General features: G+C 64.8%; 51 protein-coding genes (1 of these 51 running past the window's edge). 33 read left to right on the forward strand and 18 right to left on the reverse strand.

What is annotated here, in order from left to right; genetic code table 11:
* The 7 genes from F3J19_RS11960 to F3J19_RS11990 form a co-directional block, all read left to right on the forward strand.
* On the forward strand, positions 1–654 hold a 654-nt coding region (locus F3J19_RS11960), incomplete at its 5' end, for a thiamine pyrophosphate-dependent enzyme (RefSeq protein ID WP_240158898.1).
* Positions 651–1,526, forward strand: a complete 876-nt coding sequence (locus F3J19_RS11965) for an ABC transporter ATP-binding protein (RefSeq protein WP_167041277.1) — start codon at positions 651–653, stop codon at positions 1,524–1,526. The genes F3J19_RS11960 and F3J19_RS11965, both read left to right, overlap by 4 nt.
* Positions 1,523–2,359 (forward strand): ABC transporter permease, encoded by an 837-nt coding sequence (locus tag F3J19_RS11970; protein WP_167041280.1) that lies wholly within the window; start codon positions 1,523–1,525, stop codon positions 2,357–2,359. The genes F3J19_RS11965 and F3J19_RS11970 overlap by 4 nt, the downstream gene beginning before the upstream one ends.
* Positions 2,360–2,364: 5 nt before the next feature.
* Positions 2,365–4,089 carry a hypothetical protein gene (locus F3J19_RS11975; protein ID WP_167041283.1) on the forward strand — a complete coding sequence of 575 codons (1,725 nt, stop codon included), beginning with the start codon at positions 2,365–2,367 and terminating at the stop codon, positions 4,087–4,089.
* Complete coding sequence (locus tag F3J19_RS11980; RefSeq protein ID WP_167041286.1) at positions 4,079–4,969, forward strand: hypothetical protein; 891 nt, start codon at positions 4,079–4,081, stop codon at positions 4,967–4,969. Before F3J19_RS11975 ends, F3J19_RS11980 begins: the two co-directional genes overlap by 11 nt.
* A 23-nt stretch (positions 4,970–4,992) precedes the next feature.
* Positions 4,993–5,298, forward strand: coding sequence for a hypothetical protein (locus tag F3J19_RS11985; protein WP_167041289.1), 306 nt, complete (start codon positions 4,993–4,995; stop codon positions 5,296–5,298).
* 134 nt (positions 5,299–5,432) lie between these two features.
* Complete coding sequence (locus F3J19_RS11990) at positions 5,433–6,515, forward strand: porin (RefSeq protein ID WP_167041292.1); 1,083 nt, start codon at positions 5,433–5,435, stop codon at positions 6,513–6,515.
* 228 nt (positions 6,516–6,743) lie between these two features.
* Here the strand turns inward: F3J19_RS11990 and F3J19_RS11995 are convergent, their stop codons facing one another.
* Genes F3J19_RS11995 through F3J19_RS12015 form a run of 5 tightly spaced genes read right to left on the reverse strand, consistent with a single transcriptional unit; the run spans position 6,744 to position 11,980 of the window.
* Entirely contained in the window at positions 6,744–8,405 is a 1,662-nt protein-coding gene (locus tag F3J19_RS11995; protein WP_205192787.1) for an electron transfer flavoprotein-ubiquinone oxidoreductase, read from the reverse strand.
* Positions 8,406–8,434: 29 nt separating this feature from the next.
* Positions 8,435–9,064: a HutD family protein gene (locus tag F3J19_RS12000; RefSeq protein ID WP_167041295.1), complete on the reverse strand. Its 630-nt coding sequence runs from the start codon at positions 9,062–9,064 to the stop codon at positions 8,435–8,437.
* The gene (locus F3J19_RS12005) at positions 9,061–9,990 is read right to left on the reverse strand and encodes an FAD-binding protein (protein ID WP_167041298.1); all 930 of its coding nucleotides are present in this window, start codon (positions 9,988–9,990) and stop codon (positions 9,061–9,063) included. Before F3J19_RS12005 ends, F3J19_RS12000 begins: the two co-directional genes overlap by 4 nt.
* Positions 9,987–10,760 carry an electron transfer flavoprotein subunit beta/FixA family protein gene (locus F3J19_RS12010; protein WP_167041966.1) on the reverse strand — a complete coding sequence of 258 codons (774 nt, stop codon included), beginning with the start codon at positions 10,758–10,760 and terminating at the stop codon, positions 9,987–9,989. The genes F3J19_RS12005 and F3J19_RS12010 overlap by 4 nt, the downstream gene beginning before the upstream one ends.
* Before the next feature lie 35 nt (positions 10,761–10,795).
* Positions 10,796–11,980, reverse strand: coding sequence for an FAD-binding oxidoreductase (locus F3J19_RS12015; protein WP_167041301.1), 1,185 nt, complete (start codon positions 11,978–11,980; stop codon positions 10,796–10,798).
* Positions 11,981–12,186: 206 nt separating this feature from the next.
* Here F3J19_RS12015 and F3J19_RS12020 point away from each other — a divergent pair, with 206 nt between their 5' ends.
* Positions 12,187–13,152 (forward strand): LysR family transcriptional regulator, encoded by a 966-nt coding sequence (locus tag F3J19_RS12020; protein WP_167041304.1) that lies wholly within the window; start codon positions 12,187–12,189, stop codon positions 13,150–13,152.
* A 23-nt stretch (positions 13,153–13,175) separates the two neighbouring features.
* Positions 13,176–13,991 carry an N-formylglutamate deformylase gene (hutG, locus tag F3J19_RS12025; protein WP_167041307.1) on the forward strand — a complete coding sequence of 272 codons (816 nt, stop codon included), beginning with the start codon at positions 13,176–13,178 and terminating at the stop codon, positions 13,989–13,991.
* A 180-nt stretch (positions 13,992–14,171) separates the two neighbouring features.
* Here hutG and F3J19_RS12030 read toward each other — a convergent pair whose 3' ends face one another.
* Positions 14,172–14,888: a GntR family transcriptional regulator gene (locus tag F3J19_RS12030; RefSeq protein ID WP_167041310.1), complete on the reverse strand. Its 717-nt coding sequence runs from the start codon at positions 14,886–14,888 to the stop codon at positions 14,172–14,174.
* Positions 14,889–14,987: 99 nt separating this feature from the next.
* A complete protein-coding gene (locus tag F3J19_RS12035) occupies positions 14,988–15,656 on the reverse strand; it encodes a DUF4286 family protein (RefSeq protein WP_167041313.1) in 669 nt (222 codons plus the stop codon).
* A gap of 106 nt (positions 15,657–15,762) precedes the next feature.
* Here F3J19_RS12035 and F3J19_RS12040 point away from each other — a divergent pair, with 106 nt between their 5' ends.
* The 6 genes from F3J19_RS12040 to F3J19_RS12065 all read left to right on the forward strand — a co-directional run bounded on the left by F3J19_RS12040 (position 15,763) and on the right by F3J19_RS12065 (position 22,748).
* Positions 15,763–16,338, forward strand: coding sequence for an amino acid synthesis family protein (locus tag F3J19_RS12040; protein WP_167041316.1), 576 nt, complete (start codon positions 15,763–15,765; stop codon positions 16,336–16,338).
* A 25-nt stretch (positions 16,339–16,363) separates the two neighbouring features.
* Complete coding sequence (locus F3J19_RS12045) at positions 16,364–17,560, forward strand: amidohydrolase family protein (protein WP_167041319.1); 1,197 nt, start codon at positions 16,364–16,366, stop codon at positions 17,558–17,560.
* Between the two features lie 8 nt (positions 17,561–17,568).
* Entirely contained in the window at positions 17,569–18,789 is a 1,221-nt protein-coding gene (locus tag F3J19_RS12050; protein WP_167041322.1) for an NAD(P)/FAD-dependent oxidoreductase, read from the forward strand.
* 20 nt (positions 18,790–18,809) lie between these two features.
* Positions 18,810–20,282, forward strand: a complete 1,473-nt coding sequence (locus tag F3J19_RS12055; protein ID WP_167041325.1) for an NAD-dependent succinate-semialdehyde dehydrogenase — start codon at positions 18,810–18,812, stop codon at positions 20,280–20,282.
* 67 nt (positions 20,283–20,349) lie between these two features.
* Positions 20,350–21,597 carry an MFS transporter gene (locus tag F3J19_RS12060; protein ID WP_167041328.1) on the forward strand — a complete coding sequence of 416 codons (1,248 nt, stop codon included), beginning with the start codon at positions 20,350–20,352 and terminating at the stop codon, positions 21,595–21,597.
* 89 nt (positions 21,598–21,686) lie between these two features.
* The gene (locus tag F3J19_RS12065; RefSeq protein ID WP_240162811.1) at positions 21,687–22,748 is read left to right on the forward strand and encodes a porin; all 1,062 of its coding nucleotides are present in this window, start codon (positions 21,687–21,689) and stop codon (positions 22,746–22,748) included.
* Between the two features lie 159 nt (positions 22,749–22,907).
* Here the strand turns inward: F3J19_RS12065 and F3J19_RS12070 are convergent, their stop codons facing one another.
* The 6 genes from F3J19_RS12070 to F3J19_RS12095 all read right to left on the reverse strand — a co-directional run bounded on the left by F3J19_RS12070 (position 22,908) and on the right by F3J19_RS12095 (position 28,105).
* Positions 22,908–23,618, reverse strand: coding sequence for a class II aldolase/adducin family protein (locus F3J19_RS12070; protein WP_167041331.1), 711 nt, complete (start codon positions 23,616–23,618; stop codon positions 22,908–22,910).
* A gap of 69 nt (positions 23,619–23,687) precedes the next feature.
* Positions 23,688–24,449: an ABC transporter permease gene (locus F3J19_RS12075; RefSeq protein WP_167041334.1), complete on the reverse strand. Its 762-nt coding sequence runs from the start codon at positions 24,447–24,449 to the stop codon at positions 23,688–23,690.
* Positions 24,446–25,264 carry an ABC transporter permease gene (locus tag F3J19_RS12080; protein WP_167041337.1) on the reverse strand — a complete coding sequence of 273 codons (819 nt, stop codon included), beginning with the start codon at positions 25,262–25,264 and terminating at the stop codon, positions 24,446–24,448. Before F3J19_RS12080 ends, F3J19_RS12075 begins: the two co-directional genes overlap by 4 nt.
* Entirely contained in the window at positions 25,261–26,049 is a 789-nt protein-coding gene (locus F3J19_RS12085) for an ABC transporter ATP-binding protein (protein WP_167041340.1), read from the reverse strand. The genes F3J19_RS12080 and F3J19_RS12085 overlap by 4 nt, the downstream gene beginning before the upstream one ends.
* 5 nt (positions 26,050–26,054) lie before the next feature.
* Positions 26,055–27,059 carry an ABC transporter substrate-binding protein gene (locus F3J19_RS12090; RefSeq protein ID WP_167041343.1) on the reverse strand — a complete coding sequence of 335 codons (1,005 nt, stop codon included), beginning with the start codon at positions 27,057–27,059 and terminating at the stop codon, positions 26,055–26,057.
* 161 nt (positions 27,060–27,220) lie between these two features.
* Positions 27,221–28,105: an IclR family transcriptional regulator gene (locus tag F3J19_RS12095; protein ID WP_167041346.1), complete on the reverse strand. Its 885-nt coding sequence runs from the start codon at positions 28,103–28,105 to the stop codon at positions 27,221–27,223.
* Positions 28,106–28,681: 576 nt separating this feature from the next.
* Between F3J19_RS12095 and F3J19_RS12100 the strand changes: the two genes are divergently transcribed.
* Positions 28,682–29,866 carry a porin gene (locus F3J19_RS12100; protein WP_167041349.1) on the forward strand — a complete coding sequence of 395 codons (1,185 nt, stop codon included), beginning with the start codon at positions 28,682–28,684 and terminating at the stop codon, positions 29,864–29,866.
* Positions 29,867–29,986: 120 nt separating this feature from the next.
* On the opposite strand, the gene F3J19_RS12105 is transcribed toward F3J19_RS12100, so the two are convergent.
* A complete protein-coding gene (locus F3J19_RS12105; protein WP_167041352.1) occupies positions 29,987–30,700 on the reverse strand; it encodes a FadR/GntR family transcriptional regulator in 714 nt (237 codons plus the stop codon).
* Positions 30,701–30,885: 185 nt separating this feature from the next.
* Here F3J19_RS12105 and F3J19_RS12110 point away from each other — a divergent pair, with 185 nt between their 5' ends.
* Positions 30,886–32,412 carry an altronate dehydratase family protein gene (locus F3J19_RS12110; RefSeq protein ID WP_167041969.1) on the forward strand — a complete coding sequence of 509 codons (1,527 nt, stop codon included), beginning with the start codon at positions 30,886–30,888 and terminating at the stop codon, positions 32,410–32,412.
* 252 nt (positions 32,413–32,664) lie between these two features.
* Here the strand turns inward: F3J19_RS12110 and F3J19_RS12115 are convergent, their stop codons facing one another.
* A complete protein-coding gene (locus tag F3J19_RS12115) occupies positions 32,665–33,726 on the reverse strand; it encodes a LacI family DNA-binding transcriptional regulator (protein ID WP_167041355.1) in 1,062 nt (353 codons plus the stop codon).
* Between the two features lie 197 nt (positions 33,727–33,923).
* On the opposite strand from F3J19_RS12115, the gene F3J19_RS12120 reads away from it, so the two are divergent.
* From F3J19_RS12120 to F3J19_RS12195, 16 genes are all read left to right on the forward strand, one after another.
* Positions 33,924–34,814: an SMP-30/gluconolactonase/LRE family protein gene (locus tag F3J19_RS12120; protein WP_167041358.1), complete on the forward strand. Its 891-nt coding sequence runs from the start codon at positions 33,924–33,926 to the stop codon at positions 34,812–34,814.
* A gap of 23 nt (positions 34,815–34,837) precedes the next feature.
* Positions 34,838–36,301 carry an NAD-dependent succinate-semialdehyde dehydrogenase gene (locus F3J19_RS12125; RefSeq protein WP_167041361.1) on the forward strand — a complete coding sequence of 488 codons (1,464 nt, stop codon included), beginning with the start codon at positions 34,838–34,840 and terminating at the stop codon, positions 36,299–36,301.
* Between the two features lie 125 nt (positions 36,302–36,426).
* Complete coding sequence (locus F3J19_RS12130; protein ID WP_167041364.1) at positions 36,427–38,175, forward strand: solute:sodium symporter family transporter; 1,749 nt, start codon at positions 36,427–36,429, stop codon at positions 38,173–38,175.
* Positions 38,171–40,249 carry an alpha-glucosidase gene (locus F3J19_RS32605; protein ID WP_345891031.1) on the forward strand — a complete coding sequence of 693 codons (2,079 nt, stop codon included), beginning with the start codon at positions 38,171–38,173 and terminating at the stop codon, positions 40,247–40,249. Before F3J19_RS12130 ends, F3J19_RS32605 begins: the two co-directional genes overlap by 5 nt.
* Positions 40,246–41,061 carry a TSUP family transporter gene (locus tag F3J19_RS12140; RefSeq protein ID WP_345889889.1) on the forward strand — a complete coding sequence of 272 codons (816 nt, stop codon included), beginning with the start codon at positions 40,246–40,248 and terminating at the stop codon, positions 41,059–41,061. The genes F3J19_RS32605 and F3J19_RS12140 overlap by 4 nt, the downstream gene beginning before the upstream one ends.
* A gap of 2 nt (positions 41,062–41,063) precedes the next feature.
* Positions 41,064–42,809, forward strand: a complete 1,746-nt coding sequence (araD, locus tag F3J19_RS12145; protein ID WP_205192793.1) for an L-arabinonate dehydratase — start codon at positions 41,064–41,066, stop codon at positions 42,807–42,809.
* Positions 42,810–42,816: 7 nt separating this feature from the next.
* On the forward strand, positions 42,817–43,653 hold the full coding sequence (locus F3J19_RS12150) for an aldolase/citrate lyase family protein (protein WP_240158900.1): 837 nt from the start codon (positions 42,817–42,819) through the stop codon (positions 43,651–43,653).
* 2 nt (positions 43,654–43,655) lie between these two features.
* Complete coding sequence (locus F3J19_RS12155) at positions 43,656–44,564, forward strand: aldose 1-epimerase (RefSeq protein ID WP_167041373.1); 909 nt, start codon at positions 43,656–43,658, stop codon at positions 44,562–44,564.
* On the forward strand, positions 44,561–45,367 hold the full coding sequence (locus F3J19_RS12160) for an SDR family oxidoreductase (protein WP_167041376.1): 807 nt from the start codon (positions 44,561–44,563) through the stop codon (positions 45,365–45,367). Before F3J19_RS12155 ends, F3J19_RS12160 begins: the two co-directional genes overlap by 4 nt.
* Positions 45,368–45,510: 143 nt before the next feature.
* The gene (locus F3J19_RS12165) at positions 45,511–46,557 is read left to right on the forward strand and encodes a porin (RefSeq protein ID WP_167041379.1); all 1,047 of its coding nucleotides are present in this window, start codon (positions 45,511–45,513) and stop codon (positions 46,555–46,557) included.
* A gap of 79 nt (positions 46,558–46,636) precedes the next feature.
* Positions 46,637–47,746: a Gfo/Idh/MocA family oxidoreductase gene (locus F3J19_RS12170; protein WP_167041382.1), complete on the forward strand. Its 1,110-nt coding sequence runs from the start codon at positions 46,637–46,639 to the stop codon at positions 47,744–47,746.
* A gap of 213 nt (positions 47,747–47,959) precedes the next feature.
* On the forward strand, positions 47,960–48,928 hold the full coding sequence (locus F3J19_RS12175) for a Gfo/Idh/MocA family oxidoreductase (protein WP_205192795.1): 969 nt from the start codon (positions 47,960–47,962) through the stop codon (positions 48,926–48,928).
* A 129-nt stretch (positions 48,929–49,057) separates the two neighbouring features.
* A complete protein-coding gene (locus tag F3J19_RS12180) occupies positions 49,058–50,095 on the forward strand; it encodes a Gfo/Idh/MocA family oxidoreductase (RefSeq protein WP_167041385.1) in 1,038 nt (345 codons plus the stop codon).
* Positions 50,096–50,617: 522 nt separating this feature from the next.
* Entirely contained in the window at positions 50,618–51,046 is a 429-nt protein-coding gene (locus tag F3J19_RS12185; protein ID WP_167041388.1) for a DoxX family protein, read from the forward strand.
* 265 nt (positions 51,047–51,311) lie between these two features.
* Positions 51,312–52,748 (forward strand): catalase, encoded by a 1,437-nt coding sequence (locus F3J19_RS12190; RefSeq protein ID WP_167041976.1) that lies wholly within the window; start codon positions 51,312–51,314, stop codon positions 52,746–52,748.
* Positions 52,749–53,195: 447 nt separating this feature from the next.
* A complete protein-coding gene (locus F3J19_RS12195) occupies positions 53,196–54,167 on the forward strand; it encodes a LysR family transcriptional regulator (RefSeq protein ID WP_205192799.1) in 972 nt (323 codons plus the stop codon).
* A 118-nt stretch (positions 54,168–54,285) separates the two neighbouring features.
* On the opposite strand, the gene F3J19_RS12200 is transcribed toward F3J19_RS12195, so the two are convergent.
* The 3 genes from F3J19_RS12200 to F3J19_RS12210 form a co-directional block, all read right to left on the reverse strand.
* Positions 54,286–55,860 (reverse strand): MFS transporter, encoded by a 1,575-nt coding sequence (locus F3J19_RS12200; protein WP_167041391.1) that lies wholly within the window; start codon positions 55,858–55,860, stop codon positions 54,286–54,288.
* Positions 55,861–55,901: 41 nt separating this feature from the next.
* A complete protein-coding gene (locus F3J19_RS12205) occupies positions 55,902–56,186 on the reverse strand; it encodes a DUF1427 family protein (protein WP_167041394.1) in 285 nt (94 codons plus the stop codon).
* A gap of 230 nt (positions 56,187–56,416) precedes the next feature.
* Positions 56,417–57,056, reverse strand: the 3' portion of a protein-coding gene (locus tag F3J19_RS12210; RefSeq protein WP_167041397.1) for a hydrolase. The gene runs 8 nt beyond the window's last position; 640 of the gene's 648 nt are visible here — the last part of the coding sequence; its start codon lies off the right edge, out of view — the gene reads right to left on this strand; it ends in the stop codon at positions 56,417–56,419.

Genomic DNA, 57,056 nt, shown 5'->3' on the forward strand with positions numbered 1-57,056 from the left:
TCGGCGCGCCTCGACGCGATCGCGCCGCTCCGGGCGCGTTACGCGCAGCGCACGACGCCGCGCGCGTTCGATGCGGGCGCGCCGCAGAACATGATCAGCCTCGAAGGCGTGTATCACGACATTCTGCGGCTGCTGCCGGAGCGCGCGAGCATCGCGAGCGATGCCGGCACGTTCGGTGGCTGGCTCATGCGCTACTACCGCTGGAAGCATCCGCGCACGCTGTTCGCGCCGACCGCGGGCGGCATGGGCTACGCGCTGCCGGCGGCGATCGGCGCCAAGATGGCGCGGCCCGACGAACCGGCGGTCTCGTTCTCCGGCGACGGCGGCTTCGCGATGACGATGAGCGAGCTGGAAACGGCGGTGCGTCTGCGCCTCAAGGGGTTCGTCGCGCTCGTGTTCAACAACAACAACTACGGCACGATCACGATGCATCAGCGCCGGGAGTTTCCGGGCCGCACCGTCGCGACGGAACTGGGCGCGATCGATTTCGCGATGCTCGCCGAGTCGATGGGCGCGAAAGGCTTCACCGCGCGCACCAATGCCGAGTTCGCCGAGGCGTTCGCACGGGCGCTCGCGCACGACGGCCCCGCGTTGATCAACATTCTTTACAGCCCGGATCGGCTTTCGCCGTGGGCGGACGAGCGTGCATCATGAGCCAGACGTTGAAAATCGAAGAGGCGCGGCCGCTCGAACTGGTGACGGGGCAGCGTGCCAGTGCGCCGCAGGCGAACACCGCCGCAAACACCGCCGCGATCAGCGTCGATCACGTGTTCAAGCGCTTCGGTTCGAAGAAGGGCGACGTGCAGGCCGTCAGCGACGCCTCGCTGACGATCGCGCGCGGCGAATTCGTCTCGATCGTCGGTCCGAGCGGCTGCGGCAAGAGCACGCTGCTCAATATGATCGCAGGCCTGATGCCGGTCAGCGAAGGCCGCATCGAGGTGCTGGGCAAGCCCGTAAAGGGGCCCGTGCATGAACTCGGCGTGGTGTTCCAGCAGCACCTGCTGCTGCCGTGGCGCACGATCCTCAACAACGTGCTGCTGCAGATCGAAGTCCGCAATCTGAATCGCGCGGAGTATCTGCCGCGCGCGCAGCAACTGCTCAAGCGGGTGGGCCTCGGCGACTTCGCCGAGCGCTTCCCCGACGAACTGTCGGGCGGCATGAACCAGCGCGCGGCGATCGTGCGCGGCCTCATGCACGATCCCGGTGTGCTGCTGATGGACGAACCGTTCGGCGCGCTCGACGCGATGACGCGCGACCAGATGTGCCTCGACTTCCACCAGCTGTCGCGCGAGCAGGGCAAGACGGTGCTGTTCATCACGCACTCGATCACCGAGGCGGTGTTCCTGTCGAACCGGGTCGTCGTGATGTCGCCGCGGCCCGGCCGCATCGAGGAGATCGTGCCGATCGAGCTGGCCGGCGAGCGGCACGTCGACATTCGCGACGAGGCGGAATTCACGCGCTATACGCGGCATATCCGCCGCATCTTCGAAAAAATGGGCGTATTGAAAGAGGAGCGCCGGTCATGAATCAGAGTTCGACATCGCAAGGCGCCGTGCGCCGTGTGTTCAGTGCGCTATGGGCCCGGTTTCCGGTGCTGATCGTGCTGGTCGCGATCGTCGCCGTGTGGGAAGCGGGCGTCGATATCGGCCACGTGCCCTCGTATCTGCTGCCGCCGCCGAGCAGCATCTGGGTGTCGCTCGTCGATCATCGCGCCAATCTGCTCGCGCATATGTGGGTCACGCTGATCGAAACGCTGGCCGGCTTCGGCCTGAGCATCGCGATCGGCGTGCCGCTCGCGGCGCTGATCGTCTACTCGCGCGTATTCGACCGGATCGTCTATCCGATCCTGATCGCGTCGCAGTCGGTGCCGAAGGTCGCGCTCGCGCCGATCCTGCTGGTCGCGCTCGGCTACGGCATCCTGCCGAAGATCATCGTCGCGTTCCTGATCGCGTTCTTTCCGGTGGTCGTCAATACCGTCACCGGTCTCGCCTCGGTCGATCGCGATACGCTCAAGCTGATGCGCTCGATGGGCGCGACGAAGGCGGCCGTGTTCAGCAAGGTGCGCTTTCCGCATGCGGTGCCGAGCATGATCGCCGGGTTCAAGGTGGCGATTGCGCTGGCCGTGGTCGGCGCGGTGGTGGGCGAGTTCGTCGGCGGCCGGGCGGGGCTCGGCTACTACATGATGCTGGCGACCGGCAATTTCGACGCGCCGCTCGTGTTTGCCTGCGTCGTGGTGCTGACGCTGGTCGGCATCGTGCTGTTCTATGCGGTGGGTCTGCTCGAACTGCCGATGGCGCGCTGGAACCGCTCGGTGCGTATCGCGCGCGCCGCGGAAGCCGGCAGCGCATTCGGGATGTGACGGCAATGGCGAATCTCCCGGTTTCCTTGCCGTCCCGAGGCGCGGACCTGATGGAGCTGACGCACCTCGGTGCGATCTGGCCCACCAAGTTCAGCTTCGCGCATTCGTTCCTGCGCACGGTGTGCCGGATGGACTTCTCGTGCGAAATCAGCGAACTGCGCCTCGACGATGCAGGCCGCGGCCACATCGCCTATCGGGCGCGGCTCGACGGACACACGATGACGTTCGTGGTGTTTTCCGACCCGCTGCCGGAGCATCAACAGCAGGACCGCATCATCGCGACGCGCTGGGACGCATGGGCGGCGCTCTTTATCGGCGAGCCGTCGGCCGAGGATATCGAGCAGTCGCGCGAGCAGATCCAGCAGGTGACGTGGGGGCGCGCCGCGCCGCGCACGCTCGCCTGGTCGCGGGCGAACCGCAGCGCGCGCCTGTTCGAGCATGTGGTGGCGTCGCTCGCGGCCGGACAGCAGCCCGATCCGCGCCAGTTGAACCAGATCGGTTATCTGATCCGCACCACCGGGTTTAGCGGCAATGGCCGCAACGGCATGCACGATTACGCGTATCTGCGCCAGATCGGCCATCCGTTGCAGGCGCCGTATCACGCGCAAATGATGGCGGCTTACCTGTGGCGCGAGTTCGGCTACGACCTCGCACTGCACCTCGCGCGCGTGCGCAATCCCGCCGCCGTGGATCTTTCCGACGAATCGCGGCGCTTCATTGGCGTCGGCAACTCGTCGGGCATCGGGCTCGTGCCGTTCGTGGTCCGGCATCCGCGCCTGCTCGACCGCTGGATTGGCGCGCGCGAACAGGCTCTGGCCGAGATGTATCGCGAGCGCTTCGAAGCGGACGATTCGCGTTGCGACGAGTTCGATCGTCAACTGGAGCGCGCCATCGAGTATTTCGCGCACGAGCCGACCGGCGACCTCGACGAGTTCGCGCCGAGCGAGGCGATTCATGCCGAGCTGCTCCAGGTGCGCGAGCAGTTCGCCCACTTGCGCGCCGGGTGGACGGCCGGCGCGAGCCGCTCGAATCCGCTGGCCGAACTGCTCGCCAGCTGGCGGGGGCGTTGCTGCCTGGAGACCGGCGAGCTGCTGAACTCGTTGCTGCTCGAATGCCACGAAGGCGGCAACGTTGACGCGAATACGCTGCATGCCGACGAATCGCTGCCGTTCGATCCCACGCAGAAGGCCGGTGCGCTGAAGGACCTGATCGAGACGCATCTGGCCTGGGTGAGCCGTTTCACCGTGGAAGGCGAGCGGCCTTTTTTCTGGTACGCATCCGAGGAAAACATGGAGCCGCGGCGCGGCAGCCGCGACATCGACGAGGGCGAGCAATATGCGCTGCCCGTCGACGTGATGGGCCGTGTCGAAGAGCTGCTGTCCCGTCTACGCGCCGTGCCGCCCGAGCAGACGCTCGGCCGCTTTCTGATCGCGCATCCGGACATGCGCTTCATGGTCGGCTGGGTCAGCACGCTGGCGGATTCCCACTACGCGATTGCGCGCACGGATCTGCTCACGAAGGACTTTTCCCCGCTGCGCATCATGCGTTTCCAGCTGGCGACCTACGGCATGTTGAAGTTCCGCCCGCGTTCGCGCACGTGGCTGCGCGCGACGCTGTTCCAGGGCGCGGGGCTGCCTCGCGAACTCGCGGCCGGCCATGCCGGCGACGGTTTGCTGCCGAGCGTGCCGCACGGCTACGAATTGACGGAGGAACCGCTTCTTGGAGAATGAACTGTTGTCGGCTTCGGTTCGCCTGTCCGGCAAAGAGGTGCCGGGGTTGGCCGTGCGCGTGCTCGGGACGGCGTTGATGCCGTGGGGCGCGAGCGCCGGCGCGGCGGAGGCCGTCGAGTTCAGCGAACTGGCGGGCTGGCGGCGCCTGAGCCGGCTCGCGCGCGAACTCGATGCCTTCGATGCGTCGATGTGGCGCGCGCCCGATATCGTCGCCGAGCACGAAGACCATGCGCTATGCGAGGCGAACGGCGGCTCCGCGCTGTTCTTCGGCGCCGCGCTGGCCGACTGGCTGGGCGCCTGGGCGGCGCAAAGCGGGCGGGTCGTGGTCGCGCTGCGCAACGTTGCCCATGCCGCCGATCTGCATGCGATCCCGTACTGGCTCGCGCGGCGCGGATACGCGGGATGTGTCGCCACGGGCCTCGGGGTTGCGGCGGACGCGGGGCAGCGCGACGGAAGCGGGATCGTGTTCAGCGTGGCCAGTGCCGAAGGCGACGGCTGGCAGTATCGGGCCGCGCATGATCCGATGGCTGTGCCGGGCGCCGCCTGCTCGTTGCTGTCGGCGCTGAAGCACGACGCGCCGCCGCGCGCGGCATTCGACGCGCTGCTGCAAACCGGCGGCCACTCGCAGGCGGACGTGCGCGACTTCGCATGGCTGGAGGGGAACGATGCCGTCGTCGTTGCGGCGCTGGCGCGGAGCTTGAGCGGTTTTATCGGCGACGCCTGCGCGTACGCCATCGATTCGCAGCACCTGAGCGCGCTGAAGGCGCGGGCCATGGCCGAAGGGTGGCCGATCCCGCGTGACGAATGGGAGCGGTTGATGCGCTTCGCCGACCGAAGCCTGATTCGCACGTCCGAGCGTTCGCGCGAAGGCGCCGGTTGATTTCATCCAGACGGGACACAGTCATGAAGATAGTTGTCGTACATCATTTCGTCTTGCCGGGACAGCACGAGGCGGCGCACAGGCGAATCGGGGAAGTCACGCGGCGCATGGGTACCCGCGATGGCTTGATGTTCCGCCACGTCGGCGCACGCGCCGGCATGCCGGACTGCCTGACCTCGGTCACGGGCTGGCGCAGCGAGAGCGATTGCGCCGGGTGGGAAGCGTACCGGGATTCGCTGCCGCCGATCGGCGGCGACAACCCGTATTCGAAGGTCGAGGAACTGGCGGTGATCGTTCCTTCGTCCGATGAAAAGGGCGCGGCCGGTTGAGGCAAGGGGCGCGGCTGTCGCGCCCCGGTTTCGTCTTATTTAATAAGGATGTCGAATCTGTTGGTGGGGATGTGAAGTAGGTGGTACAGGTTTCATGAAAAAATTCTTACAATATAAATTGGTTAGGAGGTCAAATGAAGAAGGCATGGATGTTGATCGCGCTTCTCGCTGCATCGGATTACGCATCGGCTCAAAGCTCGGTGACGTTGTTCGGTCAGATCGACGAGGCAATCGCCTACATTAACAATGCGGGCGGCGGCGCTTCGGTGCGCATGCGCAGCGGCACGTGGGTGGGTTCCCAGTGGGGGCTGACCGGCAACGAAGACCTGGGCGGCGGATACCGGGCTTTCTTCCGCCTCGAAAACGGTTTTGATCTGAATACCGGCAAACTCGGGCAGAACGGCCGGCAATTCGGCCGTCAATCGTATCTGGGGCTCGGCACGCCCTACGGTAATCTGACGTTCGGCCGCCAGTACGACATGGTGGTCGATTATGTCGGCCCGATCATGGCGAACGGACGGGGCAGCGCGCCGGCCTACGACATCGACAATACGGGCAATGACTGGCAGACCAGCAACTCCGTCAAGTATACGACGCCGACTTTCCACGGATTTTCCGCCGGCGCGCTGTATGCGTTCGGCGGCGTGCCGGGTCAGTTCTCGACCAACAGCGTGGTGAGCGCGGGCGCGGGCTATACGGGCGGTCCGTTGCAGGTCGGCGCGGCGTATACGTCGGTGCGCAATCCGTATGCGACGTGGTTCGACAGCACCGGTGCGTCCAATATCCTGATCTTTGGCGCTTATCTGCCGAACGCGCGTGCCCTCAACATTGCGGCAGGCGGCGTTTCATATAAGTTCGGCAATTTGATCGGCCGTGTCGGGATGTCGCATTCCGATCTGACCCAATCGATCAACGGCGCGGACGCCCAGTTCAATATCTATATGGCGCAGGCCGACTACTGGATGCGCTCGGATATCCGGCTCGGCGCGGCGGTGGACCTCGTGTACGGGAACATCGGCTCGCTGGGCCAGCATCCGCGCTATCAGCAGTACAACCTGGTCGCCGATTACTATCTGTCGAAGCGCACCGATCTTTATATGTGGGCGATCTACGGCACGGCGGGCGGTGACGCGACGCGCATGCAGATCGGGCAACTGCCGGCGTCGACGACGAATAAGCAGTTCAACATCAACTTCGGTATCCGGCATCGCTTCTAGGACGCTCGGCATCGAAGACGGCGTCGCCGCCGAGGTTCGTGCGGCGGCGCTGTCATGAGCGCTGGGAGTGCGATTGGATCTGGTGCAAACCGGTGCCCGTGCGGAACGGAGCAGGGCCATGACGAGGCGACGTGCTGCCGCGCGCTGCGAGTTCAGGCAGCGCGCGGCAGCACGAGCTATTTGCGTGGCACGATCGATCCTGCTCTCCCGTTTCAGGAGAGCGGCTGGTTACATATTCGGGTAGTTCGGCCCGCCACCACCTTCCGGCGTGACCCACACGATGTTTTGCGTCGGGTCCTTGATGTCGCAGGTCTTGCAGTGCACGCAGTTCTGCGCATTGATCACAAGCCGCTCGTTGCCTTCATCGTTCTTGACGAATTCATACACGCCAGCGGGGCAGTAGCGCGACTCCGGACCCGCATAGGTCTGCCAGTTGACGTTGACCGGCACGGTCGGGTCTTTCAGCGTCAGATGCGCGGGCTGGTTCTCTTCGTGATTCGTGTTCGAAATGAATACCGACGAAAGCCGGTCGAACGTGAGCTTGCCATCGGGCTTCGGATACGTGATCGGCTTGCACTGCGAAGCCGGTTTCAGCATTTCATGATCCCAATGCTGGTGATGCAGCGTCCACGGCACATTGCCGCCCAGCAGCTTCTGCTCGATGCCGACCATCAGCGTGCCGAGGTACAGGCCCTTGCTCATCCACTGCTTGAAGTTGCGTGCGCGATACAGCTCGGTGTGAAGCCATGAGGTCTTGAAGGCTTCCGGATACGCAGTCAGTTCGTCAGCCTGGCGGCCGGCCTGCACGGCATCGAAGGCCGCGTCGGCCGCGAGCATGCCGGTCTTGATCGCCGCGTGCGAACCCTTGATACGCGAGACGTTCAGGAAACCCGCATCGTCGCCGACCAGCGCACCGCCTGGGAACACCAGCTTCGGCAGCGACATCAGGCCGCCCGCCGTAATTGCCCGCGCACCGTACGACACGCGCTTGCCGCCTTCGAGAATCGCGCGGATCGCCGGGTGTGTCTTGTAGCGCTGGAATTCCTCGAACGGAGACAGGTACGGATTCGAATAACCGAGGCCGACCACGAAGCCCACCACGATCTGGTTGTTGTCCAGGTGATAAAGGAACGAACCGCCGTACGTATCGTTTTCGAGCGGCCAGCCGGCCGTGTGCATCACCAGACCCGGCTTGTGCTTCGCGGGATCGATTTCCCACAGTTCCTTGATGCCGATGCCGTAGACCTGCGGATCGGCGCCATCGCGCAGTTTGAACTTCTCGTTCAGCTGACGCCCGAGATGCCCACGCGCGCCTTCGCAGAACAGCGTGTACTTCGCGTGCAGTTCCATGCCGAGCTGGAAATTTTCGGTCGGCTCGCCGTCCTTGCCGATGCCGAGGTTCCCGGTCGCGACGCCCTTAACGGAGCCGTCTTCGTTATAGAGCACTTCGGCGGCGGGAAAACCCGGGAAAATTTCGACACCGAGCGCCTCGGCCTGCTGACCCAGCCAGCGCGTCACGTTCGCGAGCGAAATGACGTAGTTGCCGTGGTTTTTGAAGTTATCGGGCAGCGCCCAGTTGGGCACGGCCTTCGCGCCGGTTGCGGTGAGGAACAGGAAGCGGTCTTCGGTGACGGGAACGTCCAGCGGCGCGCCTTTGTCCTTCCAGTCGGGGATCAGTTCGGTGATGGCGCGCGGGTCCATGACCGCGCCCGAGAGGATATGCGCCCCGATCTCCGAGCCTTTTTCGAGTACGCACACGCCAAGCTCGACGCCCTGCGCGGCGGCGCGCTGCTTCAGGCGGATCGCCGCCGACAGCCCGGCCGGGCCGCCGCCGACGATCACCACGTCGTATTCCATCGACTCGCGCGGGCCGAATTGCGAAGTAAGCATAGGTCAGGTCGCGACGTCAGATCGCGCAATTAGAGGGAGAGGGGAGCGATGGCAATCGAGATCAATTCAGCGCCGGTGCCGAGGGGGACGAGATCGAGCGGTTCGTGTGAACGCTCGATGAGAATGCCTTGCAGCGGACCGAGCAAGACGCCGTCAAGCATCCCGCCGCGCACGCTCCACTGACCGGACAGGCCGATCAGCAACCGGATCGGCGCCGCCGCGATGCTCGACGAACCGGACAGCACGCTGACGGACGAACCACAGCGGCCACGGCGCGTCATCACGTTCAGCGCGTTGACGGGCGCCGTGGAGAGCGTGCTCCACAGATCGAGGTCGCCGGAGAAATGCACGGGCTGGCCACGCTGCGCGTCGATGCGGACCTCTTGCGAGCGCAGCTTCACCACACCCTCGTCGAGCAGCACGAAGGTGCGCTCGAAGCCGGCGAACTGCGAGAACCTCGCGGACGTGTTCAGCGTTGCGAGGCTCACGCGCCAGTCCGTGTCCTCGCCGTGTCCGGCGGCGCTGCCGCGAGCAATGGTGCGGGTGATGCCGTTGCCGTTCGCCCACGGCTCCGCCTGCAACTGGGCGTACTCGAAGCGGCGCACGGCAACCTGAGCGGCGCTGGCCGCGGAAGAGGGCGCAGCCGCTTCAGGCTTCATCGCGCAGCTCCGGCATGCCGCTCCAGTTCGCCCAGCACCTCGAACAGATCGCCGACGAGCCCGATATCGGCAACAGAAAAGATCGGCGCGTCCGGGTCCTTGTTGATCGCAACGATCACTTTCGAGTCCTTCATGCCGGCGAGGTGCTGGATCGCACCGGAAATACCGAACGCGAAATACACATCGGGTGCGACGGTCTTGCCGGTTTGGCCGACCTGCGCGGCATTGGAAACATAGCCCGCGTCGACGGCCGCGCGCGAGGCGCCGAGCGCCGCGCCGATCTGTGCGGCGAAGTGTCCGAGCCGCTCCATGTTTTCCTGCGAGCCGAGACCACGGCCACCCGACACCACGATGCGCGCCGAAGCGAGGTCCTGGCCGGACTGGTTGGCGGTGTGCCGTTCGACGAGACGGGTTTTCGCAAAGCTGTCGAGCACGGGCAGCACGACGATGTCCGCTGCCTGTTCGCCCGAGCCGGCAGCGGGCCAGGACGAGGCGCGGAACGTGGCGAACGTCGTGGCGGCTGCCGTGCTGACGTTCGACACGACGCTGCCCGCATAGAGTCCGCGCACGAACTGGTTCGCGCCTGCAACCGCCGTGATGTCGGACAGAAACGCGCCGCCGGCACGCGCGGCCGCGCGCGGCAACGCGCTGCGCCCGAGCGTGCGATGGGCCGCGGCGATCAGCGAATAGTCGCTCGCGAGAAGCGCGAGCCGTGCGGCGAGCGTTTCGGGCGCGATGTCCACCGAAGCGGCGGCCGCGACCAGGACGCGCGAGATTCCGGCGACGCGCGCGGCAGACTCTGCCGCGCTCGCGTCGAGCACCAGCAGATCGACCGGCAGACCGCGCTCGCTGGCGGCCGATACGGTTCGAAGCGCAGCATCCGCGACCTGACCGTTTTCCGTCTCTGCAAGGACGAGCGTTCTCATGCGGCGACTCCCGTGTTTCCGAATACGTTGCGTGCCGCGAGCGCGTTGATCAGCGCGGCGGTGGTCGGCACCTGGATGCCGGCCTTGCGCGCGGGCGGTTCGCTCAGCGCGTCGATGCGCGCGAGCGGTGCCGGCTCCACGCCGAGCGTGCGATAGCCGAGGATCTCCAGCGGCTTCTGCTTCGCCTTGACGATGTTCGGCAGCGTGACGCGGCGCGGTTCCGCGAGCCGCAGGTCCGCGCTTACCACGCACGGGCCGCCCAGTTCCCAGGTTGCGGTGCCGCTGTCGTCACCGCAGGTCACGCGCCAGCCCTCGGCCGTGGCGTCGAGTGCGCTCGCGTCGAGCCCTTGCGGCCAGTCGAGCAGGCCGGCCAGCATCGCGGCGACGCCGCCGATGTCGTCGTCGATCGCCTGCTTGCCGCAGAGCACGAGACCGTAGTCGTGGGTCGCCAGATAAGCGTGCAGCAGCCGTGCGACGCCGAGCGAATCGAGTGCGGGTGTCGCCTCGGCCGTGTCGATCAGCACCGCGTCGTTCGCGCCCATCGCGAGTGCGGTGCGCAGCACGTCCTGGCTTGTCGCGAGGCCGCAGGTCAAAACGGTGACGTGCGTTGCCACGCCGGCTTCGCGCAGTTGCAGCGCCTTCTCCAGCGCGCATTCGTCGAACGGATTGAGCGACATCTTGAGGCCCGTCGTATCGACGGCGCCGCTGGCATTGACGCGTACGCGCACGTTGGGATCGACGACGCGTTTGACGGGAACCAGAATCCTGATAGCCATGTAGGTGTTCTCCGGGAAATCAGGGTAAGTCAGGACACGGCGCCCGAGCCGTACTTGCCGACCAGCAGCGCGCCGCTTTCGAAGCGGCTCAGCGCGTAAGGGGCGAGCGAGACGTCGGTGGGCAGACCGAGCGCATGCTGCGCGAGCAGCTTGCCGACGCCCGGCGAAAGCTTGAAGCCGTGTCCGGAAAAGCCGAAGCCGACGGTCAGCCCTTCGATATCGGCAACCGGTCCGAGCACGGGGTTCCAGTCGGGCGTCACGTCATAGACGCCGGTCCACGACGAGGCGAGGCCCGCCGTCTCGTAGGCCGGGAAGCGCTCGGCAACTTGCGCGCCGACTTCGGCGACGTAGTCGAGCGAGATGTCTCCCTGTTCGGTTTCGGGTGCGTTCAGCGTTTCGCCGACCACGCCTTCGGACACCAGCATCTGTTTGCCGCCATAGCTGCGGTAATAGAGCATGCCCGGCGAGGCGAGGTCCTTGAAGGCCGGCATCGCGAACGTGTATTCGGCCTCGCATTCGAGCGCCAGCACCGTATGGCGCTCGGGCTTGACCGGCAGCGTCACGCCGATCCAGCCGGCCAGCTCCGGCGTCCAGATGTTCTGCGTGCTGACGAGCGTGCCGCAGCTGAACGTGCCGGCCGTCGTCTCGACGCCGGTGATCCGGTGGCCGTCGCGAATCACGCCGGTCACGCGCGTGTTCTCCATGATCTTGACGCCGCGCTTGCGGGCCGAGCGGGCGAAGCTGGTCGCGACGAGGTAGGCGTCGGCAAAGCCGGCTTCGGGCTCGAAGCCGATCAGCGCGGCATCGTCGAAGCGGGCGATCGGCATGCGTTCGCCCGCTTCGTCGCGCGACAGCAACTGGACCTCGATACCCATGTCCTGCTGCGCGCGCAGCGACGCGCCCAACGGTTCGAGCTTGTCGCCTTCGGGCGCGCAGATCATGTAGCCGCACTTGACGAGGCCGCACGAGGCCTCTTCGTCGCCCACGTATTCGGCGAAATTGTTGAAGGCCCACCACGACGCGCGGGCCAGCTCGACGTTCTGGCGCACGGAGTAGTGCGTGCGCAGCAGCCCCGACGACTGCGAGGTCGTGCCCGCGCCGATGGTGCCCTGTTCGAGCACGAGTACGCTCTTTGCGCCGAGCGCGGCAAGGTGATGAGCGACCGATGCGCCGACTACGCCCGCGCCGATCACGACAAAATCATAGTGGCTCATGTGGACTCTCCAGAATGGCAATGGGCGGATTGTAGGGACGAGCCGCGGCAGACGATTTTTTATTAGATAAACTAATGAGGCCCCCGTATTGGTGCTGATGAAACTGACGCCACGGGCGGGTACAGGCACCATGGCGCTTTCTCGCCGATCGTCGATCACCGATCGCGAGGGGGCAGGCTGGTGGAGACGAACCACAGGATGAGGCAATGGGACGGACACAGGCTCCGATCGATCTGCGGGCGCTGCAGGCGTTTATCGCCGTCTGCGAAACCGGCTCGATGACCGCGGCGGCGAGGCAGCTCGGCGTGACGCAAAGCGCGATCAGCCAGGCGATCTCGGCATTGGAGCGCGACCAGGGTCTCGTGCTGTTCGATCGCGACAGCCGGCCGCCGCGCCCCAATCTGGCCGGGCGCGCGCTGCTCGAACTGGCCGGTCCGCTGCTGGAGCATGCGCAGACCGTGAGCGCTCGCATCGGCGACGCGGCGCAGGTGGGCAAGCTGCCGGTGCGCCTTGGCTGCGTCGATTCGTTCGCGGCGACGGTGGGGCCGGAGCTGATCCGCGCCGTGTCCGGCACGCCGCGGCAGATTTCGTTGTGGTCGGGGCTCACCCCGGGGCTGAGCCGGATGCTGCACGATCATGAACTCGATATGGTGGTCTGCACGCAGACCACGCTCGACGATGCGCGCATCGTCGAAGTGCCGCTGTTTTCCGAGGCCTTTGTCGCGGTCGTCGCGAAAAGCTATCTGCATGAGCGGCGCGACGCGGACTGGCGCAGCCTCGCGCACGATCTGCCGCTGATCCGCTATACCCGGCGCTCCGTGATCGGCCAGCAGGTCGAGCGGTTCGCCCGGCATCTCGGCATCGTGAGCCCGCAACGCTACGAATTCGACGCGACCGATCCGCTCCTGAGCCTCGTGACCGCGCGGCTCGGCTTTGCGATCTCCACGCCGCTGTGCCTCTGGCAGGCGCGCCACTATCTGAACGACATCGCGGTGCTGCCGTTGCCGGCCAGCCGGCTCGGGCGGCGCGATTTTTTTCTGCTGCATCGCGAGGGCGCGTGGGGCGACTTTGCCGCCGACATCGTCGCGCTCACGCGATCGGTGCTCGACCATTCGATTTGTCCGGCTTTGGCGCAGGCTTTGCCGGAACTGCCGGCCGACGCCGTGCAGTGATCCATCACGACAGGAGTTTGACGATGAACGAGTTGTATTCGCTCGAGCGCGGCGACGCGCCGCTGCTGGTTTCGATTCCGCACCTCGGGACGCGGATTCCCGACACGCTGCGCCCTCTGTATTCCGACGCGGCGCTGACGCTGGCCGACACCGACTGGCATCTGGACCGGCTCTACGCGTTCGTGCGCGAGATGGGGGCGACCTTGCTCGGCGCGAAAGTGTCGCGCTATGTGATCGACCTGAACCGGCCGCCGAACGACGAGAGCCTGTATCCGGGGCAGACGACGACTGGCCTGTACCCGACCGAAACGTTTCATGGCGAAGCGGTGTATCGCCCGGGCTGCGAACCGGATGCGGCGGAGAAGCAGCGCCGCGTGGAGACCTGCTGGCGTCCTTATCACGCCGCGCTTGCGGAGGAGCTGGCGCGTCTGCGCGCGCTGCATCCCCATGTGCTGCTGTGGGAAGCGCATTCGATCGCGAGCGTGTTGCCGAGGCTTTTCGAAAACAAGCTGCCCGATCTGAATCTGGGTACCCAGGACGGACGCACCGCGGCGCCGGCGCTGCAGGCCGCAGCCGAAGCTGGCGCCGCGGCGGGCGAATTCACATGGATTGCGAACGGGCGCTTCAAGGGCGGCTATATTACGCGCCACTTCGGTGCGCCGCAGCAAGGCATTCACGCGATCCAGCTCGAGATGTGCCAGTCGACCTATATGGACGAAGCGGCGCCGTTTGCCTATCTGCCCGAGCGCGCGGAGCGGGTTCAGCCGACGCTGCGGCGCATGGTGGGCGGCGCGCTCGACGCGCTCAGGACGCTGCCGGCGCCTCGCGTGCCCGAATGAACCCGTTCGCCTTATTCGCGTGCGCCAGGTGTCCCGATGGGTGCGCGCGCAGGGCGGCGGAATAAGGCGAGATGAGCGAGATGAGGCCCGAGGCCAAGACGCTGCCGGCCTCGATGAGCGAACGCTTTTCGGGCGTCACGGATGGCGGGAGTCGCTTTCGCTATCCGGACTTGCCCGATCTCACGCGGCGACCGAACGTGACCGCGTGCGCGCACGCGGTTTTTCGATTGCCGGTTTCGTCACTTCTTCGGGATGAAGCGCCGCCTGCTGCGCCGCAAGAATATGAGCCTCGGCCGCGGCTCGGGCGGCGACCGGGTCGCGCGCCTTGACGGCGTCGCGGATGCTATGCATTTCGAGCAGGCTGAATCTCGCGCGGCCAGGATTCGCCATCGACTTCGCGCGCAGCAGATTGATGCGCGCAAACAGCGATTCCAGAAATTCGCGAATGATGTGGTTGCCGCAGCCGAGCAGAATCACGTCGTAGAACTCGCCCGTCGACTTGAGCCGATCGAGCGCATTGTCGTTATTGACGGCTTCCTGGAATTGCGCGAGCGCCCGGTCGAGGGCGGCGACCTGCTCGTCGGTGGCCGACTGAGCCAGAAGCGCGGCCGCTTCGCCTTCGAGCAGCTTGCGCACGTGATAGATCTCCACCGACTCCTGGATGGAGATCGTCGCCACCGAAGGCCCGCGGTTCGGCGCGTTGTGAACGAGACGCTCGGATTCGAGCCGCCGCAACGCTTCACGCAGCGTCGTGCGGCTCACGCCCATCGTTTCCGCGAGCGTCGTTTCGACGAGCCGCTCGCCCGGCGCGAGTTGCCCTTGCATGATGGCTTCCCGCAACTTCGACGTGGTCTGAAACAGCACGGTCTGCGGTGTGACTTTCAGATCCACAGCCATAACGTCCCCTTCCCTTGATCTTTTCAGTTTGTAATGCGGCGGCCGGCCAGCGGAGCGCCGCGCGAGGCGCGCGCGCTCCCGATGCCCGGCCCGTGCCGCTTACCCTTGCGCGAGGAAGCGTTGACCGATTTTTTCGAAGACGCAGTAATGGCCCTTGAACCACTCTTCCGCCGCGAGGCGGGCGCGCCACGGCGTGCCACGCGCTTTTTCCCGCGCGTCCGACTCAAGTGCTTCCCGCTTTGCCAGATAGTGTAGAGCAAGATGGGTGAAGCGTTGAGGGTCTCCGTCGACGATATCGAAGCGCCGCACGGCAAGCCAGTCCTCGCATTCGAGCAGCGCCGGGATGTGGTCCTGTTCATACCAGCGATTGAATTCGTCGCTGCGCGCCTCGGGCACGGTGAAGAACACGGCGTAGACGAACTGCGCGTCGAACGGCGAGCTCGCGCGCGCGCCGTCCTGATGCCAGTAGCCGATTTCCTCGCCGATGTAGCGGGTGAAATCCGACACGCCGCCGAGCATGCGCCGCGAGCGCTCGCCCGGATTGCCCTTGATCTCCTTGTACTGCGGAGTCGAGAGCGCATCCCTCGATTCCATCTCGTAGATGGCGAGGTAGGCCGGCCCGTCGACATTGCGGTAGCGCTGCGCCGACGTGAAGCCCGGCGCCTTCATACGCGCCGGAATGTGCTCCGTGTCGTACCAGTCGTTGAAGTCTTGCTCCCAGCTTGCGTCGGGAGTCATTTCCGAAAACAGCACCGTGCGACGGCTCATCTCGATCTCCTCTCAAAAAAAGTTGTTGACTGGATTGTACGACAATCGTATTGTTTGTCAAACTGATACTTTTAACCGCCGGACTACCGGCCCTGGAGTCTCCGATATGAAGCTGCAAGTCAAGTCCCTCTACACGTACGTTCAGCACCAACCGGCACCGGCGAATGCCGAAGATCAACGTCCGCTGCACAAGGTTGCGGTCATCGCCGTCGTCAAGAATCCGTATGCTGGCGAGTTCCGCAACGACCTCTCCGAAATGATCGAGGCCAGCGTCGAACTGGGCGAAAAACTGGCTCAACTCGCGAAGGACGCGATGGGCCCGTACGAAGTCGAGAGCTACGGCAAGGGCGGCATCGTCGGCACCGCCGGCGAACAGGAGCACGCGAACGCGCTGCTGACGAGCGCATTCGCCGAGCCGATCCGCGCGGCCGTCGGCGGCAAGGCATGGATTCCCTCGTACACGAAGGTGGCTCCGGCTGGCGTCGCGATCGACGTGCCGCTCGCCTACAAGGATGCGCTCTATGTGCGTTCGCACTATGACGGCATGACCGTTGCGATCCCGGAAGGCCCGCTGCCCGACGAAGTCGCCGTGATCTTCTGCCTCGCGAACCGCGGCCGTCTGACCGCTCGCGTGGGCGGCCTGAAGGTATCCGAGGCAGTCGGCGAAGACGGTCTCGTCTAAACAATTTCCTTATGGAGGAGATGCAATGAAAACGGCAATCGTCAATCTGAAGACCATCGTCACCGGAGAGTGGCGCGATCCGTTCGCAAAGGGCGACAGCATCCTGATGGCGGACGGCAAGATCGAAGCGATCGGCACCCTGAGCGCCGAACAGCTCGAAGCCTGCGACGTGGTGATCGACGCCGACGGCGCGACCGCGATCCCGGGTCTGATCGACTCGCAGATTCACAACACGTTCGGCGACTACACGCCGCGCCAGAAAACCGTCGGCTTCCTCGAAAGCTACGTGCACGGCGGCACGACGACCGCGATCAGCGCGTCCGAAGTGCACGTGCCGGGCCGTCCGACCGATCCGCAAGGCGTGAAGGCGCTGGCCGTGGCCGCGCAGCGCTGCTTCGCCAACTATCGCCCGGGCGGCATGCGCGTGTTCGCGGGCTCCATCATTCTCGAACCAGGACTGGTCGAGGACGATCTGCGCGACATCGCCTCGCAAGGCGTGTGGCTCGCGAAGGCCGGCTTCGGCGCGGTCAAGACGCCGTTCGACTACGCGCCGATGATCGGCTGGGCGAAGAAGCACGGCATGATTACCACGGTGCATACGGGCGGCTCGTCGATTCCGGGTTCGTCGGGTATCTGGGCCGAACATCTGATCGCGATGCAGCCGCACGTGTCGTTCCATATCAACGGCGGCCCCGTGGCGATGCCGGATCAGGATTTCGGACGCATTCTCAACGAAAGCGAAATCGCGATGCAGGTCTGCACCGCCGGCAATCTGCGCACGCTGCTGATGATCGCCGAGATGACCGTGCAGGCCGACAAGTTCGACCGCTTCCTGATCGCCACCGACACGCCGACCGGCAGCGGCATCATGCCGCTCGGCATGATGTACACGATCACGCACCTCGCGAGCCTCGGCAAGATGGCACCGGAGCAGGCGATCTGCGCCGCGACCGGCAACAACGCGCGCACCTACGGCATCAACTCGGGCTTCCTGCAGGTCGGCCGCGACGCCGACGTCGTGATTCTCGACTCGTGCGTGGGCGGCACCAAGCATACGGCTCTCGATGCGCTGGCCAATGGCGATATCGCCTCGGTCGCGGCGGTCGTCACGGACGGCGTGCCGCGCTTCGTCGGCCGCAGCCGCAACACGCCGGCTTCGGAGAAGAACGTGCGGGTTATCAAGTCCCGCATCATGAACGATTTCGCGGCTCCTAAACATTGAGAACTGGCATGGCTGAACAGAAAAGGATAATCGTCGTCGGCGGCGGCCCCGTCGGCATGGTGACGGCGCTCGCCTGCGCGCAACGCGGCTTCGCCGTCACGGTTCTCGAAGCGGCGCAGACGGTCGATACGAACCCGCGCGCGGCCACGACGCACCCGTCCACGCTCGAGATGATCGACAGCCTCGGCGTGATCGACGAATTCATCGCCGCGGGCCTCGTCGCGCGTTACTTCGACTTCTGGGACCGCGAGAAGCGCGAGTTGATCGCGCGCTTCGACCACGACCTGCTGCGCGAGGATACGAAGTTCCCGTTCGTCGTGCAGACCGAGCAGCACAAGCTCGTCAACATCATCGCGGCGAAGCTGAAGACGATGTCCGACGTGGACGTGCATTTCGGCGTGCCGGTGGTGGACGTCGAGCAGGATGCGAACGGCGTGACCGTGACGATCGACCGCGACGGCGTAGAGGAGAAGCTGAGCGGCACGTTCCTGGTCGGCGCGGACGGCGGGCGCAGCACCGTGCGCAAGAAGCTCGAGATCGAATTCGAAGGCTACACGTGGCCGGAGCAGTTCCTCGTGCTGACCACCTCGTTCGACTTCGAGAAAGCGCTCGGCAGTTCGTATCGCGCCTACCTCGCCGATCCGAAGGAGTGGGGCAACCTCTTCAAGGTCGCCGGCGACGACATGAAGGGCCGCTGGCGCGCGGTGTTCCCGGCGCCGGTGGACGTGCCGGAAGAGTTCGTGATGAGCGACGAGGAAGCGCAACGCCGCCTGAACCGCATTTTCCCGCTGGAAGACGGCGCGACGTATCCGCTGCTGCACAAGAATATTTACCGCGTGCATCAGCGCGTGGCGGCTTCGTTCCGCCGTCAGCGCATCTTCCTCGCGGGCGATTCGAGCCACGTGAACAATCCGATCGGCGGGCTCGGGCTCAACTGCGGGATTCACGACGCGCTGGAACTGGCCAACACGCTCGCCGAGGCAGCGGACGGCAATGCCGAGCGTCCGGTGCTGGACCGCTACGAGCGTCGCCGCCGCTCGCTGAACATCGAGTTCGTTCAGCAGCAGACCGTGGCGAACAAGAAGCGTCTGGAAGAGACCGATCCGGCGGTGCGCGCGCAGCATCTGGCCGACCTCGCCGCGACGGCCGCCGACCCGGCGCGTCACCGCGCGTTCCTGCTGCGCACGTCGCTGATCGACAGCGTACGCAAGTCGCAAGCCATTCAGTGATGCTAACGGAGACCGATGGCATGGCTCATTCATTTACCCGGCCGCAGCTCGCCGATCCGTCGCTGATCCGTTCGGCGGCATGGATCGACGGCGAATGGCTCGAAGCGCCGGACGGCGCGACGATCACCGTGGCCAACAAGGCCACGGGCGAGCCGATCGCGACGGTTCCGTTGCTCGGCCGCGAGGCGACGGCCAAGGCCGTTGCGGCGGCCCAGGCCGCGTTGCCGGCCTGGCGCCGGCGCAGCGCCAAGGAGCGCGCAGGCATCCTCAGGAAGTGGTTCGACCTCGTGACGGCGCATCAGGAAGACCTCGCGCGCATCATGACCGCCGAACAGGGCAAGCCACTCACGGAATCGAGGGGCGAAATCGCGTACGCGGCTTCGTTCATCGAGTGGTTCGCGGAGCAGGGCAAGCGCATCGAGGGCGACATGCTGGAAAGCCCCAATGCGGCGCAGCGGATCATGGTGCTCAAGCAACCGATCGGCGTGTGCGCGGCGATCACGCCGTGGAATTTCCCGGCGGCGATGATTACGCGCAAAGCCGCACCGGCGCTCGCGGCGGGCTGCACGATGGTGCTCAAGCCGGCTTCGCAAACGCCGCTCACGGCGCTCGCGCTGGCCGAGCTGTCGCATCGCGCCGGCGTGCCGCGCGGCGTGTTCAGCGTCGTGACGGGCTCCGCGCGCGAGATCGGCGCGGAACTCTGCGAGAACCCGATCGTGCGCAAGCTGTCGTTCACGGGCTCGACGGAAATCGGCAAGGTGTTGATGGCGCAATGCGCGTCGACGGTGAAGAAGCTGTCGATGGAACTGGGCGGCAACGCGCCGTTCGTCGTGTTCGACGACGCGGATCTCGACGCCGCCGTGCAGGGCGCCATCGCCTCGAAGTTCCGCAACACGGGGCAGACGTGCGTTTGCACGAACCGTTTCCTCGTGCAGGCAGGCGTCTACGATGCGTTCACGGCGAAGCTGAAGACCGCGATCGCCAATCTGCGCGTGGGCGACGGCATGGCGGAAGGCACGAGCCAGGGTCCGCTTATCGACGCCGCGGCGCTCAGCAAGGTCGAGGAACACGTGGCGGACGCGCGCAGCAAGGGCGCCGACATCGCGCAGGGCGGCAAGCGCTCGGCGCTGGGCGGCAACTTCTTCGAGCCGACGCTGCTCGTGAACACCTCGCTCGATATGCAGATTTTCCACGAGGAAACCTTCGGGCCGGTGGCGGCGGTGCTGCGCTTCTCGACCGAGGAGGAAGCGGTGGAGATCGCCAACGCCAGCGAAACCGGGCTTGCATCGTACCTGTACACGAACGATATGTCCCGCTTCTTCCGCATGGCCGAAGCGCTCGAGACGGGCATGGTCGGCGTCAACACGGGGCTGATTTCGAACGAGGTCGGCCCGTTCGGCGGCATCAAGGAAAGCGGCTTCGGACGCGAGGGCTCGAAATACGGCATGGACGACTACCTGGAGACGAAGTACGTCTGCGTGCAGGTGGCGTAACAGCCCACCCGCAACGAAAAGCACGGCGTCAGCGGGGCTGGCGCTTCATGGATGGAGGAGACTTTAAATGTCGGATATCAGCAAGCCGTTGCCCCTCGTGGCCAGGCATTCGTCGCGCATGCGCTGGATCGTGGTGCTGGTCCTGTTCGGCTCGGTTCTGGTCGGCTTTTTCGACCGGATCAGCGTAGCGGTTCTTTTCAATAATCCCGACTTCTATAACGCCCTGAATGTCGGTTTCAATCCCACCAAGCTGGGATTCCTGATGACGGCGTTCCTGATCGCGTACGGTATTTCGTCAGTCGTGCTGAGCATCATCGGTGACGTGTTCAAGCCCGGCAAGGCACTCTCGGTGTCGGCCGTGATCTGGGGCGTGGTGATGCTCGGCATGGGCGCCGCGCAGAGCTTCGGCACGATGATTTTCGGGCGCGTCGTGCTCGGCATCATGGAAGGGCCGCAATTCTCGCTGATCGCGAAGATCGTGCACCGCTGGTTCCCGCCCGAAGAGCGGGGCCGCGCCAATGCGGTGTGGATGGTGGGCAGCCCGATCGGTTCGGCCGTCGGCTTTCCGCTCACGCTTTGGCTCGTGCACGCGTATGGCTGGCGCGCATCGTTCTATATCTTCGGTGTCATCAGCCTGTTCATCATGGCACCGCTGATCTTCTTCACGACCCGCGACCGCGCGCGCTATGCGGACCCGGAAAGCTCGCGCCAGGCCGTGGCCGCCGAGGCCAAGGAGAAGGTCGATCTGCGTCTGTTCCTCAAGGACTACCGGTTCTGGCTCGTCACCGCATACGGCTGCGGGCTCCTGATGTACCTGTGGGGGCTCAACAGTTGGCTGCCGACCTATCTCGAGCGCGTCCGGCACTTCAACCTCGGGCAGATGGGGATCTACTCGTCGCTGCCGTTCATTCTGATGTTCATCGGCGAAGTGTTTTCGGGCCTGCTGGCCGACCGTCTGGGCAAGCGCGCGATTCTCTGCTTCATCGGTCTTGCCGGCGCGGGCCTGCTGCTCTTCGCGGGCACGCAGATTCAGGATCCGCACGTGGCGGCGATCGTGATCGCGCTGAGCGCCGGCTGCTGGGGTCTCGGGTTGCCGGCCCAATACGCGCTCGCGATGGACATCATTCCCGTCTCGGTCACGTCGGCGGGCATCGGGGTCAAGAACGGCTGCAGCAATCTGATGGGGGCGCTCGCTCCGGTTCTGATCGGCTGGATCGTCAGCACGACGGGGAGTTTCAATACCGGTCTGCTGGTCATCGTTCTGGGCAGCCTCGTCGGCGCGGTGATGATGCTGCCGCTGATTCGCCGCTACTGAGCGGCGCGCTGGGAAACGCGGCCTCGTCAAACAGGCCGCGCATTGCTGTTTCTTATAAATAGTCATACTAATTAAATTGGAGATCTATCTTGCAGAGCAATCGCTTTCGTCGCAGACTGGCGGTTTCGGCCGCCTCGTGCCTGGCGCTGACCGCAATGCATGGGGCGAATGCCCAGAGCAGCATGCAGTCAGGCGCGTCCGACTCGTTCGTGCAGCTATACGGAACCGTCGGAACCTATATCGGTACGTCCAAGCGCTCCGGAGATCCGAAGGCCGCCTTCGTGGAAGGTAGCGGCGGCTTGACGACGTCGTTCTGGGGCATTCGCGGTCGCGAAGACCTGGGCGGCGGCAATGCGATGATATTCAGCCTGGAGAGCTTCTTTCAGCCTTCCACGGGCGCCTTGGGCCGCAAGCCGACCGATCCGTTCTTCTCCCGCAATGCCTACATGGGATTCAGCACGCAGTACGGTACGTTGACGTTCGGGCGTCAGACGAACCCGACCTACGTCAACATGCAGGAACTGAATCCGTTCGGGGCCTCGGTCGTGTTCTCGCCGATCGTGCTGCAATCGTTCGTCTCGACCTATAACGGCGTCCTGATCGGGGATACGGTGTGGGACAACGCGATCCAGTACAGCTCTCCCTCGCTGAAGGGCCTGGCCGTGACGGGCATTTACGGCGTCGGCGGCGTGGCGGGGCAGCCCGGCGTGGCGAACCTCGGTTTGCACGCGAACTATTCGTCGGGGCCGTTTTATGCCGGCGTGTCGTTGCAGCGTGTGCGCACGCCTGTCACCGCGCCGGTGTCCGAACAGGATGCGTGGCTCGCCGGTATGCGCTACAAGCTGCCGTTCGTTACGCTGTACGGCGCGATGGAAGGCAGTCAGACGTATGGCTTGCGCTCGTCGAGCCGTACCTATCAGGCCGGTGCGGCCGTTCCGACCGGACCGTTCGGTTATGTTCTCGCCGAGTGGGCCCGTACGAACTACGACACGGTCCCGGCCTCGCATGGGTGGATTCGCAACACCGGCGCGCTCGCGTACGACTACCTGCTCTCGAAGCGCACCGATGTCTATGCCGTGTGTCTGTATGACAAGATCGCCTCGAAGGGATCGGCCACGACGTTCTCGCTGGCGATACGGCATCGTTTCTAAAACCGTCGCGCGAATTTAAGTATTTGCTTCAATCATTTAGGAGTCCAATTCTGAGAGTCGGTCACGGGTGATTTCCAGCGGCAAAAAACAAGGGGCGATCTGCGTAAGCAGATCGCCCCTTGTTCATTCGATACGAGCAGCGCCGGCGAAGCGCCGGTCTTATCCTTGCGCTTCGGCCCGCCGCGCGAAGTACTCGAAAGAGTGCTCCCAATGCACGGGTGTCATGATTTGTGCCATCCGTTTGGCGCGTGCCTCGGGGGCGAGTGCCGTCTGCGGCAGCCCCGCCGAGCGCGCGAGCATCTCGATCCGCGCCGCGCGTTCGAGGAACACGCCGACACAGATCGCGTGCTCGATCGAGCGCCCGCAGAACGTCACGCCATGGTTGGCCATCATCACCACGTCGTGGCTGCCCATTGCTTCGGCAAGCGCCTTGCCTTCTTCCGGCTTGACGATCAAGGCGGCCGTTTCGCGCATGACCGGCAATTCGCCGAAGTAGTCGGCGTCGAGCGTATAAGGCGTGAAGCGTTCGAGACAGCCGGACAGGATCGAGGCGTGGCGCGGATGCGTATGCGCCACGACCAGCACGTCCGGACGCTGGAGAAAAATTTCGCTGTGGATCGGCCACTCCGAATGGCGTCCACCGCTGCCGGCGATCTGCTTGCCTTCGAAGTCGACCAGCACGAAATCCTCGGCGCCGCGTACTTCTTCGAGGCCGATGCGATTACGTTTGAGCCAGAAGCCGCGACCTTGCGGATCGCGCAGCGACAGATGTCCCAGCGACATGTCGCCGTGGCCTTCCAGTTCCAGAATGCGGCAACCGAGTGCGAGCCGGTCGAGTGCGCGTTTGAGATTTTCGTTCATGTCCATCATGTATGTCTCGTCAATCGATACGCCAGCGGATAAGGTCCGCGAATAAGAAGGGTCACGCGCAAAGCGTATTCAGCGCATGCCATGCGAGAGGCGGCGCGAAATGAAAACCAGCGCACGGTCGAGTACGAGACCGACGAGGCCGATCGCGAGCATGCCCGCATACAGTTTGTCGTAGCGGAACGTGGCCCCCGAGTTCGCGATATAGAAGCCGAGACCGTGCGTGTCGCCGATCATTTCGGTCACGATCACGACCGTCATGCCGATCGGCAGCGCAATGCGCAGACCGTTCAGAATGCCGGGCAGCGCCGCCGGAATCAGGACGTGGCGCAGCAGCGTGCCGCGGGTCATGCCCATGTTCTGGCCGGCCCAGACGATTTCGCGCCCCGTCGCGCGGCTCGCCAGATGCGTTGCGACCACGACCGGGTAGAGGCATTCGAGCGCGGCAAAGGCAATTTTCGACGGCGTGCCGATGCCGAACAGGAACGTGAAGATCGGAAACAGCGCGATCTTCGGCACCGGATAGCCCGCGAAGAACACCGGCTCGAACAGGTATTCGAACCAGCGCACGCGGGCGAGCCCGAAGCCGACCAGCACCCCGGCCACCGAGCCGATCACGAAGCCGGCGAAGGTGCGGCCCGTGGTCACCAGCACGTGATAGGGCAGATTGCCGGACATCGTGTCGTTGATGAAGGCCGCGAACACCGCGCCGAGCGGCGGCAGCACGCGCGCCGAAATGAGGCCGGACAGCGCGACGCATTGCCAGAGCAGCAGCATCAGCGGCACGGAGTACCAGGCGCGTGTGCCGGACCACATACGTTTGAGTGCGATCATCGCTGAGCCTCCTCGGTGCCGAGCAGCACGCCGCGCAACGCGCGTTTGCGCACCGCCATGAGCAGGCGATCGGCGACGAAGCCGAGCAGCCCGTAAGCGACCACGCCGGTCAGCATGATGTCGTAGCGCACCCAGTCCTGGCCTTCCGTAATCAGCAGACTCAAACCCGTTTTCGCGCCGATCAGTTCAGCCGCGAACAGCGACACGAACGACAGCGCGAGCGCCACGCGCAGGCCCGCGAAAATGCCCGGCAGCGTCGCGGGCAATACGACACGCAACAGCAGCGTCGGGAACGGCGTCTCGAAGTTGCGCGCGACCCATACCAGATGCTTGTCCATTTGCTGGACCGCATGCTGCGCGGCGAGAAACACCGGAAACGACACGCTCAAGGCGACGATCGCCGTCTGCGTCGCGCTCGTGAGGCCGAAAATAAGCAGCATGATCGGCAGAAAAGCGATCTTCGGCACGGGATAGACGAACGCGACGAGCGGATCGGCAAATTCGCCGACCGGCTTCGACAGGCCCGCCACCAGCCCGAGGGCCGCGCCGATCGCCGAGCCGATGGCGAAACCGCCGATCAGCCGCAACAGGCTGTCGCGCAGGTAGGTCCACAGCTCGCCTTCGCCGGCCAGCTCGCGCGTCGCGCTGACGATGTCGCTCGGAAACGACAGATAGGGCGGCAGCTTGCCGCTCGCACCGAACCACTGCCACAGCGCCAGCACCACGATCGGCACCGCGGCGCGGCCGGCCATGTAGGGCAGGCGCCGCCATCCGCCGCGGCGCGGCGGTGCTGGCACATCGAGAACGGCGCTCATGCGACCCGCTCCACTTCGCGTGCCTTGATGACCTCTTCGCGCAATGCTTCCCACAACGTCGTGCGCAACTCGAAGAAGCGCTGCGATTTGCGGAACGACACGAAGTCGAGACCTTCGCGGTCCACCTGCAGATCGAGCTTGATGCGCGCGGGCCGCGTGGAGAACACGACGACGCGCGTGGCGAGTGTCACGGCCTCGTCGATGTCGTGCGTGACGAACAGCACGGTGCGGCGATGCTTCGCCCAGATGTTGCCGAGTTCTTCCTGCAGCAGCTCGCGGTTTTGCGCATCGAGTGCGCCGAACGGCTCGTCCATCAGCATGATGCGCGGTTCGAGCGCGAGCATGCGGGCGAGCGCGACGCGCTGCTTCATGCCGCCGCTCAATTGCGCCGGATACATGCCGCCGCCTTCCGGCAGGCCGATCATCGTCAGCAACTCGCCGACCCGGGCCGCGCGCGTCTGCTCGGGTACGCCGCCGATGCGCATCGGCCATGCGATGTTCTCGGCGACGGTGGCCCACGGAAAGAGCGAGTAGCCCTGAAACATCATGCCGCGATCGCGGCCCGGGCGATCGATCGGCTTGCCGTCGACGAGTATCTCGCCGCCGGAGAGCTGATCGAAGCCGCCCGCCATGTGCAGGAACGTGCTCTTGCCGCAGCCCGAAGGGCCGAGAATCGCGAGGAATTCGCCTTCCTCGACCGCGAGATTGAACCCGTCCAGCGTGGCAACGGGACCTTTCGGTGTCGCAAAGACTTTGCGCACACCGCGTGCTTCGAGAATCGGCATTGCACTTATTCCTTCGGTAGCCACGACATGTCGACGAGCTGATTCACATCCACCGGCTTGCGCTGAATGCCGTTCTTGATGAGGATGTCCTGCATTTTCGCGAGGGTCTGCACGTCGACGCGATCGGTCGGGTCGCGATAGTAGTCCGACATCGACAGATACACCGCCGGCGTGACGCGCACGTCGTGAGCGTCGATCAGGGCCTGACGGGCGTCCTTGGTGTGATCGTCGTAAAAGCGCGTCGCGGTTTTGAGGTCCTTCAGGAATGCATGCACGGCGGCCGGCTGGTTCTTCAGCACGTCCGGCGAGGCGATCACGAGCATCAGCTCCTGATCGAACGGCACCGCGTCGCGCGACGTGAACAGCGGCCGCACGCCGCCGTGCGTTTCTTCCGAGCTGGCAAACGGCTGCGGGAAGACGCCGACGTCGATCATGCCCGAGCGCAGCGCCTGGCCCTGCGCGGGGAAGCTGACCGGCACGAAGGTCACGTCGCGATTCGGATCGATGCCGTTCTTTTCCAGTACCAGTTTGGCCCACAGGTGCGTCGAGCTATTGAGCGCATCGATGCCGATCTTCTTGCCCTTCAGATCCTTGATGCTCTTGATCGGCGAGCTGTCGCTCACGAGGTAGGTGGTCTGGAAACCGTTCGCGCTTTCGCGGGACAGCGAGGCGATGACCTTGAATTTCGCGCCTTCGGAAGCGGCCAGCAGCGCCGCGTTCGCACTCGTCGTGATGAAGTCGAGCGCGCCGGCCTCGAAGGCCTGGAAGCGTTTGTCGTTGCCGGCAAAGCGCGTGATGTCGAGCGTGTAATCCTTGCCCTGTCCCGGGGCGACGGTCGGCTTCGCATGCAGCAGCCAGAGCTGTTCCTCGCCCGCGCCGCCGATGCCGACGCGCAGCGAGGCCGGATCGGCATGCGCGAGCGTGCTGGCGAGAATGCTGCCGACCATGACGGCGACGCGCGCAATGCCACGGCCAGCGGAGTACGGTTTGAACACACGTCTACTTCTCATCGGTCACCTCTTTGATATGGGTATTGGCGTTTCGTCTATGAAACGTTGTTTCTAATTCGATCTACGCCCGATTCTACTGCGCTAAAAAAACCTGTCGCAAATGCTTTTGCGATTTCGTTCGCCTCGACGTCATGACGTCGCCCGATACTGCGGAATCGTCGTCATTCGTGTGTCCTGACGAAGTCGTGACGAGCCGATGAACCCGCACCACGGCTCCCCGGCACGCGGCCGCCGTTGAGTCGCTGCGTCAGCTGATCGGCTGTAAAGCGCACCTTGTCGACGAGATTCGACTCGAATAAAGCGGGGGCGAGTTGCGGACTCAGAATCGTCGTCGTGACGACGGCCGCGATGCGCCCGGTATGGTCGCGCACCGGCGCCGTCACCACCGAGATGCCGCTCTCGAAGCTCGACTGGCCGATGGCGAAGCCGCGCCGCGCGTTGGCGAGTACCAGGGCATGCAGGGCATCGACGGTTGCCGGTGTGTGTTGCGTATAGCGCTTGAGCGTGCGTTCGGGGTAGAGCGCGTGCAGTTCGTCGGCATTCAGATCGCCGAGCAGCACGTGACCATGCGTCGACGCATGGGCGGGCAAGCGCGTGCCGATGCTGACCCTCACCGAACTGAACGGTGCGGCATGGCTTTGCGCTTTCGCGACGAACACCACGTCTCGCTCGTCGCGAACCAGGATATGCGCGGTAAAACCGGTGTCGTCACGCAACTGGTCGATAAGCGGCTGGCCGAGTCCGGTCAGTTCGAGCGAACCCAGATACTCGAGACCGAGACGCAGCGCCGCGACGCCAGGCCGGCAATTGCGATCCGTATCGGTGCGCTCGACGAACCCGTGGGCTTCGAGCGTTTGCAGCAGCCGGAATACCGTCGTGCGAGGAATGCCGAGCCGCTTCGACAATTCGGACACGCCCAGTACGGGCTCGCGCAGCGAGAATTCGGTGAGGATGCGCAGGCCCCGTTCGAGAGCGGGTACGCGATAGTTCGTGTCGCTGCGATCTTCCTGCGTGTCGGATGCGGTGCCCGTCAATTCGGGGGTCATGCGTTACTCCATGGGCCGCCGCTCGCGCGGCGGAGGGCGTCGTTGAACGCGCTCTATTGGGTTCCTGTTTGTTCCGTGAATGAAACGCTATTTTTCAGGTGGCACAATCGTAGCGTGATGGAATAAAAAAAGCCTTGTTTTCCGCATCAGGGGAAACCCGCAACGAGAACGGCGCGAGAAGAAAAAGTAGAACGAAATTGCGGAAAAAACGCTGAGCCAAGCATAGTGGCGCGTGTTGCGGCTTTACATGTAAACCCCAACGGAATTTGTTTTTGAACTTTTTCTCGACGACGCTAAGATATTCCACATAACAAACATTTGTCCATTGGTGGAACGTTTCGCGACATCTGACCGGCTGCCGGGGATTTGCCCGACAAGGTTCATCGAGTTCTCCGGCCTTGCCGCACGGGAGCGTCTCGACTGCGTTCCCGAGGCGTGAGCGCCAAGGCCGGACGGTGTGGTTCCGATGGTGTGTGTGGCTCCATACGCCAGATCATTCCCGCAGCAGGGAACGCGTTGGCGTATTGATTTGTAGAACTTAAATATTGGCAAGCTAAACAACAAGGGTCTAAAAAAATGAAACGACAGCTTCTCGCTATCGGTTTGGCCGGTCTTTCCACCACGGCGTTCGCACAAAGCAGCGTCACGCTATACGGGGTCATCGACGAAGGGGTGCAGTACCTCAACAACGTCAAGCAGGTCGTCAACGGTAAAACCGTCGGGGGCAGCCAGATCGGTCTCGATTCGGTAAGCGGTCCGTGGGGATCGAGATGGGGCGTGAAGGGCGCCGAAGATCTCGGCGGAGGCTGGAAAGCGATCTTCACGCTGGAATCCGGCATGAACCTCAACAACGGTGCGCTCGCGCAGGGCGGCACGATGTTCGGCCGTCAGGCTTTCGTCGGCATTACGCAGGATCGTCTCGGTACGATCACACTGGGCCGGCAATACGACAGCGTCTCGGACATGTCGGCGGCCTTCGGTCCGCAGACCGCGTGGGGCACGAGCGCGGGGCATCCCGGCGATATCGACAACATGATTCGCTCGTACCGTTTCAACAACACGATCAAATACACGAGCCCGAATCTCGCCGGCTTCACGCTGAATGCCACGGGCACGCTCGGCGGTGTCGCGGGTGACTTCTCGCAGAGCAGCGCCTACACCTTCGGCGTGCTGTATTCGCGCAACGCGCTTGTCGCGGGTGCCGCGTACGAATTCGTCAAGAACCCGTCGAATGTCGGGGCGCCGTTGAACAGCAACGCGAATGCGGCGCCGCCGGCCACCACCGGCGCGTATTCGCCGCTGAACTCGGGCTACCTGGCGGGCGCCCATCCGGCCGGCTCCTGGCAGGATATCGTCGCGGGCGCGGCTTATACGTTCGACCGCTTCGCCATCGGCGCGAACTACTCGAACGTGCGATACGGGAACATCGGCAACCTGAACGGCGCCTCGGCGGTCTTCAACACCATCGAAGTCAACGGCAAAGTGCAGTTCAATCCGGCCTGGTTCCTCGGCCTCGTGTATAGCTATACGAAAGGCAATTCGGTTGTCGGCGATCTGGGCAACCAGCACTTCAACCAGTTCGGCTTCCTCGTGAACGATACGCTCTCGAAGCGAACCGATATCTACTTCGAGGGCATCTATCAGATCGCCAGCGGCACGAATTCGCTCGGCGGCCAGGCCAGGGCGAACATCGATTCGCTCGGCGAATCGTCGTCGAACCATCAGTTGTTCGTGCGGCTTGCGCTACGGCACAAGTTCTGAGCTGGGCGCGATGCGCGTCGAGGGGCCGGCCTTACTATATATAGGCCCGGCCCCTTATCTGACCTTGGCTGATCTCCGGAATTGCCGCAGCATTCAGTACGACGGTGCCTGGTGCCGCGCCTACATGGAGAACTGCTTCTCGACATAGTGAATGTGCTTGAGCATCGCACCTTGCGCTGCATCGGGATCGCCGTCGCGCACGGCGAAGTAGATCGATTCATGCTGGCGCAATCGGGCGCGGGCCTGTGAGACGGCATTCTTATTGTTGAGCGTCGCGTCATAGGTGTTGCTCGAGATGTGCTCGCGCAACACCGTCACGGCGCTGGCATAAAACTGCTCGATGAGCCGGTTGCGGCATGCGGCCGTCAGCGCCGCATGAAACTCGACGTCGGTCGCGGCTTCCGAATCGACGTCGGCCCGCGCGACCGCGTCGCGCATTTTCGCGAGAATGCTCTCCAGCCGCTCATGATCGCGGCGCGATGCACGCTGTGCCGCAAAGCGCACCGCCGCGCACTCGAAGACCAGCCGAAACTCGAACATCTCCTCGCGTAGCGGCTGCGTATCGGCAATCAATTGCAGCCACGGCGCGACGAGCCTGGCCGGTCTGCTGCCGAGCAAATACACGCCGCTGCCGCGCCGCGTTTCGACAAGCCCCTTGCTCGCCAGTCGCGCGATTGCCTCACGCACGGTCGCGCGCGATACGCCGAGCGTCTCGGCCAGCGCCCGCTCGGACGGGAGGCGTTCGTTCTCCTGCCAGCAGCCTGCCTTGATGTCGGTCTCGATTCGTCTGACCGTTTGAGCGATCACGCTCACGCTTTTCGAATGACTGTCCATTTCCAACTCTCATGCAGCCTTTCATGTAGCCCCTCATGCAACCGCTCACGCGGACCCGGCCGAAAAGTGGCCTGACCAATTTGCCGTGGCGTTCGACCGGCCGCATGATGCAAGCCAATCCGGCAAGCGCCCGCGACGCAGGTTCGACGCCCCTTGGCGGAGCTACCCACATACAGGAGGCCATGATGAGCCAAACTTCATTGGTAATCAAACTGCACGATAACGACGACGTTCTGATTACCCGCGGCGCGATTGCCGCGGGCACGACGCTCGCGGATTTCGACAACCTCGTCGTCGCTGCCGACGTTCCGCCCGCTCACAAGATCGCCTGCCGCGAGGTGGCGCAGGGCGCGCCGGTACGGCGCTATGGTCAGATCATCGGTTTCGCCACCCAGGCGATTCACCGCGGCGACCATGTGCACGTGCACAACATGTCGATGGGCGAGTTCGCGCGCGACTATGCGTTCGGCGAGGACGTCAAGGCCGTCGTGCCCGCGCCGGAGCCGCTCACGTTCCAGGGCATCCGGCGCGCGGACGGACGCGTCGCGACGCGCAATTACATTGGCGTCATCAGCACGGTGAACTGCTCGGCGACGGTCACCAAGCTCGTCGCGCAACATTTCTCCACGCCCGACGCCTTGAAGGCCTATCCGAACGTCGACGGCGTGGTCCCGCTCACGCATAGCTTCGGCTGCTGTATCGACCACCACGGCGAGGGCATCCAGCAATTGCGCCGCACCATCGGCGGCTATGTCAAGCATCCGAACTTCGCGGGCGTAGTCATCATCGGCCTCGGCTGCGAGGCGAACCAGATGGGCGCGATGTTCATAGCCGAAGGTGTCGAGCCGGGCCCGCTGCTCGTGCCGCTCGTGATGCAGGAGCAAGGCGGCACGCAAAAGACCGTGGATGCCGCGATCGCCGCCGTCGAGAAGATGCTGCCGGTGGCCAACGAGGCCGTGCGCGAGCCGCTGCCGGTTTCGCACATCAATATCGCGCTGCAATGCGGCGGCTCGGACGGCTATTCGGGCATTACCGCCAATCCGGCACTGGGCGCGGCCGTCGACCTGCTCGTGCGGCACGGCGGCACGGCGATTCTGACGGAAACGCCCGAGATTTACGGCGCCGAGCACCTGCTCACGCGCCGCGCGATCAGCAAGGAAGTGGGCGAGAAGATCGTCGAGCGCATTCACTGGTGGGAGTCCTACGCGGAGCGCGAGAAGGGCAGCATCGACAACAACCCGACGCCGGGCAACAAGGCCGGCGGTCTCACGACGATTCTGGAAAAGTCGCTGGGCGCGGTGGCGAAGAGCGGGTCCTCGCCGCTGATGGGCGTGTATCGCTACGCCGAGCCGGTCGATACGCATGGTCTCGTGTTCATGGATGCACCGGGCTACGACCCGATGGGCGCGACCGGCCAGATCGCCAGTGGTGCGAATCTCGTGGTGTTCACGACGGGCCGCGGTTCGTGCTTCGGTGCGAAGCCGGCGCCGTCGATCAAGGTCGCGACCAATTCGACGATGTACAAGCGCATGGTCGACGACATGGACATCAATTGCGGCGAGATCATGGAAGGCACGGCGAGCGTCGAGCAGAAGGGCGAGGAAATTTTCCGCATGATCGTCGAGGTCGCGTCGGGCGGTAAGAGCAAGAGCGAAGCGCTCGGCGTGGGTAACGAGGAATTCGTGCCCTGGATGATCGGCGCGCAGATGTAAGTGCCGCGCGCGCCGCCGCGGCGACGAAGCCGATGGCTGCGCGTGGGTGCGTTGATGCGGTTGAGCTTGGGTTGGCGTCTGTCGCGGCGGCCATGCTGCATGAGACCGGACGACGGACGTCGCGCGAAACTCGCCGTGCGGCGCCAGCGCTTATGGGCTCTGATGCGGGCTCAGAAGAGAGTTCAGAAGCGAGCCCAAAGCCGACCTCGAAGGATGCTTCCGCGGCACCGCAACGCAAGCCCACAACACCCGCTAATCCGCCGCCGGGCTTTGCGTGCTGGCCCGCACGACCAGTTCGAAGCCGACATCGACGATGCGCGGCTCGTCGTTGTCTTCGGGCGCTTCCACGCGCGCGATCAGTTCCTCGGCGATACGCCGGCCGATCTCGGCCGCGCGCGGCTGAACCGTCGTGAGCGGCGGCACGCATTCCTCGCTGAACGGCAAATCGCCGAAACCGGCGACGCGCAGTTGCTGTGGAATCCGGATGCCGCGCCGTTGCGCTTCGAACAGCGCGCCGAGCGCGATCACGTCGTTGGAGCAGGCGAGCGCATCGACGTCGGGCATGCCGTCGAGCACCGCCGTCAACGCGCGCGCGCCCGCGCGCGGCGTGGCGTCGCCCGGGATGTCTTCGACGCGCACGTCGAGGCCCGCCTTCAGCATCGCCATGCGGAAACCTTCGCAGCGCTGCCGGGCGCGCACGTCGCTCGTCATGCGTGCGCCGATGAAGGCGGCGCGGCGCGCGCCGATGTCGAGCATATGCTGCGCGATCGCGGCGCCGGCCTCGTAATGGGAAAACCCGACTTGCAGATCGAACGGCTGTTCGCCCAGTTCCCACATCTCCGCGACCGGCAGGCGCGCGGTGCGCAGCAGCGCGCGTGTTTCGTCGCCGTGCCGGCAGCCGGTCACGACCAGTGCGGTCGGCGACCACGACAGGAAGGTTCGCACGAGGTCCGCCTCGCGGCCGGGGTCGTATTCGGATGCGCCGAGCAGCAGCTGGTAGCCGTGCTGGTCGAATTCCTTCTGCATGCGGCCGACCGTCGCCGAAAAGAACGCGTTGCCGAGCGACGGCACCACCACGCCGATCGCGCGCGTGCGCGCGGCGGCGAGGCTGCCCGCCAGCAGATTCGGCACGTAGCCGAGCACTTCGATGGCTTTGCTGATGCGCGGTGCGATGCGCGACGAAACGGCCTCGGGATTGCGGAGAAACAGCGAAACGGAACTGGCGGAGACGCGCGCGCGAGCGGCGACGTCTTCCATCGTGACACGGTTGGTGCTGCGCCGGGTGCGCGGTGCCTTGATTGTTGTCTGTGGCATAGGCTGCAAACGGTCGAAAAAACACGCGCCGCGGTGGGCGCAAACCCCAATTGTAATTGACCCGACGGCATTCGACGCAGCGCAACGGGTTATTGAAGCCGTACTAACCCTGGTAACACTTGCAAATTTAATAGCGCTATTATTTCGCAGCGCTGCGATTTCAGTCGCGCGGCCTGAACAAGGAACACGGTGCCCCCATGCCTTCATCCGATTTACGCTGCGTGCTCGATGTCCGCGCCCAACTGGGCGAATGCCCCCGTTGGGACGAGCGGGCCGGCGTGCTCTACTGGGTCGACATTCTCGAACCGGCGCTGCATCGCTTCGATCCGGCCACCGGCGTCGACACAGCGCTGGCCGTGCCGGAGCACATCGGCTGCTTCGCGCTGAACGAGGCGGGCGGTTTCATCGCCGGCCTGCGCTCGGGCATCTGGACGCTCGACGAGAACGCGCGGCCGCTCGAACGCCTCGCCGCCAATCCCGAAGACGTGTGCACGAGCCGCTTCAACGATGGCCGCTGCGATGCCGCGGGCCGTTTTTTCGCCGGCACGATCGACGAGCCGAAGGCGGGCGGCAACGCGCATCTCTATCGCTACGGGAGCGGCCGGCTCGACGCGCTGAGCGCGGGGCTCCTGACGTCGAACGGTCTTGCGTTCAGCCCGGACCAGCGCTGGCTGTATCACTCCGATACGCCCAACTTCACGATTTACCGCAGCGCGTACGACGCCGCGACGGGCCAATGCGGCACGCGCGAAGTGTGGGCGCGCATCGAGCCGACCCCGGACGACCGCGGCCGCCCCGATGGCGCCGCCGTGGACGCTGAAGGCTACTACTGGAGCGCGTTCTACGAAGGCGGGCGGGTGGTGCGCTTTACGCCCGACGGCCAGGTCGATGCGGTGCATCGGCTGCCGGCGCGTTGCCCGACCATGTGCGCATTCGGCGGCGACGATCTGCGCACGCTCTACATCACGTCGGCGCGCGCGGGGCGCGGCGCCGACGAACTCGACCGCGAGCCGCTGGCAGGCGGCATCTTTGCATTGCGCACCGAGGTGCCCGGACTGGCCGAGCCACGCTGGCGCGCATCCGCTTGAATCTTTTATTGACGGAACCCGACATGCCTGATCTGAAAGACCTTTCCCTGTTGCGCACGCAATGCCTGATCGGCGGCGCATGGCGCGCGGCGCACGACGGCCGCACGCTCGACGTCACCGACCCGGCGACGGGCGAGTTGATTGCCAGCGTGCCGTCGATGGCGGCCGCCGAAACGCGCGAGGCGATCGCCGCGGCGCAGGCGGCGCTGCCGTCGTGGCGCGCGCTGACGGCCAAAGCCCGCGCGGTGCTGCTGCACAAATGGCACGACCTGATGCTCGCCCACCAGGACGACCTCGCCTTGCTGATGACGGCCGAGCAGGGCAAGCCGCTGGCCGAGGCGAAGGGCGAGATCGCGTTTGCCGCGAGCTTCATCGAATGGTTCGCCGAGGAGGCGCGGCGGGTCGACGGCGACGTGATCGCCACGCCGTCGAACGACCGCCGGCTCGTCACGATTCGCCAGCCGGTCGGCGTTTGCGCGGCCATCACGCCGTGGAATTTCCCGGCGGCGATGATTACCCGCAAGGCGGGGCCGGCGCTCGCGGCGGGTTGCACGATGGTGCTCAAGCCCGCCTCGCAGACGCCGCTGTCGGCGCTCGCGCTGGCCGTGCTGGCCGAGCGCGCGGGCATTCCGGCCGGCGTGCTCAACGTCGTGACGGGCAACGCGCAGCGGATCGCCGAGGAACTGACGGGCAACCCGATCGTGCGCAAGCTGTCGTTCACGGGCTCGACCGACATCGGCGCGCGCCTGATGGAGCAGGGCGCGCGGCATATCCAGAAGCTGTCGCTGGAGTTGGGCGGCAACGCGCCGTTCATCGTGTTCGACGACGCCGATCTCGACGCCGCCATCGAAGGTGCGCTGATTTCGAAGTACCGCAATGCCGGGCAGACCTGCGTGTGCGCGAACCGCTTCTACGTGCAGGCCGGCATTTATGATGCCTTCGTCGACAAACTCGCGGCGCGCGTGCGCGAGCTGCGTTGCGGCGACGGCCGTGCCGCGTCGACGCAGATCGGCCCGCTGATCGACGATCGCGCGCTCGCCAAGGTGGGCGAGCTGGTCGCCGATGCCAAGGCGCACGGCGCGCAGGTGCTGTGCGGTGGCGAGCCGCTGGCATTCGACGGCGCGACCGCGCGCCACTACGCGCCGACTGTGCTGACGAACGTCACGCCCGGCATGCGCGTCGCGCGCGAGGAGATTTTCGGCCCGGTCGCGCCCGTCATGCGCTTCACCGACGAACAGGACGTGATTGCGCTCGCTAACGACACGGAGTTCGGTCTCGCCAGCTATTTCTACACGCGCGACATGGCGCGCGTGTGGCGCATCGCGGAAGCATTGGAATTCGGCATGGTGGGCATCAACACGGGGCTGATCTCGACAGCGGAAGCGCCGTTCGGCGGCGTCAAGCAGTCGGGGCTCGGACGCGAGGGTTCGAAATACGGCATCGACGAGTATCTGGAAATGAAGTACTTGTGCATGCAGGTGGCATAACGGCATGATCTCGCACGAACGTCTCGTGCAAAAATCGCAGCGCTGCGAAAAGTGGCGCGCGGGTTGCCGGCCGGAAAAGCCTCAATACAAGTCCGCCGGCGGCCTCAGAGAGAGATGAGGAGACAATGATTTTCACCATACTGAGCTTTGCGTTTTTCACCGCGCTGGTCGGCTTCGTGTCGTACCTGTTCACGCGTCGCGCGAAGGATCACGGCGCGCGCGGCTATTTCATGGCGAGCGGCGGGCTGACGGGCTGGTTCATCGCCGGCTCGATGATGCTGACCAATCTGTCGGTCGAGCAGATGGTCGGCCTGAACGGCGACGCCTACGCGAACAACCTCTCGGCGATGGCCTGGGAATGCACGGCGGCCGTCGCGACCGTGGCGCTGGCGATGTTCTTCCTGCCGCGCTACCTGCGCGGCGGCTTTTCGACGCTGCCGCAGTTTCTCGAGGAACGCTACGACGCGACCACGCGGCGCGTGGTGAGCGCGTTCTTCGTGGTCGGCTACATGCTGGTGGTGAACCCGGCCGGCCTGTATCTCGGCGCGATCACGTTCAACCAGGTGTTCGGCGTGCAGGCGCTGTTCGGCATGTCGTACGCGAGCACGATCACGATCCTGGTCTGGATGTCGGGGATCATCGGCGCGATGTATGCGGTGTTCGGCGGCTTGCGGGCGGTGGCGGTGTCCGACACGATCAACGGCATCGGCCTGCTGATCGGCGGCCTGATGGTGCCGGTGCTCGGCCTGCTCGCGCTCGGACATGGCGACTTCTTCTCCGGCGTGCACATCATCACGACCCAGGCGCCGGAGAAACTCTCGGCGATCGGCGGTCCGAAGGATTCGGTGCCGTTCGGCACGCTGTTTACCGGCATGATCTTCGCCAACCTGTTCTACTGGTGTACGAACCAGTCGATCGTGCAGCGCACGTTCGCGGCGAAGAACCTCGCCGAAGGCCAGAAGGGCGTGCTGCTGTCGGGCATGATGAAGCTGCTCGTGCCGCTCATCATGATGGTGCCGGGCATCATCGCGTTCCATCTGTATGCGGGCCATCCGCTGAGCCGTCCCGATCTCGCCTATCCGCAACTGGTGGCGGACGTGCTGCCGTGGTGGGCCAAAGGCTTCTTCGTCGCGGTGCTGTTCGGCACGGTGATGAGCCACTTCAACGCGGTCATCAACAGCACGGCGACGCTGATCGCCTTCGACTTCTATCGCGCATGGAAGCCCGATGCCAGCGACGAGAAACTGATTCGCGTCGGCAAGAGCGCGAGCGTGGCGATCGCCGTCATTTCGCTGCTGATCGCACCGTTGCTGATGTACGCGCCGGACGGCATCTACATCCTGATGCGCCGTTTCACCGGCTTCTACAACATCCCGATCATCGCGGTCGTGCTGGTGGGCTTCTTCAGCAAGCGGGTCGGCGCGTTCCCGGCGAAGATCGTGCTGCTGTTGCACGTGCTCATCTACGCGTTCGGCATCCTGCTGTTCCAGCTCGACAAGAAGTTCGGCATCAACTTCGTGCACGTGATGGGCATCCTGTTCGTGTTCGAAGTCTCGCTGATGCTGGTGCTCGGCCGGCGCCACCGCCGCGCGACGGCCTACGAGCCGCAACTGCGGCGCACCGGCGACATGACGCCGTGGCGTCACGCCAGCACCATGAGCGTGTTCCTGATGGCGATGCTCGTGACCATCTATCTCACCATGTCGCCGCTCGGCGTCGCGCGCCACGGCGGCGTCACGGTCCAGTACCAGGTCTTTATCGCGCTGACATGGGCTGTCGCGCTCGTGCTGATGGCGGTGTTCCGCCGCTGGACGCTGGCTCACGAGCGGCGCCTCGAATGGAACAGTTCGCCGAACGAATCGGGCGGACATTGACGGACCGGGATCGACCCAACGAACAGAACAGGCAAGGAAAAAACCGATGAACTGGCAGACAGAAGCGGATGGCAAGCTGGTATTGCGCGTGGCGGGCCGCACGCTGTTCGAGCACACGCCGCATGCGCCGGCCGTATTCGTGGGATGCGGCGTCGAGCGGATGGACATGTATCGCGGCAACTTCGACATCGAGGATTACGTCGAGGAGCGCGTCGCGCTGCGCGACGCGCGGCTCACGCCGCTGCCGGACGGCGGCGCGCGCATCGAGCTGGCCCGCGACGCGCAGGCGAAGCCGGAACTGACGATCGTCGCCAGCCAGTCGGCGCACGGCGTGCAGCTTGAGTTGTCGGCGCGCGACGGCATCAACCGCCTGTGGTGGCGCGTGCCCGCGCAGCACGACGAGCACGTGTGGGGCTGCGGCGAGCAGATGTCGTATTTCGATCTGCGCGGCCGCCATTTCCCGCTCTGGACCTCGGAGCCCGGCGTGGGCCGCGACAAGCACACCTATCTGACGTGGCAGGCCGACACGACCGCGAAGGCGGGCGGCGATTACTACCACACCAACTATCCGCAGCCGACCTTCGTGTCGTCGCAGAAGTACTGCCTGCACGCGGAAACGACGGCCTATGCCGATTTCGATTTCCGTCATGCCGAGCGTCACGAACTGCAATTCTGGGCGATTCCCGAGCGCTTCGAGTTCATCCTCGCCGACGATTACCCCACGCTCGTCGAGCGCGTCTCGCAACGCTTCGGCCGCCAGCCCGCGCTGCCCGCGTGGGTGATGGACGGCGCGATTCTCGGCCTGAAGAACGGCCGCGACCACGCGCAGCGGATCATGGAGCAAAGCGTGGCGGCGGGCCTGGCCGTGAGCGGCCTGTGGTGCGAGGACTGGGTCGGCATTCGTCAGACCTCGTTCGGCAAGCGGCTCTTCTGGGACTGGCGCTGGAACGAAACGCGCTACCCCGGCCACGCCGAATGGGTGAAGCAGCTCAACGCGCGCGGCGTGCGCTTTCTCGGCTACGTCAACCCGTATCTGTGCAACGACGGCACGCTGTACGCCGAGGCGAAGGCCGCCGGTTATCTGGCGACGCGCGCCGACGGCAGCGACTATCTGGTCGATTTCGGCGAGTTCGATTGCGGCGTGGTCGATTTCACGAACCCGGCCGCGGCGCGCTGGTTCGAAGAGCGGGTGATTCGCGGCGAGATGCTCGACCAGGGCCTCGACGGCTGGATGGCGGATTTCGGCGAATACCTGCCGATCGACGTGACGCTCGCCAACGGCGTCGATGCGAAGCTGATGCACAACGCGTGGCCCACGCTGTGGGCAGAGGCGAACGCGCGCGCGATCGCGGCGGCGGGCCGCACCGGCGACGCGGTGTTCTTCATGCGCGCGGGCTATACCGGCGTGCAGGCGCATTGCCCGCTGCTGTGGGCCGGCGACCAGTCGGTCGACTTCACGCGCCACGACGGCTTGCAGACCGTAATCTGCGGCGCGTTGTCGTCGGGGCTGCTCGGCAATGCCTATCACCATAGCGACATCGGCGGCTACACCAGCCTGTTCGGCAATACGCGCACGCCGGAGCTGTTCCAGCGCTGGGCGGAAATGGCGGCCTTCACGCCGATGATGCGCACGCACGAAGGCAACCGGCCCGACGAGAACTTCCAGTTCTGGCAGAACGACGCGGTGCTCGCGCACTTCGCGCGCATGACGCGCGTGTTCGTCGCGCTGAAGCCGTACGTGCGCGAACTCGTCGACGAGGCGGCGTCGCGCGGCCTGCCGCTGCAGCGTCCGCTGTTCCTGCACTACGAGCAGGATCGTGCGACCTACGCGATCCAGGACCACTACCTGTACGGCCGCGATCTGCTGGTCGCGCCGGTGCATGCGGCCGACGTCACGCAATGGCGCGTCTACCTGCCGCAAGGCGATGCGTGGACGCATCTATGGAGCGGCACGCGCTACGAAGGCGGCCAGCATGTCGAGGTCGCCGCGCCGCTCGGCGAGCCGCCGGTCTTCGTGCGCCACGGCGCCGCGCGCGAGGCGCAATTGCTGGCGCTCGGGAAGGACGCGAAGTGAGCGCGTTTCTGCATCATCTGCTGTTCGCGGTCTGCGTAGCGACCGCGACGTTTACGCAGAGCCTGACCGGCTTCGCGTTCGGGCTCGTGCTGCTCGGCCTCGTCGCGGTGTTCCATCTCGCGCCGTTGCCGGTCGCGGCAAATGTCGTCACGATGATGATACTGGCCAATGCCGCGATGCTGGTGCGCCGCGTACCGGCCCTGCCGCGCAGCCTGCTGGTGCCGTCGTATGGCAGCAGCCTCGTCGGCGTGGCGATCGGCGCGTGCCTGCTGGCGTGGCTGTCGGACAATGCGATCGGCGCGGTGCGCTTCGCGCTCGGCGTGGCGATTCTGGCGTGCAGCGTGCTGCTGGTCGTGCAGACGAAGCCGCGCGCGCAGCTCGGCTCGACCGCCAGCTTCGTGTTTTACGGCGGTATTTCGGGCGTAATGGGCGGCGTGTTCGCGAGCGCCGGTCCGCCGATGGTGTTTCATCTGTATCGCCAGCCGCTCGACCGCATCGTCGTGCGCGATACGCTGGTGTTGCTGTTCGCGATCAACGCCGTGTTGCGGCTCATCATCGTGCTGGCCCAGCACCGTTTCGACGCGGCTTCGGTGGCGTTGAGCCTCGAGGCGCTGCCGGTCGTGCTGGTCGTCACCTGGCTCGCGCGCCGGTATCCGCCGAACTGGTCTCCGGTCGCGGTGCGGCGCGTGGTCTTCGTGCTGCTGGCGATCGCGGGCGGCAGTCTCGTCGCGCCGGCTATCACCGGCGCCGGCACGGCGGCGCACGCGAAGACGGCGGCGCTTATTTATCAATCTGGCAACCTCACGGCTTGAACATGGTGCAACGAAAACTCAAACAACTCAGCGAATTGCGCAGCCAGCGCTGGCTCGCGCCCGACGACATGCGTTCGTTCGCGCATCGTCAGCGCCTGCAGCAGATGGGGTTGCGCCGCGAGGAATTCATGTCGCGCCCGGTGATCGGCATCATCAATACGTGGAGCGATCTGTCGCCGTGCCATGCGCATCTGCGCGAGCGCGCCGAAGCCGTCAAGCGCGGCATTCTGCAGGCGGGCGGCATGCCGTTCGAACTGCCGGCGATGTCGCTCGGCGAAGTGATGGTCAAGCCGACCACGATGATCTACCGCAATTTTCTCGCGATGGAAACCGAGGAATTGCTGCGCTCGCTGCCGATCGACGGCGCGGTGCTGATGGGCGGCTGCGACAAGACCACGCCCGGCCTGATGATGGGCGCGCTGTCGGCGGACCTGCCGTGCATCTTCGTGCCGGCCGGCCCGATGCTCAGCGACCGGCATCGTGGCCAGGTGGTCGGCGCGGGTACGCACACGAAGAAGTTCTGGGACGAATACGTGGCCGGCAATATCGAGCAGCCCGAATGGATTTCGCTCGAAGCGCGCATGACGCGCGCGCCCGGCACCTGCAACACGATGGGCACGGCCAGCACGATGACCTCGATCGTCGAGGCGATGGGCTTCACGCTGCCGGGCGCGACGAGCATTCCGGCGATGGACGCCTCGCATACGCGGATGTGCTCCGCGAGCGGCGAGCGCATCGTCGGAATGGTCTGGGAAGACCTGAAGCCGAGCCGCTTCTTCACGCACGAGTCGGTCGAGAACGGCATCGTGACCTACATGGCGCTCGGCGGTTCGACGAACGCGGCGATTCACACGATCGCGATCGCCGGACGCGGCAACGTGCCGCTCACGCTCGACGACATCGAGCGCGTCGGCAAGCGCATTCCGGTGCTGGCCGACGTGTTTCCGTCCGGCCAGCGGCTCATGGAAGACTTCTATTACGCGGGCGGCATCCCGGCCTTGCTGGGCGTCGTGAAGGCGCATCTGTCGCTCGACTGCATGACCGTCACGGGCGCGACGCTCGGCGAAAACCTCGCGCGCTTCGAAGCCGGGCAGCGTCCGCAGGGCGAGGACGCGATCCGGCCGCTGACCGATCCGGTCAGCGAACGCGGTGCGCTCGGCGTGCTGCGCGGCAATCTCGCGCCGAGCGGCGCGGTCATCAAGCCGAGCTCGGCGAGCCCGCATCTGATGAAGCATCGCGGCCGCGCGCTCGTGTTCGATTCGATCGCCGAGATGAACGCGAAGATTCACGACCCCGCACTCGACGTCGACGCGGACACCGTGCTCGTGCTGCGCGGCGGCGGCCCGGTCGGCGCGCCCGGCATGCCCGAGTGGGGCAACCTGCCGATTCCGAAGAAGCTGCTCGCGGCCGGCGTGCGCGACATGGTGCGCATCTCGGATGCGCGCATGAGCGGCACCCACTACGGCACCTGCGTGCTGCACGTCGCGCCCGAAGCGGCGGCGGGTGGCCCGCTCGCGCTGATCCGCACCGGCGACACGATCGAACTCGACGTGGCAGCCGGCCGCCTCGACGTGCTGCTGACCGACGACGAACTGGCGCGTCGCCGCGCCGACTGGCACGCGCCGCCGAAGCCGCGCAAGCGCGGCTATATCCGCCTGTACGTGGAGCATGTTTCGCAAGCGGACAAGGGCTGCGACTTCGACTTTCTGACGGGCTTTGAAGAACCCGTCGAGCCACCCATTTTCTAGGACGCACATGATGAGCAACCGAAGCAAGCAGGACCCGTCGCGCAACGCGTTTCGCGACGCGCTGAAGCGCACCGCGGACAGCACGATGCGCGCGCATCCGCTCGGCACCTGGCTGATGTCCGGCGCGGCGTCGACCGCCGAGGCGCTCGGCCACGCCGGTTTCGACTGGCTGCTGATCGACATGGAGCACGCGCCGCTCGAATTCACCGACGTGCTGCATATGCTGCAAGCCGTCGAATGCGGCGGCGCGGCGTCGATCGTGCGCCTCGCGCGCAACGACGCGACCCTCGCGAAGCGGGCGCTCGACATGGGCGCGGCCACGCTGATGTTCCCGTATGTGCAGAGTCCCGAAGAGGCGCGCGCGGCCGTCGCCTCGATCAAGTTCCCGCCGCTCGGCACGCGCGGTTTCGCGGCGATGCATCGCGCGAGCCGCTATGGCACCTGGAGCGAGTTCGGCAAGCGCGCCAATGAAGCGACCGCCTGCATCGTGCAACTCGAAACACCCGAGGCCATTACGCGGCTCGAAGAGATCGCGGCCGTGCCCGGTGTCGACGCGCTGTTCGTCGGGCCCGGCGATCTGTCGGCGGCGATGGGCAAGATCGGCAATCTGGCCGATGCGGACGTGCGTGCCGCGCTGGCCGATTGCGCGCGCCGGGCGAACGCGATCGGCATGCCGATCGGCATCGTCGGACCGACGCCCGAGATGGTCAGCGAGTTCGTCGCGATGGGCTACGACTACGTGGCGATCGCGTCCGACCTCGGCATGATGATGCGCCAGGCCGGCGCTTTCATCGCCGCGCTGGACAAGGTTCAGGTCAGCGTCAACGCGGGCGGGCCGTACTAACCATGCCAGGCACTCCGGAACTGTTCGCGCTGCGTAGCGACGCATGGCAGCTGCGCATCGCGCCCTCGCTCGGCGGCGCGATCGTCGATGCGCGCTGGCATGGCCGCGATGTGCTGCGCCCGATGCCGGACGCCGAGCTTTCGGCACGCAACGTGCGCAAGAGCGCGTGCTATCCGCTCGTGCCGTTTTCGAATCGCATCGCGTTCGGCGCGTTTCGTTTCGGCGATACGCAGTACACCTTGACGAATAACCTGGCCGGAATCCAGCACGCGATTCATGGCGTCGGTTTTCAGCAGCCCTGGCAAGTGACGGAGAGCGAGGCGAGCGCGCTCGACATGCGGCTCGTGCACACGCCCGACGAACACTGGCCGTTCGCATTCGACGCGCGGCAGCGCATCGAGATCGACGGCGACGTGCTGCGGCTGAGCCTGCGCATCGTCAATACCGGCGCCGAGGCCGCGCCGTGCGGCGCGGGCTGGCATCCGTTCTTTCCGCTCGATACGGAGGCGGGGCCGACCACGCTCGCGACCGGATGGGCCGCGATGCTGGTGACCGACGCCGACGATCTGCCGTGCGCGAGCGTGTCGCCGTCCGCGTTCGGCGCGCTCGACGACACCGTCGTCGACAACTGCTTTACCGGCTGGAGCGGTGCCGCGACGATCGACACGCCGCATCACCGGATCGCGATTGCAGCGGGCGACACGCTGCGCTGTGCCGTGCTGTTTCGCCCGGCCGGGCAGCCGTTTTTCGCCTTCGAGCCGGTGAGCCACGCGAACAACGCGCTGAACGGCAACGCGCCGCCGATGCATGTGCTCGCGCCCGGCGACGCGCTCGAGGCGCACATGTCGATCGCATTGCAGGCACTTCCGGCCACATTCGCCGCCCCATTCGGCAACAGGAGACAAGCATGAATTCAAACCGTCCGCTGTATCCGGCGCTCGCCGGACAGGTGACGTTCATATCGGGCGGCGCGTCGGGCATCGGCGCGGCCCTCGTCGAAGCGTTCTGGGAGCAGGGCGCGCAGGTGGCCTTCTGCGATCTCGACGAAGAAGCCGGCCATGCGCTCTGCGAGCGGCTCGGCAACGCGGCGCCGAGCGCGGCGGTCGAGCGCCTGCGACCGTGGTTCGCGCGCTGCGACGTGCGCGACATCGACGCCTATCGCGCGGTGCTCGACGTGGCGGCGCGCCAGCTCGGGACGATCCGCACGCTGGTCAACAACGCGGGCCGCGATACGCGCCATGCGCTCGACGATCTCTCGGTCGAGATGTGGCACGAGATGCTGGCCGTCAATCTGACGCACCACGTGTTCGCGACGCAGCGCGTGGCGCCCGGCATGCGCGAGGCGGGCGGCGGCTCGATCATCAATCTCGGCTCGATCTCCTGGCTGCGCGGGCGTCCCAACCTGATCGGCTACACGGCTTCGAAGGCGGCGATTTCGGGGATCACGCGCACGCTCGCACGCGAGCTCGGCGAGCACGGCATCCGCGTCAACGCGGTGCTGCCGGGCGCCGTCGTCACGCCACGGCAGACGGCGCTGTGGCGCGATCCCGCCGCCGATCAGCAGTTTCTCGATTTGCAGTGTCTGAAATATCGCGTCGTGCCCGAGCATGTCGCGGACGCTGCGTTGTTTCTCGCAAGCCCGCAGGCGATGGCGATCACGGGACAGAACCTGGTCGTCGACGCGGGACTCGCTCAGGTGTCGGTAGTCGGATAGGAGGGTAGCGGCGGTTCCCGTGCGTTCAATAGGTAAGCAGACCCGAAGTAAAAAATAAACATCTCTGGAGATCTCTGATGCTTTACACGAAAAAGCGCCTGAAAAAGGGCGCGCGGGTACGCTCGTGCCTGCGAAATGGATTAATGTTCTCAGCGCTGGCTGCGGCGGGGCATTCCACCGCGTGGGCGCAATCGACGCTGACGCTGTATGGGATCGTCGATTCGGCCTTGCAGTACGGCAAATTCAACGACAACGTGAGCCCGACGGCGATGGCCGCGAGCGGCAACCTGCAGGCCTCGCGCTTCGGCTTTCGCGGCAGCGAAGACTTGGGCGGCGGCTACCGGGCGAACTTCCAGCTCGAAACCGGCTTCAGCACGTATACGGGTGTGGCCGGCGGCTCGACGCTGTTCAATCGCGGCGCGTCGGTCGGGTTGTCGAGCACGCAGTACGGCAGCGTCGACGCGGGCTACATGTATCTGCCGATTTACTGGGTGTTTCTGGCTTCGGACGTCTCGACCTACGGTCTTTCGAACCCGGCCGCGATCATGTCGCTGGAACACTCGTCGACGCTCGGCAAGTCGGGCACGGGCGGCTTCTATCCGAACGCCGTGCGTTACCGCACGCCGAACTACTACGGCCTGTCGAGCGAAATCGGTTATTCGTTCGGCTCGCAGAACGCTTCGGGTCAAACGGCCGACGGCCGCAACGTCGGCATGAACGTGATGTACCAGCGCTTCGGCATGATGCTCGGCTACGCGGTCAATCGCTACCAGTACTACGCGAACACGACCACGCTGACGCCGTCGTCGCAACTGACGCAGGTCGTTGCCGCAACGTATGGCTATGGCGGCAACTTCATCGGCACCAACTACGTCTATTCGAAGCGCACCGATTCGACCAACTGGTTTGCGTCCGCGTTTCTCGTCAACGCGAAGATTCCGGCGGGCCACGGCGACATCGAACTCGGTGTCTCGCGGCGCATCCAGAGCGCGAATGCGCGCGCGATGGCCTATGACGTGGGCTATGTGTACTTCCTGTCGAAGCGCACGCAACTGTATGGCTATGCTTCGATGATCTCGAACAACAGCCATTCGAATCAGGGGTTCGGACTGCTGAACCCGAATTATGCGACGGTGACGCCGGGCTTCGATCCGTGGGTGGTGACGGCCGGCTTGCGCACGTCTTTCTGAGTTTCGCATGCGCTGAGCGAAGTCGCGACGACACGCGCAACGCGCATCGAATCGTTTTTTATCAAGCAAGGAGAAAGGTATGAATGCACCGCTTAGATACGGCGTGATCGGCGCCGGGATGATGGGACAGGAACACCTGCGCAATATCGCGCTGCTGCCGAACGCGGTCGTCACGGCACTGGCCGATCCGCATGCGGAATCGATTGCCGGCGCGAAGCAGGCGGCCGGGCGCGACGACGTGAAGGTGTTCGCGGACTATCGCGATCTGCTCGCGAGCGACGCTTGCGACGTGCTCGTCGTGGCGACGCCGAACGATACGCATCGGGCCGTGCTCGACGATATTTTCGCCGCACCGAAGGCTTTCCCGACGCTGGTCGAAAAGCCGCTGTGCACCTCGATGGAAGATTGCCGGCATCTGGCCGCCGCCGCGAAGGCGCATCGCGCGCCGCTGTGGGTCGGCATGGAGTACCGCTACATGCCGCCGATGACGGCGATGATCGACGAGATTCGCGCGGGCACGATCGGCGATTTGCGGATGTTCTCGATTCGCGAGCATCGTCATCCGTTCCTGATCAAGGTCGGCGACTGGAACCGCTTTTCCGAGCGCACGGGCGGCACGCTGGTCGAGAAGTGCTGCCACTTCTTCGACCTGATGCGTCTCGTCGTCGGCGACGAAGCCGTGCGCGTGTTCGCCTCGGGCGGCGCCGACGTCAACCATCGCGACGAGCGGTATGACGGCAAGACGCCCGATATCATCGACCACGCCTATGTGATCGTCGAATTTGCAAGCGGCCGGCGCGCGAGCCTCGACCTCTGCATGTTCGCGGACGGCGAGTATTGGCAGGAAGTCTTTGCGGCGGTCGGCGACCAGGGTAAGGTGGAGTGCCTCGTGCCGGGCGCAAGCAAGCACTGGCCCGGCCGCGGCGAGCAGCAGGCCGAACTGGTGGTGAGCCCGCGCGATCCGAAGGGGCCGGTGCGGCGCACGGTCGAGGTCGACGAGAAGCTGCTCAGCATCGGCGCGCACCATGGCTCGACGTATTTCGAGCATCTCGGGTTCCAGCGTGCGGTGCTCGAAGGCAAGCCGGTCGAAGTCTCGTTGCAGGACGGTTTGAAGGCCGTGATGATCGGTTTGGCGGCCGAGCAGTCCATCAAGGAAAATCGCGTGATCGAGATTCCGAAGCTGGATTGAGGCTGTGCATGGCGGCTGTGGTGAATGACGGCCATGGATCGCGGCAGTAAATCATGGCTGTGAGTCATGGCAGTGAAGCCGCTGCCGTGAAACGAAGCCATGAAAGACCAGCTGTCATCTCGTTGACCAGGCCGCGCGGGCGCGGATGCTGCGCAGGCATCCGCGCCCGCCGTTTAGTTACCGGGTAATCAATTCAAGTGAATGGAAATAGCGATGACTCAAATTTTGCGCTGGGGCGTATTGGGCGCCGCGAAAATTGCCGATAAGCGCGTGGTGCCCGCGATCCGGAATTCGGGCAACGCCCGCGTCACCGCCGTCGCGAGCCGCGATGCCGCGCGCGCGCAAGCATTTGCGCGGCAGCATCAGATCGATCAGGTGCTCGACAGCTACGAAGCAGTGGTCGAGAGCGACGACGTCGACGCCGTTTATATTCCGCTGACGACGGCGCATCACTTCGAGTGGTGCAAGAAAGCACTGGCGGCCGGCAAGCACGTGCTCTGCGAAAAACCGATCGCGCTGCGAGCGGACGAGGTCCGCGAACTGATCGCCTTGCGCGACGCGACGGGGCTCGTGTGCGCCGAGGCATTCATGGTCGCGCATCATCCGCAATGGGCCTTCGTGCGCGACAGTCTCGCGCAGGGCCTGTTGGGAGAACTGAAGCGCGTCGAAGGATGCTTTACCTATTTCAACGACGACCCCAACGCATTTCGCAACAACCGCGAACTCGGCGGCGGCGGCGTGCGCGACATCGGCGTTTATCCGGTGGTCACGACGCGCATCGCAACGGGGCTCGAACCGACTTCGGTGCAGGCGGATGTGGTGATCGATCCGCGTTTCGGCACCGATTGCTTTACGAGCGGCACGCTGGAGTTTCCCGGCTTCTCGATGCAGTTCTACTGCGGAACCCAGCTAGCGCGCCGGCAGGAAATGGCGTTTCATGGCACTCATGGCTGGATGAGTCTCGATGCGCCGTTCAATCCGGGCGTCTATGGTCCGTCCGTGGTGCGGCATCGCGACGATCGCACCGGCGAGACCCACATCACCACGTTCGACGGCGTCGATCAGTATCAGTTGATGGTGGAAGACTTCGCGCGGACGGTATTCGGCGAGCAGGAGGACGTGGCCTTTTCGCTCGAAAGCTCGCTGAACAATCAGGTGATCGTCGACCAGATCCTCGCCTAGCGATGCGGGCTGCACACCCGGCGTGGCGCGCGAGCGCCCATGCCTTGCATGACAGGCTTGCGCCACTCGCACCATTCGCGGCAGCGGCTTGCGCTGCGCCGTCCATCCGCTGACAGGAGAAAGCGCCTCATGACTGCACCGTTGCAAATCGGCCTGATCGGCTACGGCTTCTCCGGCCAGTTCTTTCACGCGCCCGTGATCGCGCATAGCGGTGCGGCGCGACTGGCCGCGATCGCGACGAGCCAGCGCGAACGTGCCCAGGCCGACTACCCCGAGGCGGCGATCGTCGACGGCCTCGACGCGCTGCTCGCGCTCGATGCTGTCGAATGCGTCGTGATCGCGACGCCCAACGACACGCACTTCGACCTCGCGCGCCGCACGCTCGAGTACGGCAAGCATGTACTCGTCGACAAGCCGGTCACGCTGAGCGCCGCGGAGTCGCGCACGCTCGCGGTCATCGCGAAGCAGCGCGGCCTCGTGTTCGCGCCGTTCCACAACCGCCGCTGGGACGGCGACTTCCTCACCGTGCGCGAACTGGTCGCGAGCGGCGAGCTGGGCCGCATCACGCGCTACGAGTCGCATTTCGACCGCCTCGGCCTGGGCGCGCGCCAGGCTGCCGCGCGCAGCGGCGGCCTGCTCTATGGCCTCGGTCCGCATCTGATCGATCAGGCGCTCGCGCTGTTCGGCGCGCCCGAGTCGGTCGCCGCGTTCGTCCAGACGCGTCGCGAGCAGGCGGGTGCGCCCGATTTTGCTCACCTCGTGTTGCACTACCCGAGCCACGACGCCGTGCTGCACGCCAGCGCGCTCGCCACGTATGCGCCGCGGTTCGCGATTCATGGCACGCGCGGCAGCTATCTGAAGCACGGGTTCGATGCGCAGGAAGCGCAACTCAAGGCCGGCTTGTACCCGGGCCAGCCCGGTTTCGGCGAAGGTAACGGAGTTGGCCAGTTGCATGTGTTGCGCGACGACGGCCAGCCGGCCGACCGCGAAGTGCCCAATGCCGCCGGCAATTATGCGGATCTGTATCGCGCGCTTGCGGCGGCAGTTCGCGAAGGCAAGCCGTTCCCGGTGAGCCCGCAGGACGTTATCGACGTCATGACGCTGATCGACCTCGCGATGCAAAGCGCGAGGGAAGGCCGCACGCTGCCATTCGTGCGGCAGGCCTGAGGCGGCTCTTTCGCGGGCGCTTTCTTGCATCTACGTTGCGCCCGCGTTGCGGCTGCATTGGCGGTTGCCGCCGCGAGCTTGCGGGCTTGCTATCTTGCAGACGGCAGCCGCTCGCGTCTCCGACGGAGATAGCGGCGGCGTATCGCATAACGTCATTGCATTATCGTCAATACAGATTTTCTGTCTTTGATAACCGGTCTTTTATCGAATTCAAATTGAGTTCGACAGTACTGTCTCTCTCCCGCTGAGCAAGCTTCTCGCGAGTTCGTCGCGCATCGATGCAGGCACTCGGCATTCACGCGCATATCCGCATATTTGCACGAACGGTTCCGTTGGAATGCGCGGTTTGCGCACGGCCGTCCCCCTACAATTAGCGCACCCATAGCGCTGAACCGCCCGCCGGATCGGCAAAGCCACAAGGCATTTCCCGTTGGGTACGAGGCCGCTGTGCGCCGCTTTTTTCACCGCACGCACGGGCCGCTATTCGCATGAGTCCGCACTCGCGGACTCGCCGCCGCATTGATGGAGATATTCGCTTTGACACCTGCGCCCATTGTCCGCCTGCTCGAAAATCGATGGTTTGGTTTGCTGGCACGTATCGCTCTGACCTTTCCGTACTGGACAAGCGGTATTGCGAAACTACTCAATCTGAAGGGCGCATTGGCCGAGGCTCACGCCCTGGGTCTGCATCCTGCCGTACCGATCATCGCGGTGACGATCTTTATCGAACTCGGCGCTTCGCTGGCCGTCATCAGCAGCCGCCTGACCTGGCTCGCCGCCGGCGCGCTGGGCGTATTCACCGCCAGTGCCGCCGCAATCGCTTATCCGTTCTGGGCCGACCCCGATACCATCGTGCGCTTCACCGACCGTAACGCCTTCTTCGAGCATATCGGCCTGATTGGCGGCTGCGTGCTCGCATCGATATTGGCCGATCGGGAGCATCGGCAGTAAAGGGCGTCGGCTCGGGCGAGCGCATCGGGGCGGTTTTTTCGCGGAGATGTCCACGGATAGGCCGCCAGCGCAGGCGATGCGCCCGCACCTTCGCACGATGCGCTCCTTCGGTTGAGCCTGCCTTGCCTGTATAGATTCCCAACGCAGTAGATCCGATGCAGCGAATGATGATCGCGGCGTATCGCCGCTCGTCGTTTCGCTGCAGCTTCCCATTGATAGGGTTTCAAGGAAAACAACCATGGTCCAAAAATCGACGGAACCGAACATGACCCATGCGGCCGGTGCTCCCGTCAGCGACAACGTCAACATTCAGACGGCCGGCCCGCGTGGCCCCGCGCTGCTGCAGGACGTCTGGCTGATCGAGAAGCTTGCGCATTTCGATCGCGAGGTGATCCCGGAGCGCCGCATGCATGCGAAGGGCGCGGGCGCTTACGGCACGTTCACGGTGACGCACGACGTCACGCGCTACACGAAGGCGAAGATGTTTGCGGAAGTCGGCAAACAGACGCCGCTGTTCGCGCGCTTCTCGACGGTGGCCGGCGAACGCGGCGCGGCGGATGCCGAGCGCGACATTCGCGGCTTCGCGCTGAAGTTCTATACCGACGAAGGCAACTGGGACATGGTCGGCAATAACACGCCGGTGTTCTTTTTCCGCGACCCGCTGCGGTTCCCCGATCTGAACCACGCGATCAAGCGCGATCCGCGTACCGGCATGCGCAGCGCCGAGAGCAACTGGGATTTCTGGTCGCTGCTGCCCGAAGCACTGCACCAGGTCACGATCGTGATGAGCGAGCGCGGTATTCCGCGTACGTTCCGCCATATGCACGGTTTCGGCAGCCACACTTATAGCTTCATCAATGCCGAGAACGAACGCACGTGGGTCAAGTTCCATTTCCGCACGGAGCAGGGCGTCGAGAACCTGAGCGATTCGGAAGCGGAAGCACTGATTGCCAAGGACCGCGAGACGCATCAGCGCGATCTGTTCGACAGCATCGAGCGCGGCGATTTTCCGCGCTGGACCTTGCTCATTCAGGTCATGACGGATGCGCAGGCCAAGGCATTCCAGTTCAATCCGTTCGATCTGACGAAGGTGTGGCCGAAGGGCGACTATCCGCTGATCGAAGTCGGCTATTTCGAACTGAACCGCAATCCGGAGAACTTCTTCGCCGAAACCGAGCAGGTCGCGTTTTCGCCGTCGAACATCGTGCCCGGTATCGGCTACTCGCCGGACAAGATGCTGCAGGCGCGCCTCTTCTCGTATCCGGATGCGCAACGCTACCGGCTCGGCGTGAACTTCAACCATATCCCCGTCAATGCGCCGAAGTGCCCGTTCCATAGCTATCATCGCGACGGCGCGATGCGCACCGACGGCAACCTCGGCGGCACGCCGTCGTACTGGCCGAACAGCAAGGGCGTCTGGATCGATCAGCCGCAACTCAACGAGCCGCCGCTCGAACTCGACGGCGCGGCCGCTCATTGGGATCATCGCGTCGACGAAGATCACTATCAGCAGCCGGGCATTCTCTTCAGAAGCATGAATGCGGCGCAACGGCAGACGCTGTTCGATAACACGGCGCGGCAGCTTGCCGGCGTGTCGAAGGACATTCAGCAGCGTCACATCGGCAATTGCGCAAAAGCCGATCCGGACTATGGCGCGGGTATCGAAGCGGCGCTTGCACGACTCGCGAGCGAGAAGAAGTAACGCGTTGGCGGGGCGTGCCGTCATGACCGGTTGCCGCTGTTGTGCATGCCTTGCATGTGGCGGTGCGAGCGGCGCTTTGAACGGGAAGCGACGGGAAGCGGGCAGCAAGCAGTACGTTGCCGCGTTCCCGGCCGGTCAGGCGGATTGTATGCGTCGCGCATGAAAACAGATGCGATCCTGTATGATCGCATCTGTCTAGCAGGACAAATGCTGGATGCGAGAAAGATTAGTCGTTTGTTTTCTTGCAGGTAACCTCACATAATAAACCCGCTCCACGGCGAATTCGAAGAGAGACCGCGGCGCTGGATCATATGAATGTTGTGTATCGGACATCAAAGGCATTGTTGAGAGAAATGCGGTGCCGGAAGCATGAAGTATGGCTGCAAGGTGGTGACTGAAAACTCGTCGCGGACCGCGGTTTCTCCAGAACGCATCTGAAGGACCATTGTGACAGACACTTCCGCGAATCCACTTTGGGATGATTTGCGTATCGTCAAAGCTATCGCAGAGGGCGGCAGCCTCGTTGCCGCCGCAACAGCGCTCGGGCTCAACCATTCGACGGTTTCCCGGCGGCTCTCCGCGGTCGAACGGGCCTTGGGCGCCGTGTTGTTCGACCGGCGCCGCAGCGGCTACGGGCCGACCGCGGCGGGTGAAGAAGTGATTGCGTTGGCCAGCCGTATCGAGCTGGATATTCTTAGTATGACGAAGCGCGTGTCCAGCCACGCCGACAGTCAAAAAGGCAATCTGCGCATTACGACCAGCGATGCGCTCGTGCGGGATTTCGTTATCCCGATCGTCGCGGATTTCCGCACTCGCAACCCGGGTGTGCAGATCGAGATGATGGTCGGCAACAAGCCCCTGAATCTCGCGCGCGGCGACTCCGACATTGCGATTCGAGCCACGCTGGCGCCGCCGGAAAACCTGTTCGGACGCAAGCTCGGCACCGTCGCATGGGCGATTTATGGCCGCGCGGCCGATAGCGCGAACGGCTCTCCCGCGGGCGACATCATCGATCGTCGACCGTGGGTGTCCTATTGCCGGGACTTGAGCGGGCTCAAGGCATTCAGTTTTATCGATGAACACGTCGACCCCTGCAATATCGTCTATCGAAGCGACTCTATTATCGGCGTGGTCTCCGCCATTACCGCGGGGATCGGCATCGGTCTTTTGCCCTGCATGTACGGCGACCTGGTTACCGGCATCACCCGATTGAGCCCCGTGATACCCGAGGTATATGACGAGCTGTGGCTTCTGACGCATCCCGACATCCGCAAATCCGGCCGGGTGAGCGCGTTTATGGCGCACTGCGCCGAGGCGATCATCGGGCGGCGCGAATTGATCGAGGGCAGGGCCGTCTATCGGGGACATTCGGTTGGCGCTTCGCCGTCGCCGGGTGGTTCCCGGCTTTCATGGGTCTGATCGACGCTTTTGCACGAATTGAATCGTACTGATCCTGAAACACCAAAACGGTATTCGCGAGCTTCATGCCGATGTCGGGAGAGTTTCGGATTCCCTATCGAAATGCCGGAGCCATCCGTCACGCAGGCGCAATCAGATGACGGATTCGCGGCGCCTCGGTGCCGATATGAAATTGCCGGGCGGTTTCCTCGCATTCGCGGTCGGCGCGCGTGACATGTTCGTGCTGGCGCAAATGTTCGATCCAGCTCTCGACGACGAAGGTCTCGACGAACAGACCCGCCTGCGCCGCATCTTCATACAACCCCCAGGAGAGGGCGCCGCCACGGCGCCGGCTGGCTTGCAGCCGTGCCATCGCATGCGTGAAGTCGGCGGAACTCGCCGGCGCGATGCGATACTCGATCGTGACGAGCACCGGGCCGCGATCGTTCTGCATGTCGCCTTCCACATGCGGCGCGGGCCAGTCGGCCGCGGGTGTGAGGTCGAGCTTCGCGGCGGCGTCGAGCGGGAAACGCAAGGCGAGCAACTGCGCGATGCCGAGCGCCGCGCCGGCCGCGAGCAGTGCTACTTGCACGCCTGCATGCGCGGCGACCCATCCCCAGAAGGTCGAGCCCGCGGTCATCGTGCCTTGCGAGACGAGCATATAGAGCGCGAGCGTACGCGCCTTGACCCAGGCGGGCGCGGCCATCTGCGCCGCGCCGGTGAGCGACGACATGATCGTGATCCATGCGACGCCCGCCGCGAACATGACCGGCGCGGCCATGGCAAAGGTCGAGGCCATGCCGAGCAATGCAGTCGCCGCCGCGAACAGCAGCGACGCGGCGAGCATCATCGCGTTGCACGAAATCCGTCCGGAGAGCACGCGCAGAAGCAATGCACCGGCGATGGCGCCGAAGCCGAGGCAGGCGAGCAGCGCGCCGTAGCCGATGGAGCTCAAGCCGAGATCGCGCCGGCCGATCACCGGCAGCAAGGCCCAGAGCGCGCTCGCAAATACGAAGAACGCCGCGCTGCGCAGCAGTACCGTCAGCATGGCGGGCGACTGCCGTGTGTAACGCACGCCGGCTTGCAAGGCGCCGAGAAAGTGTTCGGCGGGCAGGCCCGATTTGCGCGGCGTGCGTTGCCAGCGCAACAGCACTATGGCGACGCCGATGCTGGATAGCGCATTGAGCGCGAAGACCGCCGCCGGGCCGCCGGCGGCGGCGATCACGAGGCCGCCCGCGGCCGGCCCGATCGCGCGTGCGATATTGATGCCGAGGCTGAGCAGCGCAATCGCGCGCGGCAGGCTCGCGGGCGGCACCAGTTCGGGGATGGTCGCCTGGAAAGCCGGTGCGCTGAGCGTCATGCCGGTGGCGATTGCCGCGACCATCGCCAGCAGCAGCCACGGGGTGCACAGGCCGGCGAACGTAAAGATCGAGAGCAGGGCAGCGCCGGCCACCATCCACCATTGCGTGGCGAGCAGCAGCCGCCTGCGGTCGACGATGTCGGCGAGCGCGCCGGCGGGCATCGACAGCACGAACATCGGCAGCGTGGTCGCGGCCTGCACCGCCGCCACCAGCAGCGGGTCGCGCGACAGGGACGTCATCAGCCAGCCCGCGCCGACATCCTGCATCCACGTGCCGATATTCGAAACGATGGTGGCGATCCACAGCGCCCTGAAAATAGGAATCCTGAGCGGCGAATCGGCAGCCGTATTCATGATGGGGTCTCGTTGCGGGTCAAGGCTGGGTCAAAGCCGGTTCAAGGCTGGTGCTGGCCAGCGGTATCTTCATTCGCGCGCGTCGGGCGCGGCGCAAGTCCTGTCACCTGCCCCGACGTTGTCTGCTCGCTACGGGCGTGTACGTTCGTCGCGGCGCTGGATTCGGACATCAGCCGTTTCACGGTGGGCAGCGCCTGTTCGCCGATCAGAATGCCGAGCAGGCCGACCAGGGCGATCAGCGGCGGTGCCGGCGAGCGCACTTTCAGCAGCGAATAGACGAGGCCCACGAGGAGACCGGCAGCGAGCGACAGGAGATAGGATTTCATGCAATGCTTGCCGCGGTGTTTCGATGAACGAACGACTTTGCCACAGGCGGGCTTATCGTTCAGATGAAATTCATGTCAATGCTCGAGCCAAGGCTCGAATCGGTGCATTGATTCAAGGCGCGCTGACGGCAGCGGGGCCGCATCGCGCGCCGCGCGCGCTGCTTCGTGCAGGCGTGCGGCCGTGACGCGGCCCCGTCATCAAGCGGAAATCAAGCTTGACGTTGGCGATATCAGTGCGCGCCGAGCATCGCCTTCGCGTACTCGATACCCACGCCGAATGCGCCGCCGAACTTCATGGCGATGCCGGTCGTCACGTCGTACGTTTCGGTACGTGCCCAATCGCGTTGCAGTTCGAGCAGATAGGTGAGTGCCGTGATCGGACGCGCGCCGGCCTGGATCATCCGTGCGACTGCGCGTTCATGCGCTTCGACCGAGCCGTCGCCGCATGCATCGGTGACGACATAGACTTCGAAGCCTTGCTCGAGCGCGGAAATCACGGGGCCGTTGCAGCAAACCGACGTCCACAGGCCGGCGATGACCAGGCGGTTCTTGCCGGTTGCGTTGATACGGGCGATGAAGTTCTCGTCTTCCCATGCATTGGACGTCGTGCGATCGGTGACTTCCGCATCCGGAAACGCGTCGGTGATTTCGTCGAAGAGCGGGCCAGCGAAGCTGTCCTTCGAGATCGTCGAGATGATCGTCGGCACGTTGAAGCCCTTGCCGGTGTGAGCAAGAATGGCTGCGTTAGCGCGCAGATTGGTGATGTCGATCGACTTCGTGTTGAATGCCATCTGCGCCTGGTGATCGATCAGGACCAGCGCGTGGTCGTTGGGGCTCAGAAGGGAAGCAGCGGGTTTGGCGATGGCTTGG

The organism is Burkholderia sp. Ax-1724 (assembly GCF_011752995.1).
Taxonomy (GTDB): Bacteria; Pseudomonadota; Gammaproteobacteria; order Burkholderiales; family Burkholderiaceae; genus Paraburkholderia.

What these genes read in the sequence shown, in the direction of transcription:
- F3J19_RS11965 (WP_167041277.1), top strand. Translation starts at nt 651, where the DNA reads ATGAGCCAGACGTTGAAAATCGAAGAGGCGCGGCCGCTCGAACTGGTG.
- F3J19_RS11970 (WP_167041280.1), top strand. Translation starts at nt 1,523, where the DNA reads ATGAATCAGAGTTCGACATCGCAAGGCGCCGTGCGCCGTGTGTTCAGT.
- F3J19_RS11975 (WP_167041283.1), top strand. Translation starts at nt 2,365, where the DNA reads ATGGCGAATCTCCCGGTTTCCTTGCCGTCCCGAGGCGCGGACCTGATG.
- F3J19_RS11985 (WP_167041289.1), top strand. Translation starts at nt 4,993, where the DNA reads ATGAAGATAGTTGTCGTACATCATTTCGTCTTGCCGGGACAGCACGAG.
- F3J19_RS11990 (WP_167041292.1), top strand. Translation starts at nt 5,433, where the DNA reads ATGAAGAAGGCATGGATGTTGATCGCGCTTCTCGCTGCATCGGATTAC.
- F3J19_RS11995 (WP_205192787.1), bottom strand. Translation starts at nt 8,405, where the DNA reads ATGCTTACTTCGCAATTCGGCCCGCGCGAGTCGATGGAATACGACGTG.
- F3J19_RS12000 (WP_167041295.1), bottom strand. Translation starts at nt 9,064, where the DNA reads ATGAAGCCTGAAGCGGCTGCGCCCTCTTCCGCGGCCAGCGCCGCTCAG.
- F3J19_RS12005 (WP_167041298.1), bottom strand. Translation starts at nt 9,990, where the DNA reads ATGAGAACGCTCGTCCTTGCAGAGACGGAAAACGGTCAGGTCGCGGAT.
- F3J19_RS12015 (WP_167041301.1), bottom strand. Translation starts at nt 11,980, where the DNA reads ATGAGCCACTATGATTTTGTCGTGATCGGCGCGGGCGTAGTCGGCGCA.
- F3J19_RS12020 (WP_167041304.1), top strand. Translation starts at nt 12,187, where the DNA reads ATGGGACGGACACAGGCTCCGATCGATCTGCGGGCGCTGCAGGCGTTT.
- hutG (WP_167041307.1), top strand. Translation starts at nt 13,176, where the DNA reads ATGAACGAGTTGTATTCGCTCGAGCGCGGCGACGCGCCGCTGCTGGTT.
- F3J19_RS12030 (WP_167041310.1), bottom strand. Translation starts at nt 14,888, where the DNA reads ATGGCTGTGGATCTGAAAGTCACACCGCAGACCGTGCTGTTTCAGACC.
- F3J19_RS12035 (WP_167041313.1), bottom strand. Translation starts at nt 15,656, where the DNA reads ATGAGCCGTCGCACGGTGCTGTTTTCGGAAATGACTCCCGACGCAAGC.
- F3J19_RS12040 (WP_167041316.1), top strand. Translation starts at nt 15,763, where the DNA reads ATGAAGCTGCAAGTCAAGTCCCTCTACACGTACGTTCAGCACCAACCG.
- F3J19_RS12045 (WP_167041319.1), top strand. Translation starts at nt 16,364, where the DNA reads ATGAAAACGGCAATCGTCAATCTGAAGACCATCGTCACCGGAGAGTGG.
- F3J19_RS12050 (WP_167041322.1), top strand. Translation starts at nt 17,569, where the DNA reads ATGGCTGAACAGAAAAGGATAATCGTCGTCGGCGGCGGCCCCGTCGGC.
- F3J19_RS12055 (WP_167041325.1), top strand. Translation starts at nt 18,810, where the DNA reads ATGGCTCATTCATTTACCCGGCCGCAGCTCGCCGATCCGTCGCTGATC.
- F3J19_RS12060 (WP_167041328.1), top strand. Translation starts at nt 20,350, where the DNA reads ATGTCGGATATCAGCAAGCCGTTGCCCCTCGTGGCCAGGCATTCGTCG.
- F3J19_RS12070 (WP_167041331.1), bottom strand. Translation starts at nt 23,618, where the DNA reads ATGATGGACATGAACGAAAATCTCAAACGCGCACTCGACCGGCTCGCA.
- F3J19_RS12075 (WP_167041334.1), bottom strand. Translation starts at nt 24,449, where the DNA reads ATGATCGCACTCAAACGTATGTGGTCCGGCACACGCGCCTGGTACTCC.
- F3J19_RS12080 (WP_167041337.1), bottom strand. Translation starts at nt 25,264, where the DNA reads ATGAGCGCCGTTCTCGATGTGCCAGCACCGCCGCGCCGCGGCGGATGG.
- F3J19_RS12085 (WP_167041340.1), bottom strand. Translation starts at nt 26,049, where the DNA reads ATGCCGATTCTCGAAGCACGCGGTGTGCGCAAAGTCTTTGCGACACCG.
- F3J19_RS12090 (WP_167041343.1), bottom strand. Translation starts at nt 27,059, where the DNA reads ATGAGAAGTAGACGTGTGTTCAAACCGTACTCCGCTGGCCGTGGCATT.
- F3J19_RS12095 (WP_167041346.1), bottom strand. Translation starts at nt 28,105, where the DNA reads ATGACCCCCGAATTGACGGGCACCGCATCCGACACGCAGGAAGATCGC.
- F3J19_RS12100 (WP_167041349.1), top strand. Translation starts at nt 28,682, where the DNA reads ATGAAACGACAGCTTCTCGCTATCGGTTTGGCCGGTCTTTCCACCACG.
- F3J19_RS12105 (WP_167041352.1), bottom strand. Translation starts at nt 30,700, where the DNA reads ATGGACAGTCATTCGAAAAGCGTGAGCGTGATCGCTCAAACGGTCAGA.
- F3J19_RS12110 (WP_167041969.1), top strand. Translation starts at nt 30,886, where the DNA reads ATGAGCCAAACTTCATTGGTAATCAAACTGCACGATAACGACGACGTT.
- F3J19_RS12115 (WP_167041355.1), bottom strand. Translation starts at nt 33,726, where the DNA reads ATGCCACAGACAACAATCAAGGCACCGCGCACCCGGCGCAGCACCAAC.
- F3J19_RS12120 (WP_167041358.1), top strand. Translation starts at nt 33,924, where the DNA reads ATGCCTTCATCCGATTTACGCTGCGTGCTCGATGTCCGCGCCCAACTG.
- F3J19_RS12125 (WP_167041361.1), top strand. Translation starts at nt 34,838, where the DNA reads ATGCCTGATCTGAAAGACCTTTCCCTGTTGCGCACGCAATGCCTGATC.
- F3J19_RS12130 (WP_167041364.1), top strand. Translation starts at nt 36,427, where the DNA reads ATGATTTTCACCATACTGAGCTTTGCGTTTTTCACCGCGCTGGTCGGC.
- araD (WP_205192793.1), top strand. Translation starts at nt 41,064, where the DNA reads ATGGTGCAACGAAAACTCAAACAACTCAGCGAATTGCGCAGCCAGCGC.
- F3J19_RS12150 (WP_240158900.1), top strand. Translation starts at nt 42,817, where the DNA reads ATGATGAGCAACCGAAGCAAGCAGGACCCGTCGCGCAACGCGTTTCGC.
- F3J19_RS12155 (WP_167041373.1), top strand. Translation starts at nt 43,656, where the DNA reads ATGCCAGGCACTCCGGAACTGTTCGCGCTGCGTAGCGACGCATGGCAG.
- F3J19_RS12160 (WP_167041376.1), top strand. Translation starts at nt 44,561, where the DNA reads ATGAATTCAAACCGTCCGCTGTATCCGGCGCTCGCCGGACAGGTGACG.
- F3J19_RS12165 (WP_167041379.1), top strand. Translation starts at nt 45,511, where the DNA reads ATGTTCTCAGCGCTGGCTGCGGCGGGGCATTCCACCGCGTGGGCGCAA.
- F3J19_RS12170 (WP_167041382.1), top strand. Translation starts at nt 46,637, where the DNA reads ATGAATGCACCGCTTAGATACGGCGTGATCGGCGCCGGGATGATGGGA.
- F3J19_RS12175 (WP_205192795.1), top strand. Translation starts at nt 47,960, where the DNA reads ATGACTCAAATTTTGCGCTGGGGCGTATTGGGCGCCGCGAAAATTGCC.
- F3J19_RS12180 (WP_167041385.1), top strand. Translation starts at nt 49,058, where the DNA reads ATGACTGCACCGTTGCAAATCGGCCTGATCGGCTACGGCTTCTCCGGC.
- F3J19_RS12185 (WP_167041388.1), top strand. Translation starts at nt 50,618, where the DNA reads ATGGAGATATTCGCTTTGACACCTGCGCCCATTGTCCGCCTGCTCGAA.
- F3J19_RS12190 (WP_167041976.1), top strand. Translation starts at nt 51,312, where the DNA reads ATGACCCATGCGGCCGGTGCTCCCGTCAGCGACAACGTCAACATTCAG.
- F3J19_RS12200 (WP_167041391.1), bottom strand. Translation starts at nt 55,860, where the DNA reads ATGAATACGGCTGCCGATTCGCCGCTCAGGATTCCTATTTTCAGGGCG.
- F3J19_RS12205 (WP_167041394.1), bottom strand. Translation starts at nt 56,186, where the DNA reads ATGAAATCCTATCTCCTGTCGCTCGCTGCCGGTCTCCTCGTGGGCCTC.